The sequence below is a fragment of the Pirellulales bacterium genome (assembly GCA_036499395.1).
Classification (GTDB): domain Bacteria; phylum Planctomycetota; class Planctomycetia; order Pirellulales; family JACPPG01; genus JACPPG01.
In genome coordinates this window covers 57672-115342 of sequence record DASYDW010000121.1, presented here as the reverse complement: position 1 = coordinate 115342, position 57671 = coordinate 57672, and the positions used below count along the sequence as shown (strand labels likewise).

Genomic DNA, 57671 nt, shown 5'->3' with positions numbered 1-57671 from the left:
GAATGTTCCAGCGTTCGATCGAGTTTTTCGCCGGCAACGGCCAGCAGGACCGGCGCCGCCGTGGGATCGTCGAGCCGGCCGAGGGCCTCGGCGGCGGCACGGCGATTTTGTGCGGTCCCTTGCTTGATGATTTTGAGCAATGCCGGTACCGCAGCGCGGTCGCGCGCCACGCTCACCGTATGGATGGCAGCCTGACGCACCGTTTCGTCGCGGTCGTCGAGCGCCGCGCGAATCGTGGCCTTGGCCTCGGCGGCATCAATACGGGCCAGCGTCCATACGGCACGGGCGCGCGCTTGTTCGTCGGGAGACTCTTTGAGCAGCTTTGCCAAGGCGGGAACCGAGGCCGAGCTGCGACGGGCAAGCTCGTGCAGAGCGCGCTTGCGCACCGCCGGTCGATTGTCTGCGAGCCGCGCTCCGAGTGCCTCGGGTGTCGCGTCGGCCCAGGCAAGCTGCTTGCCGCGCGGATCCGCAATCGCCGGCGCGGCGGTGCGTCGCACCCGATAGATGCCGCCGGCGACCTCGGGCTTCCAAAGTTGCGAGCTGGGGCAGCAGAGCTTGTACCAGCCGCCCGTATCGATCACGACCAGGCTGCCGTCGGCATCTTCGAGAACGTCAGTGGGATGAAAGTCGAGATTGTCCGAGGCGAGAAAATCTTCGTCGTGCGTGACGAAGGTCGCTCCCTCCGGCGACATGGCATGACGCGAAACCTTGTGCATGTTGAACTGCGCGGCGAACAGATTGTCGCGATAATCGTCGCCGAAGCTGTTCGATTCGTAGCGCATCAGGCCGGCCGGGGCTGCGGCGCCGAAATGTGTCATCGGCTGCAGCAGCTCGCCCGTGCGCGGATGGCCGTCGATCACGTTGTGGACTTTGCCGTACACGCCGCCGTAGATGGCGTGAACCAGCCCATCACGTTTTCCGCCGCCGGGATGTTGAAAGAACGTGGTGGTGAAAATGCGCTCGCCGCCGGGCGTGAACGCGACCTCGACGGGGTTATCCATGCCGCCGGTCATCACCGGCTCGATGCCGGAATTGTCAGGGCGCGAGCGAAACAGATGGGCAGCCCGGGTGCGGAACGGCTGCTTGCCGGGGCGATCGTACGTCTGCTGGGCGAAGGCTCCCTTGGCCCAGTAGATCCAGCCGTCGATCCCTTCGTAGGGTCCGTGCAAATCGTTGGCGCAGCCGGTCAGGGTCTTGCCGGCGAACCATTCCTCGCGCTTGTCCGCGACACCGTCGTCGTTGGTATCGGTGAACTTCCAGATCGAGGGGGGCGCGGCGACGTAGACCGCGCCGTCGAGCCACATCATGCCCTCGGGGAACATCAGCTTCTCGGCGAACTTCGTGCGGCGATCGAAAACGCCGTCGCCGTCGGTATCCTCGAGGCGCAGAATCCAATGCGGCGCTTCGGCGAGTTGCTTTTCGACTTTGTCGTTCGTGCCGGACGATTCGCAAACGTACAGCCGACCTTGTTCGTCGAAGTCGGCATGAATGGGCCGCTCGATTAAATCGGGAGCGGCGGCCAGCGTGACGTCGAAGCCGGGCGGAAGCGTGAAGTTATGCCGGGGAAGTGCCACGACGTGTGCGTTGGATGCGGTTTCGTTCGGCGGCGAGGCAGTTTCCTTCGAGCCTGGATCCGCGCCCAGCACGGTCAACAGCACGCACGTCTGTAAAAGCGATGTCATGATTCCTCCGACAGAGACACTCGGACAGCCCCGAACAGCCCGCAGGCCATTGTAAGTGCGGAGGTGGTGAGGGCCAAATGGCCTGCAATCGGTTGCACGATGCACTGTGGCCGAGGGCTGTGACCCCCGATCAAAGCGCCGGCCTCGCAGAGGCCAGCTACCGTACAGGGGGCCGGGAGCGAGTTAGAATCGGGACATGGACGATTTCTCCAACGAAGGCTGGGTAGCATACGGCGAACTTCCTCGCCCACAGGCTCTGCAGCCATCCTTGCCAATTTCGCCAATCGACGGTTATCTGGCGATCGAGATTCATGGCAGCGTTTGGCGAGAACTCCCCGAATGGCAAGTTGTGCAAGCGAAACACGATTCGGCCACCGACATGCTGGCTGTCATCATAAAGAACGATCGCCGCAACTTGATGAAGGCCGGCTTGTTTTATCGTTTTGACAACGGTTGCTGGCCGAAGGCGGTTTGGGAAACGGTCAACGAAACGTTCTTCGGCCCGAACGATTTGGCCAATGCCGTCGAGTATCTAGAAGCCTTGTTGCGGAATCAGCGTGATTAGCGCTTCGCCCGTTTCGGCGATTGGGCGTCGACGTCGAGGCGTAGTCCCTGTTGGTCGCAGTAGGTGGTGATTTCGCCCAGTAGTTCCTCGCCGTATTCGGCGCATTTTTTTTCGCCGATGCCGTGGCATTCCAGCAGGCTTTCTTCGCTCGCCGGGCGGCGGCGGGCCAGGTCGCGCAGCGTGGCGTCGCCGCAGACGATGAAGGGGGGAATGCCGCGCTCCTCGGCTTTGGCGCGGCGCCATTTCCGCAGCACGTCGAACAGCCCACGGTCGACTCCCTGCCACGAATCGAGCGAAGCCTTGGATTCGCGGCGCGGGCGGTCTGCCGGTTTCAAGAGTTGTGGTGTCACCTCGCCACGCAGCAGGCGGCGCCCGTCAGGCGTCACCGACAAGGTCATATATTCGCCCACCTTGGCCAGGAACTCTTGCTCGACGAGCTGGTCGATCCACCCACGCACGTCGCGGCGGTCGTGCTCGCCGAGCAGGCCATACGTGCTGAGCTTGTCGTGCCCCTCGGACAGGATGCGCTGCTCGCGCGAGCCGGTCAGCACGGCCGAGGTGTATCCCCCGCCGTAACGCTGCTCGAGCCGGAGTACGCAGGAGAGGATTTTCTGGGCGACGACGAGCGAGTCGTTCACATAGTCGAGTTCGCCCAGGCAGACGTCGCAGGCGTTGCACGAGTCGCGTAGCTGCTGGTTGAAGTAATTGACGATCGCGCGATGCCGGCAGCCGACACCGATGCAGAAGCGCTCGATGCCCTCTAGCAGTTGTTCGGCCGCGGCCAGGGCCGCCTCGGGCAGTTCCTTTTGAAAGCTGCGCCAGGTTTGAAAGTCTGCGCCGGAATAGAACAGGCAGCATTCGGCCTCGAGCCCGTCACGGCCGGCGCGGCCGCTTTCTTGCTGGTAGCTCTCCAAGGATTTGGGAGCGGCGGCGTGGATGACGAAACGCACGTCCGATTTGTCGATGCCCATGCCGAAGGCAACAGTGGCGACGATGATCTTGGTGCGATCGTTGATGAAGGCGTCCTGGTTGCGGCGGCGATCTTCGTCCGGCATGCCGGCGTGGTAGGGGAGCGCCTGGTGACCTAGGGCGACAAGTTCTTCGCAGGTCGTTTCGACGTCGACCCGGCGGATGCAATAGATGATGCCTGATTCGTCGCGGTGACGGTCGATGACTTCGCGAATTTGTCGCAGCCGATCGGTGCGCCGCGCCACGCGATACACGAGGTTCGGCCGATCGAACGAGCCGACAAGGATTTCCGGTTCGTCGAGGCCGAGCTGCGCCGCGATGTCGGTGCGTACACGCTCAGTGGCCGTGGCCGTATAGGCGTGCAGCGCCACGCCAGGAAAGACCTGCTTGAGGCGGGCCAGCTCGCGGTATTCCGGGCGGAAGTCATGTCCCCAGTCGCTGATGCAGTGCGCTTCGTCGATGGCGATGAACGATAGCGACGCGCCTTGCAAGAAGCCGAGCGTCTGCTCGGTCATCAGCCGCTCGGGCGAAAGGTACAGGAGCTTCAAACGGCCCGAGCGAACCTGATCGGCTACGTCGCGGCGCTCGGCAGGCGAGAGTGTGCTGTTGACGCAGGCAGCCGGCACGCCGCAATCGACGAGCGTGTCGACCTGATCCTTCATCAACGAGATCAGCGGTGACACGACGACAGCCATGCCCGGCATATGCAGGGCGGGGGCCTGGAAACAAAGCGACTTGCCGCCGCCGGTGGGGAGCACGACCACCGAATCGCGTCCAGCCACGACGGCCTGAATCGCCTCGGCCTGCAGGGGCCGGAACGAGTCGTACCCCCAGTAGCGGCGAAGAATGGCGAACAGCGCTTCCATGCGTGGGGGGAGGTGCTCAGTTTTTCGAGTCGCGTCCTTTAACGAGGACCATTTTAAGGCCTGCGGGTGCCGGTCGGTAGGGTGGCCTGTGGGCACCATGCGGGAACGCGAACGGTGGTGCGCTGTGTGGGGCTTAAGCGGAGAGATAGGCGCTGGTGCCCATAGGGCCCCCTACGACGAATGTCATTCGAAAAAGTTGTTGACGTTACTATGGATTTAGTAGATACTACGCGCATAGTACCGAATGCTCTCTTGCCGGAAATAGAATTCATGCCTTATACGCCCCCTTCGGAAGTCGAGTTGCAAGTGTTGAGCGTGTTGTGGGAGCGCGGTACGGCGTCGGTGCATGACGTGCGTGCGGCGATGCCCGACCGCAAGGATCGGGCCTACACCACGGTGCTGACCGTAATGCAGAACCTGGAGAAGAAGGGGTTAGTGACGCACACGCAGCAGGGGCAGGCGAATATCTATCGTGCGGCGGTGAAGCGGCAGCAGGTCTTGCGCCCGCTAATGAAAGGGATGCTGGCCAACGTCTTTGGCGGCAGTCCGGCCCAGGTGCTGCAGTGCCTGTTGGACAGTACGCGCGTCGATGCGGACGAGCTGGAGGAGATTCGCCGCGTACTGGCCGATGCGACGAAGAAAAAAGAGGGGTGACGAACGATGATTGCCTGGCCCGAGTCGATCGCATGGCTCGTCGACGTATTGTCCGGCCCGACGTGGCGGCATTTGCTGCTGGCGCTTGCGCACAGCGTTTGGCAAGGAGCGCTCGCGGCGGTGCTACTACGAATGGTGCTTGGCGTTCTGCCGGGGTGCCGGGCCAACGTGCGTTATGTCGCGGCGCTGGTTGCGCTGTGCAGTGTCGTTATTGCGTGTCTGCTGACCTGGTCAGTATTGGATCTGCCACAAAAGCAAACAGTCGTCACGTCTGTGGTAACGCAGGATACGAAGGGGCCGCTGGGCGGTCAGGCCGAGGTTGCTGCGACCCGGCCTGGCGGCCCTGGCTCGGTTGATTCCGCGACAAAGGTTGCGGCGTCGGCCGCGAGTAGTGTTCCGCCGTCAGAAGCGGCTGATTTCTGGCGGCCTTGGTACGCTGTTGGCGCCATGGCGTGGCTGCTGGGCACTGGCGTGATGCTGCTGCGAACAGCATGGCTGGTGGCCGGAGCTAAGCGCTTGGCGCGTGGCGCTTTGCTGAATGATCCGCGTCTGAGCTTGCTGGTCGAGACATTGCGCATCCGGCTCGGCATTCGCCGTGCGGTGCGCTTGATTGATGCCGGAACGGTGGGGCCGGCGGTGCTGGGCATCCTACGGCCCGCCGTGCTTTTGCCGGCGGCGCTCGTTGCCGGCCTGCCCATCGATTCGCTCGCGGCGATCCTGGCGCATGAACTCGCGCATATTCGCCGGCACGATTACCTGGTGAATCTCGCGCAGTTGTTTGTCGAGTCGATCTTGTTTTTCAATCCGGCCGTGTGGTGGATCAGCCGGCAAGTTCGCCAAGAGCGCGAGGCCTGCTGCGATCAACTGGCCGTAAGCGTGACGGGCGGGACCGTGAATTACGCGCAAACGCTGGCCGCCTGGGGCGAACGATTTCACGTGGCACGAGCTGACCTCGCCACCGGCGCGGTCGCGTATGGCAACGGCGGATTGCTCGATCGCGTGAAGCGGCTGCTGCTGCCGGACTATCGACCGAAATTACGCGTCTCTTGGGTCGGGCTGCTCGGTAGCACATGCCTCAGCGCGTTGGTGGTTGCCGTTCTTTGGCGTGGCACGCAGGTGGGCGTAGCCATAGCGGCCGAGCTGCTTTCGCCGGCCGAACGACTGATCGTGCTCGACGAAGAACGCAATCGGCGGCGACCTGTCCTACCGGCGGAGTACCGTGACGGGATATTAGAGGGGACGATCAGGACTTCGGACGGCAAGCCACTACCGAAAGGTTTGCATGGTACCTCGCTGAGCCGGATCGAGCAGTCAACTTATCAGGGTACGGTGTTGCTCGCGACGCCGCAATTCTCGCAGAAGATTCGGCCGGGAACCGTGTTGCTCGCCGTGCATGCGCCCGACTACGCCCCAGCGCTTGTGGGGCCCTTCGAAGTGCGATCGGGCGAGACGTTGGGCGGAATCAACATTGTGCTTGAGCCAGGTTTTGCCGCGCGGTTCCAATTGATGAACGATGCGCGGGAAACGGTCACGGAAGCGTCGGCACATCTATATTTCAGCCAGATGCACGGTGGTCTGGACCTGCCGATAAAAGCCGACGCGACTGGAGTCGTTATGGTTGCACACGTCTCGGACAAACCGGTTGATGTGACGATCAAGGCGCGCGGCTATCAAACCTGGTCGACAAAAGACCTGGTACTGAAGCCCGACGCGGTCGTTCCTGTAGAACTGATAAGGGGAACGCCGACGACGGGAGTTGTCGAAACGGTGAGCGGTGAACCGATCGCGGGCGCCACGATTCGCTGTGCTTTGCAATACGGCCCTGGAAGCCGGGGGCAAAACAACGGCGATCGTGGTCCTGTGCTGGCCACGACCGACGATGCCGGACGATTCTCGCTCGACAGTTTGGACGATGTTGCGCAATACGCGCTGCTGGTCGACACACCGCACGATGGCCGGCGATTGTTCACGAAGATCTTTGCCGGAGATAAGCCGCTGCGGTTTACGATCGGTCCCGATTTCGCCGTGCGGGGGCGTGTCACGGGGGACCTGAGCAAACTCGCACGCGATAAGGAGACACCGTGCGTTGATTTCAATCAGCAGCCCAGCGTTCAGGTTTCTCCGGATTTCTCATACGGCCTGCTGTTCTCGGGCAAGGCGAACGTCGAAGTGGTCGACGGCGAAGGACGCTTCGAGATTACGAACCTGGTGCCAGGCAAAGTGGCCATCACCGCATCCCAGCACACGATCGAGCAAGAGGTAAACAACCCCCGAACAGACGTAGTGATTAATGTCGATGATCAGCCGCAGCCGGTACCGATCATGCGCCACGTGCAGCTACGCTTCGTTGGGCCGGATACAGGGTTGTTTCCCGTCGGGCAACTGCAAGTCATCATCGGTGATCGATCAAAAATCGGAGAAACGATCAATCGGCGAGTCGACATCGAGAACGGCATTGTTGACCTCGATGCTTACGCGGATGGTTACGTTTCGTACTCGGCGCGGAATATCGTCGGTTACTGGTTTGCCGATGGCATGGTCGATGTGACGCCGGGTGAAGGGACACTGGTGCATGACGTCGAGGTTGTGCCTGCCGGCGCCGTGAGCGGGCGTGTGCTGAACGCCGATGGTACGCCGGCGGTCAGCGACGTGCGCGTTGGGACGCATGTGAAATATCGTTTCTCGCCGCAGCGGTGGACATCGTTTGGGCTCGGCAATGAGACGGTCGGAACGGCCGGTGATTTCTTCGTCAGCCCGATCCCGCTCGGTGCGGAAAATGCGATCGTAATCGTGGCCTCGCGGGGCTGGGAGCACGCGGTGAGCATGCCGGTGCGCGTTGACGCGGAGCATGTTTCCCCCTCGGTCGAACTGCGATTCTTTCCCACGCAATCGGCGTTTGGCGAAGTCATGGGGGCGGACGGAAAGCCGCGCGCGAATGTGCCCTTGAGGCTGTCATTTCGCAATCCCGCAGGTGGTACCGATTACTTAATGACGTGGCTGTCTGGTGGACAAGGCCAGTTTAAGTTCGACGACCTTAGCACAGGTGTCGACGCCTATTGGGTGCGCATCGAGCGAGCGCAGGGCTTACCGCCGATTGAGGCGCGACTGAACGTCGGCGGCCCGGACGTGCGGCTGGTGCTGCCTGACTAAAGTCGTGTCCATCGCGGCTGCGATAGAATTTCAACAAGCCGGGGTCGCAGGCCCCGGCTACAGACGCGCGCAAAAAATTGGGGCCTGAGTGATTCGTAAATCGCTCAGGCCCCGTGTGTTGATACGTACGGTCTTGGCGTGATCTGTTGCTGACCTGTTTGGCCAGAAGCGATCTTACGTCGTGCGATCGTTGGCCGAGACTTCCTTGGTACGGGCCGTGCCGGTGTTGCCCGTGTTCGAGTTCGTCGTGGCCGGCTCCTTTTCGAAGGTTCGGCCCGGCTGATTGTTGAGATTCGGCGTCGACTCGGGCACGTTATCGTCTGGACCGATGGACGGGGCACGACGTGCGCCGTTGTTGCCCGATTCAGGAGCGGGAGCCGGAGCGGGCGTCGGCGTGGCATACGTCTTTGACGAACCCGGGTTCACGCCAGGGGCGGGAGCGGGAGCGTACGGCATCGACGGTACCGGGGCGACGATCGCGGCCGGAGCGCCGCCGCAGGTGTCACAGCCGGGGTTGCAGCACGGATCGACAACCGGCACCTTGCAGCACACCGTGCGCGGGACGCGATAGTTGTAGACGACGGGCGTGCGCGTTTCGACGCAGCGCGGCACGCGCACCGTTTGCTGTTCGCAGACCATGCGGCACACCTGCACCGGAATCTGATCCACGCGTTCTTCGCAAACCATACGGGTCGTTTGAACCGGAATCTTGCGAACGACGATCTCGGGCACCATCTTGCACGTCTGCACGGGCACCTGACGTTCGACGCGTTCGGTGACCTGGCGGCAGGTGGTGACGGGGACCTTGCGAACCTGTTCCTCGGCCACCATGCGGCAAACCTGGAACGGCACCTTTCGGACAACCTCCTCATTTACCACGCGGCAGACCTGGAACGGCACCTTGCGCACTTGTTGCTGCGGTACCATGCAGGTTTGCGGGATTTGCTGAGTGACGACATTAGGTTGCCAAACGCGATTCACGGTCACCGTGTCAGGCTGCTTTTGCGGTACCCACATCAAGCCCGGCTTCATATAGGTGGACGTGCCGGTGGCGGGATCCGGGACACAGGCGCCCGGGACCCAGTTCAAACGATTGACGACCCGGCCCGGCACCACGTTTTGTTGATCGATATAGGTTCCTTGATCGACGGTCACGGCGCGATAAGTGGTGACCGGCACCATCACGGTGTAGGCTTCGTCACGCTCCATCGTCTCGGTGATGGGACGCTGGACAATGTAACGCTCTTCGCGTTCGTGCATTTCGGTGACCGGACGCTGCACGACGAAGCGTTCTTCGCGCTCGCTGGTCTCGAATACGTCGCGCACGACGTTGTAGCTGGCGTCACGCATCGAAGTTTCCCATACCGGCTTCAGCACGGTATAGCTCTCTTCGCGCTCGCTGGTTTCGATCACGGGGCGCTGCACGTTGTAGCGGCGCTCGCGCATTTCGGTTTCCCAGACCGGGCGGTAGCTGGTGACTTGCCGCTCGTCGTAGACGGTGTCGTAGCCAACGCGGTAGGCGGTCACCTGCCGATCCTCGAACACCGTCTGGTATTCGAGCCGGTATGTCTGGCAGCATTGTGCCAAGGCATTGGGAGTCACCGCGCCACAGAGCGCGAGGCTGGCAAGGATCGTTTGCGCGACTTTCATGATCTGTCCCACACTGGCCTGAGTTTCATCACTCGTCGAAATGTACGTTGCGGGCAAGCGCGTGGCGCCGGTCCGGAGGCATCGCAGCAGCACGCGCCCTAAAAGGCCACGCACCGTGTCGCGAAAACACTACCTCACCAGAATGTGGCTGAATAATAGCGCGGCGGCAAATAGAAAAGTTTAACATCGCGAGCTTGACCGCATCGAAGTACACACGCGGCATCGAGTTAGGCACGAAAGAATTCGCTAAAGATTCACGGCGCGCGATGCCGACGCCGGCGGGCGTGTCGAGGCGGAATAATTTGCCTGATTTGCCTTTGCGGAAAAATCGTCAAAGTCGCGTGCTAGCGGACTTGTCGCCCGAATTGCGCGGAATACGCCGTTGCCAGATTGCGCCACAGCGTTTGGGGTTTTTAACCCAAGCATGCGGTCGCGAGACCACGCCGAGAAATCAATAGATCCGCAGATTGCACAGATTTCGCAGAGGGAAATGAGAAGAATCGACGATTGACGGCGACTACTTCGCCGCCGCGGGCTGGGGCGGTTCGTCGAAGCGGCGCAATGCCTCGGTCGCTCTCAGGCGGATGTCGGCCGGTTGCTGCTTGTCCGGCAATTGCTCGACGGCCTGGCGAAGCTTTGCGCGATCGGCTTCCGAGAGGACAGCGTTGAGCGCCAACGCGGCTTGCAATCCGTTCTCCACGATCAACGAGCGTTTGACTTCGCGCGACTCGCCTTCGGCTTCGAGCTTCAGCGAGCGTTGCTCGTCGGGATCGAGCATTTCGAGAATGACTTCTAAGCCGGCAACGTCGTGGCATCGGGCCAAGCCCGTGGCGGCGTTGTAGCGGACGTCGGGATAGACGTCGGACAACATTTGCCGCAGTTGCTCGCGCGACGCCTGGTCGCCGACCACGCCCAGGGCGAAAGCCGACACCGAGCGGATCTGCGCGTCTTGATCCGCGGCTGCCTTGCCGAGCACCTGGTCGATTTGTGCTTGATACGGTGTCTCGGCAACGGGCGAGTGCGATGCGAAAACGGCCAACCCCTCGAGCGCGGCGCGCCGCACGGCGATATCCTCGGACCGGGTCAGCGCGGCGGCTTCGAGCAACGGCGGCACGGCTTCGGGGACCGAGAATTCGCCCAGGGCGCGACACAAGTAGATGTCCAGCATCTCTTGCTCTTCGCCTTCGTTGGGGTCTTTCAGCTCTTCGGTCAGGAACTGGGCCAGATCGCGCGCCAGCGCCGGATCGCGTTTCAGGTCGGCGTTGCGCTGGTCGTTCAGCACGTCGGCCAGGCTGGCCGCGGCTTGCCAGCGCGCTTTGCTGTTCGAGCGCAGGGCTGCCACGTATTTCGACGGGTCCGAACCCATCTGTGCCAGCCAGTTGAACAACAGCCACACCAGGACGATGATGATGACAATCACGCCCGGCACGACGAACAATTGCAGAATGAATCGTGCGCTGGGGGGCTCGACCGGCGGGAGGCCGCGGTCCGGAGACGGAGAGGAATTCGAAGCGTTGACTGATTGTGCCATGCCGGTGGGCCGCGCGCGAAAGGCCAAAAGAACTGGCGACGCCGCGATTTCACGTCGGTTGCCCGACGAATCTGTACCGTGCGATGGCGTTCGCTTGATATTCAGAGTTTAGGAGGCGGACCGGTTCCGTCAAGCCGCGCGGCGGCCGCGGGCAACCAGCTCGGACGAAACGCATGTACTTACTTGATTTGACGTTATCGACAGCGGCAGCGAACTTGGCGCTCGACGAGGCGCTGGTCGAAGAGGCCGAAGAGACCGGCAGTTCCGCCGAGGTGCTGCGCCTGTGGGAACCGGAAAAACCGCTGGTCGTGCTGGGCCGATCCTCCCGGCCTGAGCTAGAGGTCGACCTGGACTGGTGTGCCGGGCAGGGGATTCCCGTATTGCGCCGCACCAGCGGTGGCGCGTCGATCGTCACGGGGCCGGGCTGCTTGATGTATTCGGTCGTGCTTTCGATCGAGCGGCGGCCGGAACTGAAGTCGATCGACCAGGCTCACTGTTTTGTACTGAAGCGGCTGATCGAGGCGCTATCAGGTATTGCGCCCGTCGCGGCGCGTTGCGGTACGAGCGATCTGGCGATTGATACGAGCGGAGCCTTTTCGAATGCGGCCGACGAGGAGACGCTGCGGGGCGCGGCGAAGAAGTTCTCCGGCAACAGCCTGCGCGCCAAGCGGCGGCATCTGCTGTACCACGGCACGCTGTTGTTCGATTTCGATCTGGAACTGGTCTCGCGGTGCCTCAAGCATCCGCCGCGCGAGCCAGGCTATCGCGCCGGTCGAACGCATGCTGAGTTCATCGCGAACCTGCCAGCCACGCGCGAACAATTGCGCGCGGCGCTCGTGAAGGAATGGCGCGCGACGGAAGTGCTTTCGGAATGGCCGCGGGAGCGCACCGAGGCGCTGGTCGGCGAAAAGTATGCGCGCGAGGGATGGAATCTGCGCGGGCAGAGCTAATCGCCGCGACAGAAGTTTATTTCGCCAGGGGCCATTGTTTGCCGAGCGCGGCGCGCTGCAGGCCGTGCAGTTCGGCGATGCCGGTGCGGGCGAGCTTGACGAGTGTGGCGAGATCTTTTTCGCTGAACGTGGCTTCTTCACCCGTTCCTTGTAGCTCGACGAAGCGACCGCCGCCGGTCATCACGACGTTCATATCCACCTCGGCGTCTACGTCTTCGACATAGTCGAGGTCCAATAGGGCTCGCCCCTCGAACAGGCCGACGCTGACTGCCGCCACGCTATCGGTGAGCACGGGTCGGGCTGGATCGAGCTTATCGCGCACCGTGTGCAGCGCGTCGACCAGGGCAATGAAGGCGCCGGTGATCGAAGCGGTGCGCGTGCCGCCGTCGGCCTCGAGCACATCACAATCGACCGTGACCGAGCGCTCGCCGAGCGCTCCTAGGTCAACGATGGCACGCAGGCTCCGACCGATCAGTCGCTGGATTTCGCTGGTACGACCGTCGAGCTTGCCATCGCGATCGCGTCGTTTGCGCGGACTGGTGCTGCCGGGCAGCATGTTGTATTCGGCCGTGACCCAGCCGCGCCCCTGACCTTTCATCCATGGCGGAACGCTTTCGTCGATGCTGGCCGTACACAGGACGGTGGTTTTGCCGGCCTGGTAGAGCACACTGCCCGGAGCGGCATGCGTGTAGCGACGTTTAATCTTGGGGGGGCGGATTTCGTTCGGACGGCGACCGTCATGGCGTGCGGACATAGGCGAGTGAATCTTCGATGCGGATGAAATGGGATGGGAACACGAATAAGGTGTCAGGAATCTTTTTTTGGTGGCAGCAACTTATGCGCGGATAACGAAAACGTGCGTACGGTCAGGCCGTGGGACGTGGCCGTCGTGACCGCGTGGCTTTGCGGTAAGTCGAACTCACCGACGCGGCGCCAACGGTCTTGCACGCTTTCCGTGCGGTCGAGGTGGCCATCTTTAGCGTCCCAGTATTGCACGGTATAGCTGCGCGGCAAAAAGTGATCGTCGGCGGTGCGCTCGTTATCGAGCACCGTGATCGTCATATCCTGTTCGCCGAAGTGACGATTGACGACCATGATTTGCCGGTCGCGTACACGATAGCTCGAAGCGAACTGTCCGCCGTCGAATTCCAGCAACCGGCCGAGCGGATGATCGACATTCTCATCGGCAAAGCGAAGCACCGGACGGCTGGCGTCAGGCGAGGCTTCGCTGGCCACTCGATGCCTGATGATCGATTCCAATTGCTCGCGCACCCAAGCGGCGGTGGGCTCGTCGGCCGCCTCGATCGTGACGCTGCCGTCTGCCGTGACCGTGACATCGCCGGCGACGGGCCGGCCATCAATATTGCCGTCAACGGTGGCGGTAAAGCCGGGGAAATCCTTCCATTGGGCCCGCGCCGCAACGGCCTCTTCGAACAGCTTGACCGCTTCGGGGTCGGCATCGGTGCGCGATAAGGGCCATGCGAAGGTGAGGGTCGCGAATTCACGCACCTCATCGTACTGTTTTCCATTGTGGTCGCCGGGGATCTTGTCGACGTGTTGCGTGTACACCGAATAGACGCCTGGCGCGGGGGGCTTGAAGGCGACATGCCCTTGGTCGTCAGTCGTCAGCTCGTCGCCGACTAGATTGACGTCGATCGTGTTAACGGTGACGCGCGGTTGCGGCTTGCCGTCATGCAGCACGGTCAGCAGCACTTGGTCGCCGTCGAAGTGCGGCACGAATTCGAAACGCGATTGCCCTTGCATCGTAATGTGGTTCAATTCGTCGGGCTTGCCCGAGACTGCCTTGGGATAATGACGGAGCAAGAACGGTGTCTGCTGCGGGCGTGCTAGAACGCCGTAGTTCAATAGGCCAAAAACTTCGACGCTGCCCGATAGGGGCAGGTGGGCTCGCAGTCGATCGGTTGCTTTGGAAACGGCGAGTTCCTGCGGATCGCCGGTCGCGCTTTGCAGCCAGAGCTTTGTACTGGCGACTTTATCAATATAGCGCGGGTCGCCGGCGTCCGCTTTTTCGCTGAAATATACTTCGGCCGCGCGCCCGGCTTCGGCGGCCGGCAAGATGCGGACGAACAGGAAATGGGCCTGTGCGACCGTGGCCGTCAGATTCAGTGCCGCAAGAACGAGCAAGATCGATCGTGCAATGTGCGGTGACGTTATATGGCGTTTCATTGGCATGTTCCAGATTCTGCCCCAGAGGTCGAAAGCGGGGTCCATTGTACGCCAAACGAGCAGGCTTGCTTGCCGGCTTCCGAGCGGCCTGCGCTTGGCGAAGGATTTGCCCGAAGCAAAGCGCCAGGCCACAATATCTTGAAGAGTCCTGCGTCTCTAACGCACGGCTCAGTCGTTGGGTTCGTTTACCCCGTGCCGGAGGGTGCCATGTCGCCGAAGAAGATCGAATCGTTCGAGGAGTTCTGGCCCTTCTATGTGCGCGAGCACAGCTTGCCGAGCACGCGGATCATGCACTTTGTGGGCACGACGGCCAGCTTTCTGGTGATCGGCGCGGCCGTGGCCCTGCAAATGTGGTGGCTGCTGTTGGCTGCGCCGGTGGCCGGTTACGGCATGGCGTGGATCAGCCATTTCGGCATCGAGAAGAACAAACCGGCTTCGTTCAAGTATCCGCTCTGGTCATTTCTCGCGGATATGAAGCTGTGGGCTTTGATGCTCACAGGGCGTACGGGGGCCGAGGTGCAGCGCATCCTGGGCGCGCCGGCAAAATAGAAGTGCGACGTTCGATTTTAGTTTTCCATTTTCAACGTAATGCCTTCTTGCGCGGCCAGCATGATCAGGCTACGTTGAAAGTAGACGAACGGGATATGGTTGCTGCGTTGCCGCGACCAGTCGAAGCAGATATTCACCAGGTCGAGCGGCAGTTTTCCTTTGTCGACCAGATGCACCACGTGGTCGACGAATCTGAATTCCAGGGGACGCCGGCATTTTAGCCCCTTCTGCAACTGTTCCTTCAACGTGACCTGCACGTAGGGGCCGGTCGGGTTGACCTGCATGCTCTGCGGCCGGGCAACGTGAACCGATAAGGCGACGAGCAACACGCAAAACGCGCGCAACAGAACCTTCGCCATGATGGCTCTCCCGAAGGGGCGATGAAGGGGATTACAGGTAGATAGGCGGCGTGACTTGTACCTGCCAGCGTGCGTTTCCGGCAAGGCCGGTAGGGGCCGAAACGGCGCGCGTGTGAGGCCCGCCGGATACGCTTTTCGTGGTGCCCCCGATTTGCCCAATTTCCCGCGTAAAGTCGTCCGTGGCCAAGCTTCGGGCTTTGAACGAAACTCCCCCGCGACATAACATACACTTGTGAAGGCCGTTTGACCGACCTTGGCCGGCAAGCACTGCCAGCAAGCCAGTGTCAGTTTTGCGTATTCAAGCCCGCCGCTTTCCCTCCTTCCGCAAGACGATGCCCATGTCGCTGGCCAGTCGCTGGAACCTTGTCTGCTTTCTCATTTCGCTACTGGGCGCTTGCTTGGCGCTGCCGGTCGGAGCGTTGGCCGACGAGACGAGCACGACCGACGTTGGCATAACCAGCGCGGTGGCAAAAAGCGTGGCCGAGTTGAATTCGGATCATTTCGACGTACGTCGGCACGGCGCGGAAGCTTTGCAGGCGCTCGCGCAACAACCGGCCGCGCAACCGGCACTGGCGATCGAGTTGGAACGATTGCTGCTGGCTCCTGACACGCCCTATGAGGTACGTGCGCTGTGCGAGCCGATCTTGTCGCGGTTGCCGCCACCTGCCGAAGAAAACAGCCCACCGATCGCGGTTGAAGAGGTCGATCGCCTGATGCAGGACGTCGACGCCGCCTCGTATGGGCAACGGATGGGTGCGGCGCTGCGGCTGCAGTGGATTGCCAAACGCAATCCGCAATGGGCCGCGACGGTTGCAGAAAAGCTCAAGCAGCGATTGCAAGATCCGCAGCTCACCTCGGATACGCGGCGCCGGCTGGCGGATGTGCGCGAGGCGGCCTGGGTGCGTTGGCTGGCGAGTGATCCCGCCAATTGGGCCGCGCCGACGGCCACCGAGAAGCAGGTCGACCTCTGGTTGCAAACATTGACATCGACCACGGCTTCGGCCGTCGAGCAAGAATCGGCCGACCGCGAGTTGACGGACCTGGTGGTGTACGAAGCGTGGGCGCCGAAGCTGCGCGAGGCGGTGGAGAAACTGCTTCAGTCGCCTGACCTGTCGAGTGAGGCTATCGAGCGATTGACGCGACTGTCGGACCTGAGCCGGCCGGCGATGGTGGCAGAAATCTGGCAAGAACGCACCAACAACACACTGCAATACCTGTTGGTCGACGTGCCGCAGTATCCTGAGCTAGCGTTGCGGGCTACGCATTTCAGCCGCATCGACGATACGACGGCGCATTGCGTCAGCGGAAATTCTCTGGCCCCCGGCGATTATCCGGTGGGAGTGGCAATCCCCATCACGCATCCCGAGGCCGACTACAGCGAAGTGCGGATGTTCCAGCTCAGGAATTTGCCGAATGCTCGGCGGCGGTTGCTGTATGACCTCGTGCAATTGAAGCTCAGCCAGGAGCAGCGGCTGCACGAGTTGAGCGAGCGGACCACGGCCTGGATGACCGCCCAGAAGCGCTGCCTCAGCGAGCGCGAGATCGCGCTGTTGCGGCATCTCGACGGTCCGATCGTATCGCGGTTTGCCGGGCCGTATCTGCTGTCGATCGACGATCGGCCGAAGACCGAGGCCGAAGTCGCACAGTTTGCCGGTAGTGCCAGCCGACATACGCTGTTGTGCGCGGTCCTGGTTGAGATCGGCACGCACGAGGTTTTGCCGAGTCTGGTCGAGGCGGCGCGGCGTGACCGATTGCCCGTGCCCACCGAAGATCCTATGCCGCGAAACGGTCCCCTCGACGACAATCGTCGCGACGTACCACCTGGGTTGCGCTATCACTTCGGCTGGTTGGCCGCCTTCGCCATCGCCGAGCGCGATCCTTGGCCAGGGCTGGATGAATGGCTGGCGGGCATTCTTGATGTCTCGCAGCCGATCAGTAAGCTGCCCGATCCTCCGCCCGAGGTTGGCGCCACCGCGGCCGCGATGTTGCTGACGCGAAACGGTGAGAACATGGCTGACTTTGGAATCGCCGAAGTCGCGGATCAGGACTTGCGCGGGTGGGGCATTCCGGCCAGCCGCTTCACTACGCCAGCCGCGCGGCAACAGGTCCGCGAATGGTGGCAGAAGCGCCAAACGCAACCGAAGGCGCCCGACGCTTAAGCCGATCTTCTACGGCTGCTTCGCGCTGGTTGCCGTGCGAAGCGTCTGTGACAGCGGGCCGGCGATGGTTGTTAATGCCGCGATACCGCCGTTAGCTTCGGTGAGCTCGAGTTTCAATTGGTCGCCGCTGGCGATCGGCAGCAGTTTCTTCGCATGCTCGTCAAACTCGGGAACGGCTTCCCGTACCTGCGGCAACTGGCCCACGGTCTGGAAGAGTTTTTCGATCTCGCTCGCGAGTGCCGTTGCCGCTTCGGCGTCGGTCGATTGAATGATGATGCGGATTGCGACTTCTTCCGGCGGCAGGTCGATGGTGGTCGCGACCCAGGTGACTCCTTGGGTGAATGTTTTGGTCGGGCCGCCCCCGATGGATTGCGGTAGTTTTGGAACGAGCGTTTCGGCCAGCTTGCGCAACTCGGCCGAAGGGACAAACGCAAGTTGCACCGCGCCGGGACCCACGGCTGCAAACGCCGCGGCGATCTCGGGACGATCAACGGGCGGGGCCTTTTTCAGGCGTTCGATCGTTTCCGGGCTGCCCGTGATCAGCACGTCGCCGACGGTTTCGGTTTGCAACGTACGGCCGAAGTCTTTTTCCAAGTCGCGCCTGACTTCTGAGGAGATGGCCGCCGCGGGCGTATGTCCTTTCAGCGGCAGAGCGAGAAAGAAGGGGAGCCGCCCAAAGTCCAGCAGGCTGCTGAAGATATAGACGTCGACGGTCGCATCGTCCGGAAGCGCCTGCGTCAGCAACTTGATCGGCGCCACGTCGGCTTGCATGTGATCGCGCGACGCGTCGGGGAGTTCGAACAACTCGGCCGCCCAGTCAACGGTTTCCATCGCGTCAAAGGCCCGCAGGTCGATATGCCCGACGACCAGCGTTTGCCGATCCACAAGCGGTGCGATGAGCTCGGCCGAGGCTTCTCCGGCCGTGGCGCGATTTGCGCCCGCGAAGAAACTGCCAGTGGAAGTCAGGAGAATTGCGACCGCTAACATGGCGGAAGAGTTAAGGCGAGAGCGCATCGACAAACTCCGAAATTGGGACGACCAGCGCCGCGAGGACACCGTACATTCTAGTAGTCGCACAACGACCGCCAGCACGGCTTTCAGCGGTCCGCTTCGAGCAATACAGACAGCCGACGGCAAATCTCGCATTTTGCGAGCTCGCGCGCCGCTGTCCGACGCTGCGGCGGCTGGTTACGATTCTAATTGGTCTTGATAGACATTCTTACCAGTGCAGCGGCGGCAAAGTTTCAACCTGTTTCGTCCAGGGCATTGAATCGTGCGAGCCGAACTCACTCAGAACACCTTTGTCGTGCGACTGCTCACAGGGCAGGAGTCAGCTCGTGCGGTAGGTCGGCTTGGCCTGCTTGTGTGGCTAGCTGCAGTCGCATTGCCTAGCTCGCCTACGAGTTGCGCACGGGCCGGGGATGTGCCGCGCAAAGTCTCGGCCGGGGACGTCGAATTCAATCGTGACGTCCGCCCTATGCTGGCCGCTGCCTGCTGGCGCTGTCATGGACCTGACAGTGCCCAGCGCAAGGCAGACCTGCGGCTGGATCGCGAAGATGGTGCGAAAGGAGATCGCGGACAGAAGTCGGCGATTGTGCCCGGCGACGCCGCGGCCAGTGAAGTCATGCGGCGCGTCACCGCGGCCGATTCCGATCAGCGCATGCCTCCGCCGAACGCCGGCGAAGCTTTGACGGCTCAACAAGTCGAGACTCTTCGCCGCTGGATCGACGGCGGTGCGCAATGGCAGCCGCATTGGTCGTTTCTGGCGCCCGTGCGTCCGCCGATTCCGGCGGTGAAGAATGCGGCGTGGCCAAGGAATGAGATCGATGCGTTTGTGCTCGCGCATCTCGAAAGTGCGCAGCTTTCGCCAGCGACTGAAGCGGACAAGATCACGCTGCTGCGACGTGTGACGCTTGACCTGACTGGTTTGCCGCCGACGCCGGCCGAAGTCGACGCGTTTTTGGCAGATGAGTCGCCGACAGCTTACGAAACGGTCGTCGATCGATTGCTGAACTCGCCCCGCTATGGCGAGCGGATGGCGGCGCCGTGGCTGGACGCCGCGCGCTTTGCCGACACTAACGGCTATCAGACGGACGGCGAACGGACAATGTGGCGGTGGCGCGACTGGCTGATCGGAGCGCTGAACCGCAACATACCGTTCGATCAATTCACGATCGAGCAATTGGCCGGCGACTTGCTGCCGAATCCGACGCTCGAGCAGCGGATTGCCACCGGGTTCAATCGTAATCATCGCGGCAACGGCGAAGGGGGAATCATCGCCGAGGAATATGCCGTCGAATATGCCGTCGATCGGGTTGAAACCACGGGCACCGTCTGGCTGGGACTTACCATCGGATGTGCTCGCTGCCACGATCATAAATACGATCCGGTGACGCAACGCGAGTTCTATCAACTGTTCGCGCTTTTTAATCAGGTTCCCGAGCGTGGTCGCGCGGTGAAGGTGGGTAACTCGCCGCCGTTCTTAAAGACGCCAACCGTCGAACAGCAGGAACGACTCACGACACTTGAAGGGGAACTAACGGCTGCCACGCAACGCGTCGAGAACCTGCGGCCGCAGTTGGTTGCCGCGCTCGAGGCTTGGGAATCCTCGCAACCGGTTCTGGGCGAGAGCGACTGGTCGGTGACTGATGATCTAACGGTGCATTTGACGTGCGAGCCCAATAACGTTGGTACGGCTGTAGCGCAGAGCTCGGCCGAGAGTGGTGACGCGGTGAAGCCTGCGGTAAAAACCGATCAGCAGTACCTGCTGCGGAGCATTGATGGCGACCTGACGTTTCGCGCCGGCGCCATTGGGTCGGCCGTGGCGCTATCAGGTCACAATTACATCGATGCCGGCAATGTGGTCGACTTCGGCTATCTGGACAAATTTACGATTGCCTGCTGGGTCTATCGTGACGGTGCGTCGGACGGTGTGATTTGGTCGCGAATCAAGGACGAACCGGATGGCGCGGGGTACAACCTGCAGCTTGTCGAGGGACGCGTGCAGTTGAATCTCGTGCAGCGCTGGCTGGACGACTCGCTGCGCGTGGAAACGACGGCAACGCTTGCGCCGGATCGTTGGACGCACGTTGCGGTTACTTACGACGCCACGCGACTGGCGTCGGGCGTAAAGATCTACATCGATGGCGCGGTCCAAGAGCTGCGGACGATTACCGACTTGCTCTATCAAACGTTTGGTTCGAAAGAGCCATTTCGCCTGGGCGGAGGTGGGCCTGCGGGCCGATTGCGGGGGGCAATCGACGACGTGCGCGTGTATCGCGCTTTGCTTCCGGCTGAGCAAATCGAACTGATCGCCACGCCGGACAGTCCGGCCAAAATTCTCGCCACGCCTGCAGACAAGCGCATAGCGCGGCAAGTTCGCAAACTGCAGGCCTACTATGTCGCGCAGCATGCCGCAGTGGGCCTGCGCGCAGCATTCGATCAACTATCTTCGCTGCGGCGCGAGCATGAAAAGTTCGTCGATAGCATTCCGACCACAATGGTCATGGAGGACGTACAGCCGCGGCGCGATACTTTCTTGCTACGGCGTGGGCGCTACGACCAGCCGGGCGAGAAGGTACTGCCGGGGATACCCGCATTCTTGCCAGCGGCGGCGGAGAGCAGAATCGAAAACCGTCTCGGCCTGGCCCGTTGGCTCGTCGATCCGGCGAATCCGCTTACGGCGCGGGTGACAGTCAATCATTATTGGCAATTGTTTTTCGGGACCGGCCTGGTGAGGAGCGTCGACGATTTTGGTGCGCAGGGAGAATTGCCTAGCCATCCAGAATTGCTCGACTGGCTGGCGACCGAATTTCTGCGCAACGGCTGGGACGTCAAACGTCTGCAGCGAACGATCGTCACCTCGGCGACGTATCGCCAATCGTCAAACGTGACTGCGGAGCAGATGCGGCGCGATCCGGAGAATCGACTGCTGGGGCGCGGCCCGCGGCAACGGTTGTCCGCCGAGGCGATTCGCGACGCGGCGCTAGCGGCCAGCGGGCTACTGGTTGAGCGCATCGGTGGACCGTCGGTCAAGCCATATCAGCCACCGCGTCTGTGGCTCGAACTGACAGGCAATGTCGAGTACGAGCAGGATCACGGCGCCGATTTGTATCGACGCAGCATTTATACGTTCGTCAAGCGGACGGTCGCACCGCCAACGATGGTTACGTTCGATTCCTCACCGCGAGAAGCGTGCGCGGTGCGCAACACGCGCACCAACACACCGCTGCAGGCGCTTGTGTTGATGAACGATGTGACGTTCGTCGAAGCGGCGCGGGTTTTGGCAGAGCGTGTCATTATCGAAGCGGCGCCAGAGCCCGGCGAGCGAATCACGCGCGCATTCCGACTGGTACTGGCTCGACCTCCAACCGCTGCCGAGCTGGAAACGCTGTTGCGAAATTGGAGTCGGCAGTTGGCGCACTTTCAGCAGCATCCGGACGAAGCCGAGGCGCTAGTGAAGACAGGAGAAGCTGCGCGAAAAACGTCCGACGAGACGACCGAGTTGGCCGCTTATACGGCCGTGGTAAGTTTGATTTTAAATCTCGACGAAGCAATCACGAAGGAGTGAGCAGTGGACCCGCTCGCTGCGCAACAACTGGCCCTGACGCGTCGCGGCTTCTTGGGCCGCGCCGGTGGCGGTTTGGGTTCAATCGCGCTGGCATGGCTGTTGAAGTCCGAGCGAGCGGCGGCCGAATCGAAGGCGCAGGCCGAAAATCGCGCGGGAGGGCTGCCGGGCTTGCCGCATTTTCCGCCGCGAGCCAAGCGCGTGATCTACTTGTTTCAGTCCGGCGCGCCGTCGCAAATGGACCTGTTCGATTACAAACCGGCGCTCGACGGTCTACGCGGCACCGAGCTGCCAGAATCGATTCGGCAAGGGCAGCGCCTGACTGGCATGACCAGCGGGCAACACAGCTTTCCCGTGGCCAGCAGCGCCTTCCGATTTGCGCAGCATGGGCAGAGCGGGGCGTTGGTGAGCGAGCTGATGCCGCACACGGCCCGAGTCGCGGACGAGCTGTGCTTTATCAAGTCGATGTACACCGAGGCGATCAATCACGATCCGGCGATCACGTTTTTCCAAACCGGCGCACAATTGGCCGGACGTCCCAGCATCGGTTCGTGGGTGGCTTATGGGTTGGGGAGCGAGAACCAGGATCTGCCCGCCTTCGTCGCGATGATCTCGCAGGGAAGCGGCAATCCGGCGGATCAACCGCTCTATGATCGTTTGTGGGGAAGCGGCTTTCTGCCAACCCGTTATCAAGGAGTGAAGTTTCGCTCGGGCGCGGATCCGGTGTTGTACCTGTCGAATCCGGCCGGACTCGACGCGCCGGCGCGGCGACGGTTCCTGGATGACCTGGCAACGCTGAATCGTTCGCGGCTAGCCGAGACGGGCGACCCTGAAATCAATACGCGCATCGCGCAGTACGAATTGGCGTTTCGCATGCAGTCGGCGGTGCCGGAGCTTACCGCGGCAGCCGACGAACCGCAGCATGTACTCGACATGTATGGCCCCGACGCGAAAACGCCCGGCACGTTCGCGGCGAATTGTCTGCTTGCGCGCCGGCTGGTCGAACGGGGTGTGCGCTTCGTGCAGCTTTTTCATCGTGGTTGGGATCAGCACACGAAGTTGCCGACGCAAATTGCGGGTCAATGCCGCGACACCGATCAGGCCTCAGCCGCGCTCGTCGCGGATCTGAAGCAGCGCGGTTTGCTCGACGATACGCTTGTCGTGTGGGGAGGCGAATTCGGCCGCACGGTTTATTGCCAGGGGACGTTGACGGCAAAAGACTACGGTCGTGACCATCATCCACGTTGCTTTACGATCTGGATGGCCGGAGGCGGCATTCGTCCAGGCATGACGCTGGGAGCGACCGACGACTATTGCTACAACATTACGCGTGACCCGGTACACGTTCATGATTTGCACGCCACGCTCTTACACTGCCTAGGTGTCGACCACACAAGGCTGACGTTTCAACTGCAAGGACGTGCGTTCCGATTGACCGACGTGCATGGCAGCGTTGTCAGGCAGATTCTTGCTTGAAAGCTTATTATTACTTAGCAGAAACCATCCGGACTCTATCAACGTATGCTCGCGATTCGCACCATTCTGTTTTTGTCGCTGATCATGACCATGTTGACTCCTGCAATCGTGCGCGCGGACTTTCCTGACGTGGATCAACTATCGGATCGTGCTGACTTACCTGATCCGTTGGTGATGCTTGATGGCACGCCCGTTCGTACCGCCGGAGAGTGGCGCGAGAAGCGGCGGCCTGAGTTGATCAAACTCTTCGAGTGGTACATGTACGGCGCCGCTCCCGCAGCGCCGAAGTTTACCGCCCACGTCGATAGCGAGCATGAAGTGCTGGGTGGCAAGGCACGCATGAAGCAGGTGACGATTACGTTCGGACCGGCTGGGCACGAAAGCGACGGGCAGATCCATCTGCTGCTGTTCGTGCCTGCCGTGCAAAAAAAGCCGGCGCCGGTGCTGTTGGGCTTGAACTTCCGCGGCAACCACATGGTGATCGCACATCCGGCAATTCGCTTGCCGACGTTGTGGATGCCGAACGGGCCGGGCATGGAGAATAATCGCGCCACCGAGGCGGGACGCGGGCTTGAAGCGCCGCACTGGGGGCTGGATCAGGCCATCGATCGCGGCTATGCCGTCGCGACGTTTTATCACGGCGATGTGAAGCTCGATAAACCGACCTGGGATGATGGTGTGCCGGCGCTGTATTTCCAGTCCGGGCAATCCGCTCCAGGCGATCATGAATGGGGAACGATCGCGGCCTGGGCCTGGGGACTGAGCCGCACGGTCGATTATCTGGTCTCGGATCCGGATATCGATGGCAAGCGAATCGCGGTGTTTGGTCACTCGCGCAACGGCAAGACGGCATTATTGGCTGGCGCGCTCGATGAGCGTTTTGCGCTCGTAATTCCTTCACAGGCAGGTTGCGGCGGCACCTCGCCCAGCCGGGGGACGGTCGGCGAGTCGGTCGAGCGGATCAACACCGCGTTTCCGCATTGGTTCAATGCCACGTTCAAAAAATTCAGCCGCGCGACGAGCAAGCTGCCGTTTGATCAGCATTGCTTGATTGCGTTGGTTGCGCCACGCCCGGTGTTGTTGACCAACGCCACGGGGGACCAGTGGGCGAATCCCAGCGGCCAGTTCGAGATGCTCAAAGCGGCCGAGCCGGTCTTCAAACTGTTGGGGGCCGAAGGGTGCGGCGCCGGGACGCTGCCTCCGGAGAATGAGCTAGTCAATACGCACCTGGGCTACTTCATTCGGCCTGGTAAGCACGACATGAGCCAGGTGGAATGGAAGCAGTGGCTCGACTTCGCGGATAAGCAGTTGCCGAAGTAAGGTTTGCGCTACGGTGAAATACCGTCGCGTAAAATGGCTGCATTATCATTGCGCCAGCACTTGGCGGAGAAGTTTTTGTAAGTGCGATGTTCGTTTGCGCCGTTTATAATCCGATCTTCGGTTTGTAAACATCGTTCACCGGCGCGAGGTGTTCACCGTGCGCAAGTTCGCTTTACTTATCGTTGCGACGCTTATCGGCCCACCTGTGGCAAATGGGCAGCCGACTCAGTCATTTCTGACATTGCGGCTAGACAATTTCGTAGGCCGGCTGGTTGACGTGCGCGGTGAGCCATTGCCTGGGGCGCGCGTTTCTCGGCTCGACGCGAAGCGCCACCCGCTCGCCGGTGCCGAGGCTGTCACGGCCGATGCCAAGGGGGACTTCAAGTTGCCGGCGGTTCCAGGGCCGCAATTCGACGCGCCCGGCTTGACGTCTCTGGCTGTAGTGACTGCCGAAGGGAACTATTACGAAATCAACGCCGAGGTAACTCCCGACTTTCTCGGGCCTCAGGATATTTATGTTCCCACGTTCAAGGATGCGAAGGTCAAGGGGCCGGCGGACGTTGGCGTGGGAGAGTTGGCCGGTCTAGTGGTCGACCAAGAAGGTAAGCCGCTCGAAGACGTCGAGGTACACGTTTCGGACTGGCAGCCGACTTATCGAAAAAAGACCAATAAAGATGGCATCTTTCGTATCCCGATGCTGGGACGTGGCGCCAAGGTCGAAGTGCGGTTCAAGAAGCCCGGCTATTCGGCGGAAACGTTCATTCATCAGCCGACCGGCGCATCGGGTTGGGTCGTAGCGCTCGGCAATGCGACTTGCATCACGGGCACAGTGCGCGATCCTGACGGCAAGCCGGCCGGGGGCGTATCGATCCGCGTCAATCAACGGCCGAAGATGGCCGACGGTGTGCTCATTGATGCGATCTGGACCGAAACCAAGTCGGACGACGATGGGAAATTCACGCTCTACTTGCAGCCGGACATCTATGAATTGCGCGTGAAGTCCGAAAACCAAGGCGTCCTAAGGCTCACATCGCAGGTGGTGAATCGGGGTACGAATGAACTCGATCTCGATCTCACGGCGGGAATCGCCTTTCGCGCCGTGGTCGTCGACGCCGCGTCAGGTGAGCCGGTCTCGGGAGTTCGGCTGAGCAACTGGCAGCAGAGGGATATCGAGGGGCGTTCCAACGACGATGGGCTGCTGATTATTCCGGCGATGCTGCCCGGTGAATTTCAATTCGAAGTCAGCGCTGCGAGTTATGGTCGGTGGTGGTGCGAGGAATGTATTAGCGATTGGAACCACCGCACGATCAATAACGAGCAACTGAAATGGCAACGCAATTTCGATCGCCTTGATTTTGATCTGCGCCCGGGCATGCCGACGGCGAAGATTTTCGTCGAGCGTGGCGTTCGCATTCGGGGGCGCGTCGTCGATCCGGACGGTAATCCGGTGGGCGAAGCGACGGTGGCACCGGCCCTGACGGGGACCGGCAACTCGCTGACGGGGGATACGCGATACAGCGTGCCGACGAAAATGGACGGGACGTTTGAGATGTTGCTGCCAGCCAGCAACGACGCCCAGTACAACCTGGTCGCGCACGATGGCAAGTACAACGAGTGGCGCAAATGGGCCAACGGCGTGTTACCACCGATTTCGACCGTGCCAGGTCAGGAGATCGACGACGTCGAGATCAAGTTGACGCGCGGCGCCACCGTGCGGGGGCAAGTGACGGACGCCGACGGCAAACCGGTTGCCTTCTGCGAAGTGCGGGCGACGCCTAAGGACGCCCGAGAGAACCGCTACTACGAGCCGTCGGTGAAAACAGGGGCGAACGGAAAATTCGAGATCATGTTTATCCGGCCGGGCGAGCAATTGATTCAGGTCGTGCAAATGGCGCCGCTTGGGAGGCAAAATGCCGGAAAGTTGACGAGTGCAGTGACGCTGGCATCCGGCGAAATTGTGAATGATTTCGAATTCGAAAGCGCGGGAGCACCTGCGCTGAAATGATTCGATCTTGCAGACGGTGAACATTTCGCAGGGCAAGCGAACGGAACCAAAAGGCGGCAGATGATGGTTATGTTGAGACGTGCGCGATGTTACGTTCTTGTGCTAATGCTTCTCTTCGTCTCGCACGGAACGGCGCTGCGCGCACAAGTTGCGAAACGAGCGCCACCGGACACGCTGGAATTCATTGAGGGGCAACTGGTCGATGTGCAGGGGCGCAAGCTCGAAAACGCCACGGTGACGGCAATCTATATGACGCGCGCCGACCTGGTGACGACGCCGCCGGTCGTGGCGGACGGGCTCGGGCAATTCCGCATCCATAAGCAGGCGTTGCCGTTTCCCATCGGTGGCATGGCACATTTGATGGTGGAAACTAAGGAAGGTCAGCACTTCGAAGCCAACGTGTTGATCAACCGTGGGCCGCTGGTGGTGCACTTCCCTACCCGTATCGGCGCGAAGATCTCGAAGGTGGATGACGTCGCCATCGGTGAATTGGCGGGGACCGTGATCGATCACGACGGAATGCCCCTGGAAGACGTCACGGTCAACGAGGGATACGCGCATACCGGTCACGAGACGATCACGGACTCGAGCGGCCAGTTTCGGTTGAAAGGATTCGAACGCGATAAGAAGGTCGAAGTCATCTTCAGCAAGCCGGGCTATTCACCCGAGACGTTCATGCAACAGCCGACGGGCGTTGCTGGCTGGGTCGTGGCGCTGGGGAAGCAAACCTATTTGGAAGGAAAAGTCTCGACACCGGACGATAAACCGGCAGTCGGCGCCCTGGTACGAGCGAACCAGGGACCGAAACTTGGTAAAGGTTTCCGACGCTCGGAACTGTGGACCGAGACGAAGACCGACGAACTGGGGCAATATCGTCTATACCTGCAGCCGGACGCGTACTCAGTCGACGTCGAGGCCGAAGGGGTCGGCGTGGCGCGCTTCGACAAAAAACCGGTCAGCTATGGCGAGGTGCAGAAACTGGATGTGGTGTTGAAGCCCGGCGTGCAATTCCGGATCAAATGCATCGATTCGATCACGGGCGATCCGGTGCCGAGCGTGCGGTTGCATCACTGGCAGAAGAAGAAACTGAACGCCGTTTCGGATGCCGCGGGCGAGGTCGTACTCAAGAACTTAATGCCCGGCCGATTCGAATTCGATGTCGATCCTAAAGGGTACACACGCTGGTGGTCCGATCGAGCCATGAGCGAGTGGAAGCGCAAATCGATTGACAAGCCGGCACTCGGCTGGCAGCGCAATTTCGATGATCTCGACTTCGATCTATCACCGGGAATGGCGCCGGTGACGATTGTCTTCGAGAAAGGGGTTCGCATCCGTGGTCGCGTCGTCGACCCGGACGGTAACCCAGTGGCTGGTGCTACGGCGGCTCCGGCGCTGACCGCTACCGGCAATTCGCTGACCGGCGATACGCGCTTTAGCGTTGTGACGAAGGAGGACGGCACCTTCGAAATGCTTTTGCCTGCCAGTAACGAGGCGAAATACAACCTCGTCGCTCATGATGGCAAGTATCAGCAGTGGCGCAACTGGGCCAACGGTGTGTTGCCTCCGATTGCGACTGTGCCGGGGCAAGAGATCAACGACGTCGAGATCAAGCTGACGCGTGGCGCCACGGTGCGCGGGCGAGTCGTGGATGCCAACGGAAAACCGGCGGTACGTTGTGAGGTGCGAGCACATGCCGCGGATCTGCAGGAGAGTCGATATTACGATCCGACCGTCAAGACGAACGAGGACGGAGTCTTCGAGTTGAAATTCGTCCGACCCGGCGAGCAATTGATCCAGTGTGAGCCGATGTACCTCGACGCACGCCAGGGCCCGCCCCAGGCAACTGTGGTGCTGAACCTGATCGAAGGGCAAGAAGTCAATGACGTGAAGTTGGTCACGGGCGCCGATCCGGCTCAGGTTCGGGCTGGCAATTGAACATCGGGCCAGTTCGAGCCATGCGGATGACACGTTCGTAATGTGAGCGGGCCGCCGACGGCTGTGGACGCACGCCCCCTGGCCGACGACATTCCGGGGCGCGAAGCTGGGTGACTTTGTGTACGATAAGGGGCGCGTCGCCCGCCACGGCTCTCTACGGTCCTACCTGTTCGCGAAGACGAGTGTCCTTGATGCGTGTGCTTCTCTTTTTGCTGGCGCTGTTGCCAATCACTGTCAGCTCGGCGGCTGAAAACTGGCCCGAGTTCCGCGGCCCGCACGGCGATGGAACATCGACGGCAACGGGGCTGAGTACCACGTGGAGCGAGTCCGAGCACGTGACGTGGAAGACGCCCATCCATGGGCGCGGCTGGTCTTCGCCGGTGATCTGGGACCGGCAGCTCTGGATGACCACGGCCACGCCTGACGGCAAGCAATTGTTCGCCGTGTGTGTCGATCGCGAGTCGGGCAAGATTACGCATGACATTCTGCTGTTCGAAATTGCCGAGCCGCAGTTCCGACACGCGTTCAATAGTTACGCCTCGCCGACTCCGGTTATCGAAGAAGGACGTGTGTACGTGCATTTCGGTTCGCCCGGCACGGCGTGCCTCGACACCGAGACGGGCAAAGTCCTGTGGGCACGGCAGGACTTGCCGTGCAATCATTTTCGCGGTGCCGGCTCTTCGCCGATTCTGTACGAGAATCTGCTGGTCGTCGCGTACGACGGGTTCGATTTGAACTACGTCGTGGCGTTTGACAAGCTCACCGGCAAAACCGTTTGGCAGCGCGATCGCAACATCGCCTACGAGAACGACGATGGCGACCAGCACAAAGCGTATTGCACGGCACGCGTCGTCGAAATCGACGGCAAGCCGCAATTGGTCTATCCCAGCGCCGGTGCGACGATCGCTTACGAGCCGCGCACCGGCGAGGAAATCTGGCGCGTAAACCATGGCGGCATGAACGCCGCTTCGCGGCCATTGTATGGCGACGGGCGTCTCTACTTGAACACGGCCGACGGCGGCTTCAAGTTGTTCGCTCTGCGCGCCGGCGGCAGCGGCGACATTACCGACACGCACGTCGAATGGAAGTGCAAGGAGGGAGCGCCCAGCCGGTCCTCGCAGTTGCTGATCGGCAATCGCATTTTCATGGTCCACGACCGCGGCGTGGCGACCTGCCTGGACACGAGCACGGGCAAGCCCCTGTGGCAGAAACGGCTGGGGGGCGACTTTTCGGCCTCGCCGCTGTATGCCGAGGGACACATTTACTACTGCACCCAAGATGGCCGCACGTTTGTCGTGGCGGCGTCCGACGACTTCACGCTGCTGGCGACCAACACGCTGGACGATGGGTTCATGGCGTCGCCGGCCGTTTACGACAAGGCGTTGTTTCTGCGCACGGAGGCAAATCTGTACCGGATCGAGGATAAGTAGTTTACGAATTTACGATCGTGGGGCAGCGATCCCACCGGCATCGGCGCGTCACCAGGCGGTCCGCGCACGTGCCAGGGAGTTTGATGATGACCGCCATAGTGCGCGCGCTGCAGGCGTGCGATTCGGAGTGTTTCGCCCCCGCGCCGGCTATCGATCTTGACGGTGTTCCGCGCAGACGGTTTTTGCTGACGGTGGCGTCGGCTGTGACGGCGCTCTGGCCGGCGCGTGTACGTGGACAGGACGGCACGTCAGCTCCGCCTGCTAAGCCGCGCAATCCGCGGGTGCTGTTCATCACCAGCCGCGACGTGCCGCAGTGCGAACAGGAACTGGCTCGGCTACGTGCTCCGGATGGCGACTTTGCCAAACTGCGATCCGTGGGCTGGAAAATCGGGCCTGGGCCGGAGAATCATTTGCAGATCGTCGAGCACGCCGCGATTCCGGAATTGATCGGGCAGTTGAACGTGCGCGAGTTTCCCACAGTGGCCTGCGTCGATCACGGCGAGATCGTGCGGTCCTTCCAATCGGGCTGCACGACGCCGCTAGACATGTGGACCTTCGGCTGGCTGGCCAAGGGGGTGGACGAGCGCCCCGCATCGAGCGTGCCTGAGGCGGTACGGGCCGAGACGACCGGGCATTTTCCCTTGCGCGGAAATCACTGGTCCGTCGATGGCGATTGGTCGCCTAGCCGGGAGCGCGTCGTTGGCCATCTGCGTGGCCCGGCGCATGCGCGGTATTTGCTGGCGTCGTGGGACGTCGAAAGCTGGGCGTACGAGGAACTGCGTTCGCTGCACGACCATCTGCACGAGACCTACGGCGGCGGCGTGTCGGCCAGCCGGTCGAAATCGTCGAGCAGTGCGAACCAGTTTAGCGCTGGCCGGAAGATCACGGGTCGCTAGAGGCGGCCAGATGCTGGTCAATCTGGCGCGGGGCGGGCCGCCTCCCATTTCGCGGGCCATGTATTAGAATTCAAAGGCCTCGACTCGCGTACTCACTTCTGGGGAAATTCGATGAAAGCGTTACCCATGGCGGCTGTGGGACTTTTGGTGGTGGCGCTGGCCGTCGGTGGCTGCGCCTACAAAGGCTACAACGAAGCCATCACGCTGGACGAGAATGTGAAGCAGGAGTGGGCGCAGGTCGAGAACCAATTGCAACGGCGCTACGATTTGATCCCCAACCTGGTCGCGACCGTGAAGGGAATTGCCGGGCAAGAGCAAAAGGTCTTCTTAGGTATCGAAGAAGCACGTACCAAGTTCTTCAACGTCAAGGACTCTGGCACCGTGGCTGAAAAGGCAGAAGCCGCCAATGGCGTGGAACGGGCCTTGTCGCGGTTGTTGTTTCTGCAGGAGACGTATCCCGAGCTGAAATCGAACGAATCGTTCTTGAAACTACAGGATGAGTTGGCTGGGACCGAGAATCGATTGTCGGTTGAGCGCAAACGCTACAACGAATCTGTCGAGACGATGAACGTCTTCGTACGCAAATTTCCGAGCAACTTTTACGCGATGCTGGCGGGCGTAAAGAACGCCGAATATTTCAAGCCGGCCGAAGAGGCGAAGGAAGCTCCGAAAGTCGATTTCAACACGCCCGAGCCCGCGGCCAAGAGCTGACGCGCGGGAAGTCGTTGAGATGCTTGGAACGTAACACGGTTCCTCGCGGTGCCAGGGCGATGTCTCGATGGCCATGCTTTTTCCGCGGCACGCGGAATAAGCATGCTCGGGTATTGGAAATCGTCACGTCCAACTTCCCTTGCTGGCGCTGCGGGCTGGTGTGCGGCAAACCCTGCTGTTGTGACAGGCGCCTTACTCGGGACGGAAGAAGCGCAGCTCGACCGGTTCGCCGGCCACGCATATTGCGGCGCGATATTCGTCGGCGACGGGAAGATCCCTTACGGACCAATCGGTGTCGGGGCGGGCAGGGACGTGAATCTTGCGCCACGCGTTGTCGGCGAGTAACTGAGAGCTGACGTCGAACTCGTCGAGCGGCATCGACAGTCCGGTTCCGACGGCCTTGATCACGGCCTCTTTGCGCGTCCACAGGCGAAAGAAGCACTCCCGCGCGGCGCGATCGTTGTCGGCCTCGACGAGCAATCGCGTTTCGGCAGGCGTGAAATGATTGCGCGCGATCGCGAGTGCTTCAGGTACCTCGCGCTCGAATTCGATGTCGATGCCCACCTCGCGATCGAGCACGAACGCGTACAGGGCATAAGAACCGCGGTGCGAGACATTGAATTGAAGCGCCGGCGCGGCCTGTTCGAGGTCCGGCTTGCCGCGCAGGCCGTAGCGAAACGTGAGTGTCCTGCCATCTTGCCCCAGATATCCGGCCAACAACCGGCGCAGAATGCCACGCGCCGCAATGTAACGCTGCCGGTCACGCTCGAAGTGAAATCGCGCGGAACGCGCGTGCTCGTCGGTCGATAGCGTCGCGCCGAGCGCCAGGAGATCCGCGGGCGCAGGATCGATCGTGTCGCGCCAAACGTGTACGACGCCTGATGCCAGGCGGGGATGCTCGGTCGTGGGCTGGTAGCAATCAGGCATAGGGAGCCGTTTTTAGCGCGGCCTTGTGGGACCGGTACACAAAATCAAGCGCGGCCGGGATATCGGGATTATTCGCTACAAGTTAGCACAAACGCCCCTCCCGCTGACCCTCAACTGCCCGATCGAACTGCTGCGGTCTTCGGGGGGCTATTGGGCAGTGTCGCACGCTACCGATACGAACCATAAGGCATCGTGTTCGCGGGATGGATCCCGCTGGCAAGCAGCATTTGGCCAGGGATGGTATCGGATGGACGGGCGGCGCATCGGCTGGGCCTTGGGCCTGGCTCTATTTTGCTGGACCGCCGGTTGCAAGCATCCGGTGCAAATCGTGACGAACAATCGCGTCACGATGAACACCCCCACAGCCCGCGCGCAATCGCCGCTGGCTGTAATTCCCGTCACCCCGGGCGCGCCGGGCGTCGAGCGGCGCATCGCGCTGGTGGACGTCGACGGGTTGCTACTGAATCAGCCCATGACAGGGCTGTACAGCGAAGGAGAAAACCCGGTCGCGTTGTTTCGCGAAAAGCTGGATCGGATCGCGCGATCGGGCTGCTACGCGGCCGTGGTATTGCGGATCAACAGCCCCGGCGGCGGTGTCACGGCCTCGGACGTAATGTGCCATGATCTTCAAGAGTTCAAAGCCCGCACCCACCTGCCGGTCGTGGCATGTCTGATGGATGTGGGGGCCGGTGGCGCGTACTACCTGGCCACGGCGGCGGATCAAATCGTGGCCCATCCGACGACCGTCACGGGCGGCATCGGCGTGATTTTGAATCTGTATAACCTCGAAGACGCGATGGCACAGTTCAACGTGCTGGGGGCGCCGATCAAAGCGGGCGAAAACGTTGATCTGGGCACGCCCATCAAAGCACAAAGCGAAGAGGCGCGGGAAATCCTGCAGCGGATGGCGAACTCGTTTCACGAGCGGTTCCGGCGGATCGTGATCGAACGTCGGCCGCAGTTAGCGCAAGCACCGGCCGATGTTTTCGATGGCCGTATTTTCACGGCCGATCATGCCGTGTCGCTGGGCCTGGTCGATACGATCGGCTATCTGGATCAGGCCGCCGAGATCGCGGGTCAAATGGGAGGCGCGCCGGGGGCATCGCTGGTGCTGTTGCATCGCCCGAACGACGGCGCCCGCACCCCCTACGACGTCACGGCCAATGTGCCGCTACAGAGCGGTTTCTTGCCGCTAAGTATGCCGGGTCTCGAACGGGCCCGTCTGCCAACGTTCCTGTATATGTGGCAGCCTGAACCGACCCTCGAACGTCTGGGCGGACGCTAGCAACTGTTGGTCGATCATCGACCAATGCGGGGCGTGGCGAGCCACCTCGAACGGCCGCGCGGGTTCGCAATGCGTCAGGCCGAAAAAAACGCGGCGGAAAATCCGCGACTGACGGCGCCTCTCAAACTCTTGGTGCTTGTCCGCTCCATGGTCGACGCGGCGTCCGGTTTTGTCGATTATCCGGCCGATTTCCACGAGCTTCGCGGGACCGTGGCCCGCAAGATCGGAAAGAACATCAAGGTCGTGCGGGCGAATCTAAAATTGGGCGAAATGGGGCCCATTTTCTGCATCTACGAGGTTCGATAACCGATCTTCCCCGGTGAGATAGTCTGCGGAAGATGCGGTATTTTTCCTGACCTCGTACGCGCTCCCCCTGCGATGCGATTGATCACGCTCGTATATCGAAACATCACGCGTCGCCGCATTCGATCGGGTCTGACCGTCACCGGTATGGCCGTGGCGGTGGCGGCGGTCGTGGCGCTAGTCGGCATTGCGGATGGATTCAAGCGATCGTTCCTCGACATGTATCAGTCGCACGGTGTCGACATCGTCGTCACGCGCGGCCGATCGGCCGATCGAATGACGAGCGAACTGGACCAGGGGCTAGGAGCGAAGATCGCGCAATTGCCGCACGTCACGGCGGTCGAGTCGGTCCTACTGGACGTCGTGTCGCTCGAGGAACTAGGCCCGGTCGGCGTCGTGGTGCAGGGGCTTGAACCTGCCAGCTCACTCGTGCGCGAGCGGCAGCTAACCGCCGGAACCGCGGTGGCCGAGGGAGAAAAGCGGGTGGCGCTGCTGGGGCGAATCCTGGCGGCGAATCTGGGCAAGTCTGTCGGTGACGAAATCGAGATCTACGAGAACGAGCGATTCCGCGTTAAGGGGATCTACGACGGCGGCAACATTTTCGACAACGGCGCCATGATCGTGCCCCTGGTGGAGTTGCAGAGGATGCTCGATCAGCCGAGCCAGGTTACCGCGTTCAACGTGCAAGTCGACCGGTCGGCCGGCGAGTCGGCCGTGACCGACGTCGTCCAGGCGATCAACGCCCTGAGCGCGGGCGTTTCGGCCCTGGCCACCGAGAAATTTGTCGCCACGGACAACAAGATTCAAATCGCCAGCGCCATGGCGTGGAGCATTTCGGCGATCGCGCTGGTGATCGGTGCGATCGGCATGTTGAACACCATGATCATTTCGGTTTTCGAACGAACCAACGAGATAGGCATCCTGCGGGCGATCGGCTGGCGGAACGGCCGGATCGTGCGAATGATTCTGCTGGAGTCGAGTTTATTGAGCATCTTCGGCGGCGTGCTTGGCACGTTACTTGCAACCGCGATGACGTTTGTATTGAGTCGTGCTCCGGCGACGGCTGGGTTGGTGAGCGGTCGCGTCGCTCCGGCGGTCATCGCGCAAGGGATTTGCATCGCCTTATTGATCGGAATTCTGGGAGCCCTCTATCCGGCATTTCGTGCGGCACGCCTTCTTCCCACCGTGGCATTACGCCAGCAGGGTTGAATACCCCCTCTGATGTTTTACCCCCAAAGAGCTGCTTCAAGATGAACACTGGTCTTACGGAACAAGCGACGAACGTTTCGAACGAGCATCAGCTTCCCGCCCAGGGAGCCGGCGAGGTGGGACGCCGCGCGGCGAACCTGGTCGAGGTCTTTCGCTGCCGCGCTCGCGAGCAGGCGGACAAAATCGCGTTTACGTTCCTGGCCACCGATGAGTCGGCGGTTGTGGACCGCACATACGGCCAGCTCGATCAACAGGCGCGGGCCATCGCAGCGCACCTGCAGGCGCGCTGCCGGCCGCTGGACCGTGTGCTGTTGATGTATGACTCAGGCCTGGACTATATCGCAGCGCTGGCCGGCTGTTTGTACGCAGGCGTCGTGGCGGTGCCTGTCTTTGCACCCGATCCGACGCGTGTGGCGCGAACGCTGCCCAGGCTGGATGCCATCGTGCGCGATGCGCAGGCGGAAGTGCTGTTAGGGACGGCGTCCGACCTGGCTTGGGCCGGAGCATTGCTGGGACAATTGCCCGGCCTGGCCCAACTCGTGCCGAGTGACGTGATCGATCTGGCCGGCGCCGCGGACTGGAATCCGCCGCACTTGGATCGTGGCACGCCCGCGTTTTTGCAATACACATCGGGTTCGACCGGGACGCCCAAGGGAGTTCTTGTCCGCCATGGCAACGTGTTGGCGAACATGGCGCAGATGGAGGCGCTGATCGACGTCGACGATGCGCTGGCTTGCACCTGGCTGCCCGCATATCACGACATGGGCCTGGTGGGGGGCATCTTTCAATGCTGGTACAGCGGACGGCGGAACGTAATGATGTCGCCGCTGGCGTTTTTCCAGCAGCCGCTTCGGTGGTTGCGTGCGGCAGCGGATTACCGCGCGACGACGATCGCCGCCCCGGACTTTGCCTTCGACCTGTGCGTGCGCAAGATCAAGCCGGAAGAACGGGAGCAACTCGATCTGAGCTGCGTGCAATTGGCCCTCTCAGGCGCCGAACCGGTGCGCGCCGCGACGATCGACCGCTTTGTCGAGGCGTTCGCCGGGAGTGGAATTCAACGCCGCGTGTTCTCGCCTTGCTACGGCATGGCCGAGGCAACGCTGCTGATCTCCGCCACACAGCCACGAAGCGAGTCAACGGTGCGCAGCTTCGACGGAGCGCAGCTCGAAAGGAATCGCGCAGTGGTTGCCGCTGCGGATGACGCGGGAGCGCGAATGCTAGTCGGTTGCGGTCGTGGGCCGGAGAATCAGCGATTGCTGATCGTCGATCCGCGCACCTGCCACCCGCTCGAGGCCGGGCAGGTCGGTGAGATCTGGGTCGCGGGACCGCATGTGGCCAGCGAATACTGGGGACAGCCTGAAGCTTCGGCCGAGACCTTCCGCGCCGTCACGAGCGAAGGCCAAGGGCCGTTCCTGCGCACGGGCGATCTGGGCTTTCTTGACGGCGATGAATTGTTCATCAGCGGCCGCCGTAAGGACATGATCATCGTTCATGGGCGCAATTATTATCCGCAAGATATCGAACAAGCGATTGAAGCGTGCCATCCGGCGATCAAGCCGCGTGCCTCCGCCGCGTTTTCGGTTGACAACAATGGCCGCGAACGGGTCGTCGTCGTGCAAGAGGTATCGCGCCCGACGAAGGTCGACCTGGACGAAGTCTCGCACGCCGTGCGGCGAGCGATCTTCGAGACTTTTGAGCTGGCTGTCGATACGGTGGTGCTGATCCGCGCCGGATCGATTCCCAAGACCACCAGTGGCAAGATTCAGCGTCGCGCCTGCCGTGAGCTCTTCTTGAGTGGCGAAATCGACGTGCTGCTGTGCTCGGACAAGATCACCGGCAACGATTCGCAGGCGAGCTATGTCGCACCGCGCAATGACCTGGAACGCGAAATTGCGGACGTGTGGTGCGAAGTGCTGGGCCTGGATCGTGTGAGTGTCATGGATCGATTCTTTGATCTGGGCGGGACGAGCCTGCTGGCCACGCAGCTAATCAATCGTTTGGCGCCAACGCTGGGGGCGAATATTCCCCTGAGTGAACTTTTCGATCGGCCCACGATCGCCCAGTTGGCCGAACTGATCGCCTGCAAGCGCGCCGCGCAGCAGATGCATGACACAGAACTGTTGGCCTATCTCGACCATCTTTCGGACGACGAAGTCGATCGCATCCTCGACAAAGTCAACGCACCCTCTCCACCCAAGGCCTACGTGCGTGTTCCGGTGTTAAACCTGGATTACATCGTCCCATCGGATCGTGGATCGGAGAGCGCGGGGGACGCGACCTAGTACGAGCGACGACGAATGACACCTGACGCCCTGACTCCGACGCCGATTCCTGCCGATCGGTTGGCCGCGCTGTCGCCCGCCAAACGAGCGCTATTCGAGCGACTACGCAACGAGCACGCCGCACCGGCACCGAAGCGGACAACAGCGCGGCACGACCCGCGCGAGCCTGCGCCGTTGTCGTTCGGACAAGAGCGGTTATGGTTTCTCGACCAGCTTGAGCCGGGCAATCCGTTTTACAATGTCGCGATCGCCACGCGCCTGTCTGGCGAGATGGATAAGCAGGCGCTCGCGGCCTCGCTGCATGCCGTGATCGAACGTCACGAGTCGCTGCGAACAGTATTTCGCAGCGTAGCAGGCCGGCCCGAGCAAGTGATTTGCCCGACAGCCCGCTTTCAGATGACGCAGGACGATTTGTCGTCGCTCGCATTGTCGGCGCGGACTGAATCACTGGCCCGCCTGACGGACGCCGAGGCGGTTCGCCCGTTTGATCTGGCGCACGGTCCCTTGATGCGTGCGCGATTGGTGAAGCTGGCCGGCGACGATCATGTATTACTGCTGACGCTGCATCATATTATTTGCGATGGCTGGTCAATGGCCGTCTTGCGCCAGGAAGTTGCCGAAGAATATATGGCGCGGTGCTCAGGACGTGCATGCGAGTTACCGGCGCTCAAGCTGCAATTTGCCGACTATGCGATTCGGCAGCGAGAAGAGGCCCGCGGAACCAATGGCTCGCTCGACCTGGCGTTCTGGCGCGAGCAATTGGCCGATCTGCCAGGCCCGCTGTCGTTGCCATTTGATCGGCCCCGTCCGGCGGTGCAGAGTTTTCGGGGCGAAACTTGCCGGCGCCGGCTGAGCGGCAGCTTGCTCGACAACTTGCGACGCTTGGCGGCCGAAGAGAACGGCACGATGTGCATGGTGCTGCTGGCCGCGTTTCAAATCTTGCTGGCCCAATATGCCCGCGAGCGCGACATTTGCGTAGGAATGCCGATCGCTGGGCGGACGCGGCCCGAGTGGGAGCGATTGATCGGCTTTTTCGTCAATACGCTCGTGATTCGCGGGCGGTTGGACGAACAGCTCTCGTTTCGCGAATACCTGTCACAACTGCGCGGCACGATGCTGGCGGCCTACGAGCATCAGGATCTACCGTTTTCGCGCCTTGTCGATGAACTGGTTCCCCAGCGCGACCTGAGCCGCAACCCGCTCGTTCAGGTGATGTTCGTTCTGCAAAACATTCCGGTCGCGGCGCGGCAGATCGACGGGCTCGCGGTTACGGATAGCAGCTTCGACCATGCGCCGGTTGCAAATTTCGATTTGACGTTCAACGTCGACGAGCATGCGGACCGACTCGACTTGTCGTTGGTGTTCAATACCGATTTGTTCAACGCCGATTCGATCGAGCGAATGCTCGACGCGTACGTGACGCTACTTACGGGGATTGTCGAGAATCGGGAGTGCCCCGTCTTCGATCTGCCGCTGCTGCCCGCGGATGAGCGGCAGAAGCAGTTGGTTACCTGGAACGCGACCAAGATGGCGTTCCCGGCCGATCGTTGTATTCACGAGCTATTCGTCGAACAGGCCCGCCGAACGCCCGCCGGGATTGCTTTACGCTTCGAACAGCAAGATATCACGTACGACGAATTGGATCGCGGCAGCAATCGGTTGGCCCGCTATCTGATCGAACGAGGCGCTGCGAACGATCAACCCATCGGCGTCTGTCTGGGGCGCTCGCCCGAGATGATTGTGACATTGCTGGGCATTTTGAAAGCTGGCGCGGCCTACTTGCCGATCGACCCGCTTTATCCGGCGGCTCGTCGCGCGGCGATGGTCGAAGACGCCCAGTTGCGATTCATCGTCAGCGATAGCGAGATCGCGAAGTGCCTGCCAGGAGGAAGCTTTCAGACGGTGCTGCTGGATGATGATTCGCCGGACATCGCCCAGTACAACGATGCGCCGCTGGAAAGCAAAGCGGATCCTGACCACGTCGCCTATGTCATTTACACCTCGGGCTCGACGGGGCTGCCGAAAGGGGCCGAAGTTGCCCATCGGGGGCTGGTGAATCACGCGACCGAGCTGGCGCGGCGTTGCGACCTGCGGCCGGGCGATTCGTTGTTGCAGTATCTGTCGCTGAGCTTTGATGCGGCGATCGAAGAGATTTTTCCGACGCTCGTCAGCGGCGCGACGTTGCATTTGCATCCGGCGCCGGCCGAATTGTCGGGACGCGTTCTGCTGGAGTGGTCCCGCGACCAGATGGTTAACGTCTTGCATTTGCCGGTGGTGGTGTGGTCGTCGCTGGTCGATGAACTCACTGCATCCGGCGGTGCGCTGGGTCGACATTTAAAGACCGTGGTGGTCGGCGGAGACAGCCTGGCGGTCGAGCAAGTGACGCGCTGGCAACAAGCGATCGGCGAGACTTGCCGCCTGCTGTTTGCTTATGGCGTTACCGAGGCGACGATCACAAGCACGCTTTTTGATCCGGCCGAGAGCTTGTCGGCCACGGCATCGAATTGCTTGCCGATCGGTCGACCGATTGCGAATACGCGTGTGTACGTGCTTGACGAGGCGCGCCGTCCGCTTCCCGTGGGAGTGGCGGGCGAACTGTATATCGGCGGAGTCGGCATCGCACGCGGTTACCTGCGGCGACCGGAACTTTCCGCCGAGCGGTTCGTGCCGAATCCGTTCACTCAAAATGCCAACGAGCGTCTTTATCGCACGGGCGACATGGTGCGTTATCTGCCGGACGGAAACCTCGAATTCCTGGGGCGCATCGATCGGCAAGTGAAAGTGCGCGGTTATCGCATCGAGCCGGCCGAGATCGAAGCGGCGTTGCAACTTCACCCGCGCGTGCGCGAAGCGATCGTCGTCCCCCGCGGCGCCGGCGAAGCCAAACGCCTGGCCGCGTATGTCGGTTGCGGGGCGGGTGAATTGCCCACCGCCGAGGACGTGCGACAATTCCTGACGGCGCGCTTGCCAGGGCACATGTTGCCCTCGGCGATCGTCGTGCTCGATGAATTACCGCGGCTGTCGTGTGCCAAAGTCGATGTCGCGGCGCTACCGGAGCCGGCCTGGGAGCGGAAGGCGAACGCGTCTCAATTGGCGGCGCCGTCGACCGATGCCGAGCGTGTGCTGGCCACCGTCTGGGCCGAAGTGCTCGGGCGCGCGCAGGTCGGCATTCACGATAATTTCTTTGACATCGGCGGTGACTCGATTCGCAGTATCCAGGTCGTCGCCCGGGCTGGCGCGGCCGGGTGGCGGATCACGCCGAAGCAACTTTTTCAGAATCAAACCATCGCCGAACTGGCGCGCGTCGCGGAAGCGGGGGTCGCGATCTTCGCGCCGCAGGAACCGATCGTTGGTCGGGCGCCGCTCTTGCCGATTCAGCACGAATTCTTCGCTTTGGCAACGATCGATCCGCATCATCACAATCAGGCCGTGATGCTTTCCGCGGCGCGGTCGGTCACGCCAGACGTGATCGACCAGGCACTGCGCACGATTGTGCGACATCATGATGCGCTGCGGTCACGGTTCGTGCGTGCGGCGGACGGCGCCTGGACGCAGACGATCGTCGCGCCCGAGGATTGCCGCATCTTGGAAGTGATCGACCTTTCAGCGTTGGATGTGGCGGCGCAGACGGTCGCAATTGAGAGAGCCGCCGTAGAGACGCAAGCCTCGCTCGATATTGAGCAGGGGCCGGTCGGACGATTCGTCTATTTCGACCTCGGCCCGGACCGGCCGGCGCGATTGCTGGCTGTCATTCATCACTTGGTGATCGATGCGGTGAGCTGGCGAATTGTGCTGGCTGACCTGGACATGTTGTGTCATCAACTGGCTACGGGTGTGCCGGCACAGTTGCCGCCAAAAACCACGCCCGGGGGGGAATGGGCGCGCCGCATAAACGACCTTGCCGCGCAAGACGAGGTGCGTGCCGAACTCGACGCCTGGCTGTCAACCGGCGCGAATGCCAGCCCGCTGCCTTGCGACGGTGACGCCGGCGAGAATCTCGTAGCGGATGCGGAAACCGTTTGCATATCGCTCGACGTGGCTACGACCGAAAAGTTGCTCGGCGAAGCGCAGACGGCTTATCGCGCCCGATCGCATGAAATGCTGCTGGCGATGTTCGCGCAAGTCGTCGGGAAATATTGTAGCGGCGCGGTGCGGATGAATCTCGAAGGGCATGGCCGCGAAGATTTGTTTGCCGATGTCGACTTGTCACGCACAGTCGGTTGGTTCACGGCGCTTTACCCCGTGCGATTCGACGTGCCTGCGAATGCTTCGCCGGGGTTTGCGGTCCGTGCCATCAAAGAGCGATGCCGGGCGATCAGTGATGGTGGTTTGGGTTACGGACTGCTGCGTTGGCTGGCGGATGAGGCGACGCGACAGAAGCTAGCGACAATCGCGCCCCCTCAGGTGTGCTTCAACTATCTGGGGCAATTGGATCACACATTACCTCAGGATGCATGGTTTACGCTGGCCGCGGAGTCGCCTGGCCCCATGGTCAGTCCGCGGGCCGCGCGCGGTCATCTATGGGAGATCATCGCTTTCGTGCGTGACGGGCGTCTGCAGATCGAGTGGCATTACAGTCGTTTGGCACACCGGCTCGACACGGTCGAGCGGCTGGCCGGTGAGTTTATCGACGCGCTCGCGGAGCTCGTGCAACATTCCGGCGGCGAGGATGTTCAGGCGATCTCGCCGGTGGATTTCTCGCTGGCCGAGATCGATCAGGACGATTTCGACGCCCTGAAGAACCTGCTTGCAGATTGATCAACCTAACGGAATCGATCGCCACAATGAAAAATGTCGCCGATATCTGGCCGCTTGCCCCATTGCAGGAGTTGATGCTCGCGCACGCGCTCGCGGATCCGAATTCCCGGCTGCTGAACGAACAGCTTAACTGCACGATCCGCGGCACGCTGGACGGCTCGACATTCAAGCAGGCTTGGGAAACGACCGTTGCTCGGCACGCGATGCTGCGCGCCTGCTTCGCCTGGCAAGGGCTGAAGAAGCCGATGCAGGTCATCCGCCGCGCGGTCGAGTTGCCGTGGCGCGAGTTCGATTGGCGCGATCTCGACGAAGAAGAAATGGCAGGACGCCGCACGGAATTGCTTACGGGCTCGCGCGATGAGTCGTTCGATCTAACGCGGGCTCCGCTCGTTCGCCTTGATCTTGCCCGCCTTGGCGAGCAGGAATGGTTGTTTGCTTGGACATGCCACCATCTGGCGCTCGACGGATGGTGCCTGGGCGTGGTGCTGCGTGAAGTGTTCGAGTGCTATGCGAACCTGCGCGCCGGGCGGGCGACGCTGCTTTCGCCACCGGGCAACTTCGCCGACTATTTGAAATGGCTCGCGAGGCAAGACTCGGTCGTGGCGGATAAGCACTGGTGTGGTGAACTTGAAAACCTTTCGTCCAAGTCACTCTTGCCGCCGGCCGATCAGGTGAATCGCGGATCGACGATCGTTGGCCATGGGGAATGCGAGAAACGGCTTGGGCAATCAGAAAGTGCCCGGCTCGCACAATTGGCCACGACGTGGCGCACGAGTTTGAGTGCCCTTGTCGAGTCGGCGTGGGGGATTTTGCTGGCTCGCCATTCGCGTTCCCAGGATGTGAGTTTCGGCGTCGCGGTGTCGGGCCGGGCGCCGCAAGTTTCGCAGGTCGAAACGATCGTGGGCCCTTTTGCCAATAACGTGCCGCGGCGCGTGACGATCTCGCATGACGATGCCGTGGCCACGGTCTGCCAACGGCTGCAGCAAAAGCAGATCGAAACGCAGCCGCTGGAGCATTGTTCGCTCGAACAGATCGGCCGCGCAGCCGGACGTAGCGACGGCCGGCTCTTCGATTCGCTGGTGGTGTTCGAAAACTATCCACTGCCGCCGGGCGAGGCGTTTACGTTCGACGAGATCACGATTCGCAACCTGCACGGTACAACGACGTCGAGCTACCCGTTGACCTTGATCGCGATGCCGGGGCGCGAGCTGGTATTGCGGCTGTTGTACGATCGACAGCTTTACAGTGACGATTTTGCGGCGCGGATGCTTGACCAGGTGATGGTGCTACTGAAAAGCATCGCCGCGCGGCCCGAAACGACGGTTCGCGAGTTGCCCCTTGTCGAGCAGGAAGAACTCGAATTGCTGGCGTGTCTGGACGAGCAGGGGCCCGTTTTGCGCGTGCTCGATGGGGCGCGACAATTGGCGTCCGTGGGCATGCCGGGTGATCTGTGGGTATCGATCGCGGGGAAGGGTACGTCGCCCACGCAGGATCAAATCGTCGATCCGCTCGATTCGCGAGGCTTGCGGATGCTGCGTCCCGTCGGATATCGCGCGGTTCGTGTGGCTGACGGCGAACTTGAGTTTTTGGGACCCGTCCGAAGTCGCGCGTCGTTCCAGAAAAAAGACGAAGCAAACGCGGGGCAGGGGAGTGTCATTCAGGTTGGCCGCTACGCGGTCGACCCGCTCGAGGTTGCCGCGATCTTAACGCTTTGCCCGTTGGTCAGGGACGCGGCCGTGATTGGTTACACGGACCGCAAGGGACATGAGCAGTTGGCGGCGTACGTCGTGCCGCGATCCGATTCGTCGGTCGCCGTGGCCGCAAACGGAAATGCGCTAGTCACCGAAGAGCTGCGTCGATTTCTTGCCGCGCGAGTGCCTGATGAGATGATTCCTCGCGCTTGGCGGACGGTCCATGAACTGCCGTATGACGAACGGGGCAGGCTCGACACGTCGGCGCTGCCGCCTGCGTTCGCGCAACGCAGCGAAGGCACGCATCCCTACGTCGCACCGCGCGACGTGTGGGAAGAACGTGTGGCGTCAATCTGGTCGCAAGTTCTGGGCGTCGAGCCGATCGGCGTGACCGACAACTTCCTGGACTTGGGAGGGCATTCCAGCTTGGCCGTGGCACTGGTCGCGCGACTGGACGAACAGTTCGGGCGCAGATTGCCGCTAGCGGCCTTGCTCGAAGAGCCGACGGTCGAACACCTGGCCCGGCTGTTGCGCGAAGCGCCCGCGGGCGGAGCGAACGCACTGGTCGTTCCGCTACGACCTGCTGGTACGGGGACACCGCTGTTCTGCGTTCACCCGGCCGGTGGCACGGTGTTTTGTTATCTGGAGCTGGCGCAGCATGTGGATCAGGATGTGCCACTGTATGGCATTCAGGCGCAAGGGATCGACGGCGCCGTGGCGCCGCACGATTCGATCGAAGCCATGGCGGCCGATTACATCCAAGCGATGAAAGCCGTTCAACCGCACGGCCCTTACCAGGTGTGCGGCTGGTCAACCGGCGGCGTGGTGGCCTTCGAGATTGCACGGCAGTTGACGGAACAGCAGGATCAGGTGGCTTTCGTCGGACTTATCGATGCGGCGATTCCGAGTGCAGATCGGGCGCTCGACGAAAACGACCTGGTGCCGATGTTGCAGTTGATGTTCCCGACCGAGGATGCCGACCGTTTGCAGGCGTTGCGCGATCTGCCGATCGAAAAGCAAGTTGAATACTTCCAGCAACGGGCGCAAGGTGCCCGGCTGTTGCTGGCCGGCGCGGGGGCCCGCGGCGCCCGCGCGGTGTACGATGTGTTCGAGGCGAACATGAAAGCCGTGGTTGCCTATCAGCCGGGGCTACTACGGGCGCCGCTGGTGCTGATTCGCGCCGAGCAGCACGCCACGCCGATGCATGCCGATCCGCGGTTGGGGTGGGGACCGTGGGGGTTGGGAGGGATCGAAACCTTCGATATGCATGGTAGCCATTTGACGATGCTGCAATCTCCAGCGGTCGAAGAGCTGGCAGCGATCTTGAGCGACTGTTTGTCGGCGGCGACGGTGCGGCACGCCGCGGCCGAGATCTATTGCTCGGCGACCTAGCATGAAGCTGACGGGGCTGAGACACAGCCTGCGACTCGTCGTACCGGCAGACTCGTCTTCTTTATTTTGCTCTGCCGGGTAAATTGTTACGGCATGACTGCTGCGCAACCGGTTCTGATTCTCGGCGCTGGAATTAATGGCGCCGCGATTGCGCGCGAGCTGGTCCTCAACGGCGTGTCGGTCTGCCTGGTCGATACGGCCGATTTGGCCTTCGGCGCCACGGCCTACGCGTCACGCCTGATTCACGGCGGGCTGCGCTACCTGGAATATGGCGAGTTCGACCTGGTGCGAGAATCGCTTGCCGAGCGGACGCGGCTGCTGCGCTTGGCGCCGCAGTTCGTGCGACCGCTGCGATTGTTCATTCCGATCGAGAATCGCTTTGGCGGATTGTGGCGTTCGGCCGAACGATTCTTGTTCAAAGGGAATCGCTCATCCAAGGTCGGCAAACCGGCCGAGTCGCGCGGGCTGTACTTGGTGCAGATGGGACTGCGGATGTACGACGCGTACGCGCGTGATCCGTCACTGCCCAAGCACGCCACGCATCGTCGCGACCAAGAAGACGCGATTCTCGTGAATCCGAAGTATCGCTGGCTTTGCTCTTACTACGACGCGCAGATTCGCTTTCCCGAGCGATTCGTGCTGGCGATGTTGGACGATGCCCGAGAAGCTGCCAAGGCCGCGGGAACGCGTTTCGACCTGATGAATTATCATCGCGCCGAATTGAACGGGCGCACGGCGACGATTCGCGCGGCCGATACCGGTGCAACGGTTTCTTCGTTCGAACCGGCCGCTGTGATCAACGCCACCGGCGCGTGGGTCGACATGACGCTACAGCGTCTGGGGTTGCGCTCGGATCGGTTAATGGGGGGAACCAAGGGAAGCCACATTGTCACTTGGAATCCTGCGCTGCATGTGGCGCTAACGCATAACGGCCAATCGTACGCCGGACTATATGCCGAGGCGGCCGATGGGCGGCCGGTGTTCGTGCTGCCGTTTGGCGATGCGTCGTTGATTGGGACGACTGACAAAGAATACGTAGGCGATCCCGCGGACGCGACCGCCCGACCCGAGGAGATTGATTACCTGTTGGCGACGGCCAATTCGCTGCTGCCGCAGGTGAAACTGACGCCGGCCGACGTCGACATGCATTACAGCGGTGTGCGACCGCTGCCCTACGTGGGCGAAGCCACGCCGGCGTCGGTCACGCGACGGCATTCGTTGACCGAGAATCACGATGCACCGCTTCCGTTTTATTCCGTCATCGGCGGCAAGCTCACAACTTGCCGATCGTTGGCCGAGGAGACCGCGGCATTGCTGCTCCAGCGGTTGAACCTTCCGGTGAAGGCCAACAGCGAGCAGCGGCCGATCCCGGGGGCGGCTGGTTTTCCAGCAGACTCACACGATCAAGACGCGCTCCGGCAACGGCTGGCGGCACAGCTGGGTTTTAGCGACGCTGCAATCGCCGCGACCTGGGAGTTGTACGGCACCCGATGCGAAGAGGTGCTCAATGCCTTTGCCGACGATCGGTCGATCGTCCCGGGCACCGAGACTCCGACGGCCGTAGCCCGATTCGCGATTCGTCACGAATGGGTGCGAACCCTATCTGATCTCGTTGAGCGGCGCCTGATGTTGCTGTACCATCGTCACCTGTATGAGGGGACGCTGCAGCGCTTGGCACAATTGCTGGTCGACGAGCATGTCATTTCCGGCCAGCAGTTGAATGACGAAATCAGTCGCTGCGCGCAGCGCCTTGAAACGCGGTTTGGCAAGCACGTCATCTCGGGCTCGCCTTGATTCACATCTAGCGCGGAGGGCGGCAGATGCTACGCGGCACGGCGCGTGAATGCGCGGCAGAATTCCTTGGCACCCTGGTGCTGGTCACTTTTGGCGTGGCGGTGGTCGCGCAAGTGGTGCTGGGCGAAAAATCCCACGGTGAATACCTGTCGATCAATCTCGGTTGGGGATTGGCCGTGACGATGGGGATTCTGGTCGCCGGGGGCGTTTCGGGCGCCCATCTAAATCCCGCCGTGACGCTGGCCGTGGCCGTGTGCCAGGATTTTCCGTGGCGAAAGGTCTTGCCGTATTGCCTGGCCCAGACGGCCGGTGCGTTCGTTGCCTCGGCAATTGTGTTCGGCGTGTATCACCAGGCACTGGTGAACTTGGCGGGTGAAACGCGCGATCAAAGTACGGCCGGCATCTGGGCCACTTATCCACAGAATTACCTGACACTTGGCGGCGGGCTGATCGATCAGGTCGTTGGTACGGCGCTGTTGGTCGGTGTGGTGTTTGCCATTGGGGACAAACGCAATGCGAACCCGACCTCGTTTCAAGGCGCGATTGCCGTGGGATTGCTGGTGGTGTTGATCGGTATGACGTTCGGATTGAACGCCGGATATGCGATCAATCCCGCGCGCGATTTCGGCCCGCGGCTGTTTACCGCGATCGCCGGCTGGGGACCGGAAGTGTTCCGCTGGGGCAACGGCTTCTGGTGGGTGCCGATCGTCGGTCCGCTGGCCGGCGGCGTCATCGGCGGTTGGCTGTACCTCGTGCTAGTCGGCCGGCAGCATCCGCCCGAGGCTTAGTCGACATTCGCTTGCATTAATTGCTTGATATTTTCACGATTGCAGAAAGATCAAAGTCCAAGCCGGTACTTCCGACGCCATCTCGCCTGAACTCTACGCGCACGCGACGTTCGTCGATATCAAATCCGTTGATGAATTGAAAATACGGCCCATGAGCATGGACGGACACATCTCCGAACTTTGAATAGCCCGTTTCCGGCCAAGGGACTTCTCCCTCAAATGGGACGCAAACACGGAAATCTATTCGGCTTCCATTAGAAAGTCGCACGACGTTGATTGGGAACTCGAAGAGCTTTTCGTCCTTCTTTCGCACAAAGCCACCGTCAAGCGTTCGGATCAATATTTTATCATTGAATGCTGCGGCAGTCGGTTGCGCATCGGACGAAAGCCAAGTAGCGTCGCGCTCAAAATCGAACTCGCGGTACCATGCGACCCGACAGAGGCGGTCTTCTGTGTTGTGAAAGCTATGGCGGAAATCTGGTTCCGCATGACCGAGATGCACAAGGCTCCCCCGGCCACAGGTCCACACAGCACCGCTCGCAGTTGCTCGTTGCGGCCACCCTTCAACCATGCTTGGCAGATTTGCTGCTGCCTCTACTTCGCCTTCATCGCTGACCTGATACACGATGCAGTCCGAATTGACTTTCGCCCACGGGCCTTTGCGGCCTCGTGCAACGGCGACGTAAAACCCTCTCTGCTCACGCGGCATGATTGGACCAGCCACGATGGAACCTTCAAATTGCTCGTCAAAAGCCTTCCGAGCAGCATCGACGATGGCTTTCGCCTTTGCGGCCCGATCGCGCGTCGCCTCTTGCTCTTGGGGACTCTCATCCTCTTCGGGTATCGCTTCCGCCTCCTGTGTGACTATGTAGTCGATACCTAATCGATCGATGTAGTGTTCGCACACGCTCGGCCCAATGAAACCACGTTCAAATTCCCAAACGCGTGGCAGGCGCCAGCGCAGCTCGCCGGTATCTATTTCCAAGGACACGAGTTCCTGAGTCTTGCCCGCGCAAACGAGAAGAATGTCGTCTCGAAGAATGCTCAGATGCTGGATGCTATTGAGACGCGACCCAGCACGGAGAGAAGTAAACACGCGATATGGAAAATCGAGTTTGTTGCCTTGCCATGAAAACTCCTTCGTCCATTTGGGTTCGTTGGATCCGGGAGTAAAGCAACAGACTCGGTAGCCGTCGACGTCCGGTTGCGCATGAGGCTTGTTTAATCGGATAACGCTAAACACAAGCACGAACGTGGCACTTTCTGTGGCGAGCACCTGCCCAACGACGTCATCTTCACGGCTCGCGTTGTCGATCGGCAGCTTTGTTGCGGGAAGCGTCAGCGGCGAAAGCCACTTGTGCGTTTGCAGGTCAAGACGCCGAATGGTTGCACGCGGCCATGCGCCCACTGTGTCGTGCGGGGTGTTGGCTGCTAACAGGTAACAGACGGTATCCGTGGCATCTAGCCAGAGCACTTGTGACTCGTCATCCGTCGTGGCGGCCCATCGTGTGGCTTGGGTAATTGGATCGATTTCTTGCACGGAAGTCCCTAGCACCTTGAAGCGGCGATTTCCCGCGCCACGCTCTGACGCGAACTTTTCTAAGACGCGGAGCGGTCGAAGCGTTTGTGATCCAACCTCTATGCGCGCTTCAGCCCACCGGGCATTAAACTCAGCGGGTTTTGCCAGCTGCGCGACCGCTGCAACAACTAAGCACGCTAGTGCGACCGACATCTGTATTTTCATCGATTTCAATCGTGGATTTGTGCTTGCTGACAACGAACACATCCGCAATCGCTGTCGCCCCTCCGGGGCTTTTGACGCGCGAGAGACGTCACACCGTGGGCTCGCGACCACGGCTACACGCTGTCGCCCCTTCGGGGCTCGACCATTATTTTTGCTTCGATGTCCGATAGCGCGTGCATCAGGTTACTCATGCCTGGAGCGTTTACTTCAGCACGGGGCAGACGTCGAGCCATTCGCGGTCGTCGCGGTACATCCACTTCGTGGACTCGGCGGGCCCCCAGCCCCCTTGTTCGTACGTCGCCATTTCTGGTTCGCCGGTTTTTTCCCAGCCAATGCGAATGGGGTCGATGATGCTCCAGGCCAGTTCCACTTCGTCGCTGCGCGCGAACAGACTGGCATCGCCCGAGAGCACGTCCAGTAGCAAACGCTCATAAGCCTCGGGCATGGCCTTCGGGTAGTCGGCACAAAAGCGGTATTCGAGATCTGTCGAGCGCATTTTCATGCCGGCGTCGGGCACCTTGGTCTGGAATTGCAACTGCATTCCTTCGGCCGGTTGAATGTGAATCACCAGCCGATTGCTGGCGCCACGGTGATGGCCATGATTTGGGAAGAGCATGTGCGGCGGCTCACGAAATTGAATCACGATTTGCGTCGTGCGGCAGCTCATGGCCTTACCGCTGCGCAGATAGAACGGCACGCCTTGCCAGCGCCAGTTGTCGATATGCAAGCGCGCGGCGGCGAACGTGGGGGTCTGGCTATCGGGCGAGACTCCTTCTTCCTGGCGGTATCCGTCGTATTGGGCGCGAATCGTAGCCCCGGCCACGGCTTCGGGCGCGAGGTGGCGAACCGATTGCAGGACTTTGACCTTTTCGTTGCGTATCAGGTCGGCGTCGAACCGCGCCGGCACTTCCATCGCGGTGACAGTCAGCAGTTGCAGCAAGTGATTCTGAAACATGTCGCGCAGCACGCCGGCCGATTCGTAATAACCGCCGCGGCGACCGACGGGCACTTCCTCGGCAGCCGTGATTTGCACGTGGTCGATGAAGTTGCGATTCCAAAGCGGTTCGAAAATTGAGTTCGCGAAACGGAACACCAGGATGTTCTGGACCGTTTCCTTGCCCAGGTAATGGTCGATACGATAAACCTGGTTTTCGGAAAAGACGCGATGCACGGCGTCGTTCAACGCGCGGGCGGTTGCCAGATCCGTGCCGAACGGCTTTTCGATGACGATTCGCCGCGGGCCGTGCGATTGATCGGCCATGCCGCACGCGCCGAGTTGTTCAATCGCCGGCTCGTAGAAGCGCGGCGCCGTGGCCAGGTAGTAGACGCGCATCTGCGGAGAGTCCGCCGTGGTTGTCGCGGCACCTTGGCCGGCGGACGGAGCAGCCGATGGCTGCTTGTCTAATTCGTCCAGGAATTTACCAAGCGCCGCGACGTCGGCCTTTTGTTCCAGGTCGCCAGCGACGTAATAGATGTTCTTAGCGAATTCGTCCCAGGCTGCCTTTTGGAAATCGGCGCCCACGAAGTGGGCAGTCGTCTCGGCCAGGTGAGCGCGCCATTGGTCGTGCGGGAAGGGACTGCGCGAAAAGCCAACCACCCGGGTGCCGGCTGGCAAACGCTTCTTGATATGCAGTTGGAAGAGGGAGGGGATCAGCTTGCGACTGGTCAGGTCGCCCGAGGCACCGAAGATAATAAAGGTCTGAGCCACGGCGGAAATATCCTTATCAGGCCGGTATGTTGGGATCTCGGGGGACGATCGGCCGGCGGCCGGGTGAAACGCGTTTTCAGACGTCCGGCAGGTCGGCCCCGGACATTATTCCGGAAATCCGCGCCGTGTCACATGCCGCTCCGCAATTGGCCGGCTTTTCGCGGGGGGGCGGGATTGCTATATTCTTAAGAGCGTCTGGGACAGCCCGTTAGGACTGCGCGCCCGTCTTGAAGGCCACCGCTTGGCGGCCCCATGAGTGGCATGCGGTGATTTGTACCTTGCGGGGGGCATTTCCGGCGCGCTTGCAAACGTGGCCCGCGATTCACTAGTTTTTCTCCGCCCGGGACTCTTTCTGCGCTCAGGGCGATCTTGTTACTGCCTTCCAGGAGGCTTCGGTAATGTCGCTAGGTGTCGATACGAACTTGAAGGAAATGGTCGTTACGAGCACGCTGTTCGGTCCGCGCGAGGTGCAGCAGATCCGGGATGCGATCGCGGCCGACTTTGCCAACTATCGGCAACTTCGCGATGCGGTTCATGAATTGGAATCGGCGCAGAGCACCAGCCCCGCGGCCGCAACGAAGCTGGGAGTGTGCTACTTCCTGCTGGGGCGATATCGCCTGGCGGACGACATGCTGCGTAGCGCCGATGGTGGCGCGATGGCCCAGTTCTATTTGGGCAAGACCTACGCCGCTCGCGGACAATACGACGAAGCCGTTAAATCGTTTCAGGAAGCATCCAAAGCCGGTTACGACCGTGACGGGTGTGCCCTGGCCCAGTCCGAGGCGCAGCGCGCGGCCGGTTTGCCCACCGAGGCCCTGGCCACGCTCGATCGCTTGTCGGGCGCCGTCGAGCAGACGGCTGATTACCTTTATCAACGTGGTGCCACGGTGGCCGCGCTCGGAGGCAATCCGCACGAGGTCGTGGCCCTGTTCGAACGTGCCGTCGAGGCCGATGGCCGGCATCCCGGTGCCCTGTTCGGTCTGGCACTGGAGAACGACCGCCGCGGCAACGACGAAACGGCTCTGGAACTCTATCAGCGTTCGGCAGCGCAGTTTCCCGCGCACATCGGCTCGCTGTTGAACCTGGGGATCTTGTACGAGGATCGGCAGCAGTACGAGCGGGCCCGGCAGTGCTATCAGCGCATTTTGGAAAGCTATCCCAGCCATCCGCGGGCGCGATTGTTCTTCCGCGACGCTCAGGCCGCTGGAGATATGTTCTACGACGAGGATGCGCAGCGCCGTCGCGATCGGTTGAGCCAGGTCCTGACGATGCCGGTCACCGATTTCGAATTGTCGGTCCGCAGCCGTAATTGCTTGCAAAAGATGGGTCTGAATACCCTCGGCGACTTGGCCCGCACCAGCGAGCAGGAATTGCTGGCGAGCAAGAACTTCGGCGAAACGTCGCTGATCGAAATCAAGGAAATGCTGGCCTCGAAGGGTTTGGAGCTGGGGCAACTGGCCGCCGAGAAGCACACGATGCGTGGCGGTTACGAGCCCGAGGTCATGAGCCCCGACGAGCAAGCATTGCTCGGCAAGACAATCGCCGACCTGAACCTGTCGGTTCGTGCTCGCAAGTGCATGATTCGCTTGGGAATCAGCACGATCGGCGAGTTGGTGCGCCGCACCGGCGACGAGCTGCTGGAGTGCAAGAACTTCGGCGTGACGAGCCTTAACGAGGTTCGCGAGAAGCTGACCGGTCACGCCTTGAAGCTACGCGGCGACTGACGCTTCGAAGGGAATACCGCTCGCGCGACGGCTGGTACTTGCTAGCCGTCGCGCGCGGCAACATCTGCACCTATGACCGCCAGCGCGTTCCGCTTCGAGCTGTTGCATCGCGATCGAACGAGCGCAGCGCGGCGCGGTACGTTTCACACGCCTCATGGGCCGGTAGAGATGCCGGCCTTCATGCCGGTCGGCACTCAGGGGGCTGTGAAAGGGGTCACGGTCGATCAATTGCGTGCTACCGGCGCGCAGATGATGCTGGCCAACACCTACCACTTGGCGCTCAGGCCGGGCGAGAACGTGGTCGCGACGCTGGGCGGCCTACATGGTTTCTCGGGCTGGACCGGGCCGATTCTGACCGACAGCGGCGGCTTTCAGCTTTTCAGCCTGGCGCAGATGACCAAGGTCAGCGAGACGGGGGCCGTCTTTCGGTCGCACGTCGATGGGCGCCTGTTGCAGCTAACGCCCGAACGCGCGATTGCAATCCAAGAGGCGCTCGGTAGTGACGTGGCGATGGTGCTGGACCACGTCGTGGCGCTACCAGCCGAGCGCGAAGTAGTAGTTGACGCCATGCAACGCACGATTCGCTGGGCCGCGCGCTGCCGGGACGCCGCGACGTGTGCGGATCAGGCGATTTTCGGCATCGTGCAAGGGGGGCTCGACCCCGATCTGCGCGGTGAATGTGCCGAGGCTTTGGCGAGGCTCGATTTTCCCGGTTACGCCGTGGGGGGGCTGAGCGTCGGCGAAGCACCGGCCGAGATGTACGCAGTGTTGGATGTTACCGTGCCGGCACTGCCTGAGGATCGGCCCCGTTACCTGATGGGAGTGGGGACGCCGGTCGATCTGCTGGAAGCGATCCATCGGGGCATCGACATGTTTGATTGCGTGATGCCGACGCGCAACGGGCGGAACGCCATGGCATTTACGGATGCCGGGGGGTTGAAGCTGCGTAATTTGAAGATGGCCGAAGACGATCGCCCCTTGGAAGAGGACTGTCCCTGTCCGGCTTGCCGTCACAGCCGCGGCTACCTGCGGCATTTGTTCATGGCGCGCGAGATGTTGGGGCCGATTCTGCTGTCGATCCACAATCTGACGTACTACCAGCGCCTGTTGGCCGGGGCCCGCGCGGCGATCGAATCAGACACGTTTGCCGCGTATCGCGCAGCCAAGCTGGCCGGGTGGGGCAGCGCCGTCCGAAGCGACGACGCGGCCGACGCATGATCCCCTTGCTCGTTATGGCGCTTAGCTTTATGATACGGCCCGTGATCGCGGTATGTGCGTGGCCCGGCCCTGAGGCATCGGGCTGCTTCTGTTTGCCAGGGCGCGCGTGACGCGAGTGAGGTGCGGCGTCCAAGGTCCGCAAGCGCGGCCCCATGACGCCCCTTAGCGCGTTCCCGCGGTGTGGCGTAATCACAGTCCCGGGGGCTGGCCGGCGATTTGTCGGCCCAGGCGTTCCCCCGCTGTGCTCATTCTTGCGGTGAGGTTCTAACGTGACGGTTTGGCGTGCAAGCGAGTGGCTGTTTCTGGCCCAGGGGGCAGGCGCTGCGCAGCAGAGCCCGTCGCCGGTCTTCATGTTGCTTCCGCTGCTGTTCATGGGAGTGTTCTACTTCATGATCGTTCATCGTCCGCAGCGGCGCGAGCAGGCCGAGCGACAGGCGATGCTGACGAATTTGAAGAAGAACGATCACGTCCTTTTGACCAGCGGCATCTTCGGCGTGGTCACGAACATTCGACCCGATGCCGACGAAGTGACGGTGCGGGTCGACGAAACGTCGAATACCAAGTTGCGAGTGACGCGCGCCAGCGTGGCCCGAGTGATCGTGGACGAACCGGCGGTTAAGGCCGATAGCGGCACAGTCGGCTAACGACTGTCCTGCCGCGCATAAAGAACAGGACCTTGAAGGTAGGACCTTGAAGGATTTTTCGAAATGAGCTTCGACAATATCGAATTGCTGTTGGTCATGGTGGGCGTGTTCGTCGTGCCGCTGGTGATAGGGCATTACATCAGCAAGGCCGTCCGCATGCCGGAACAATCGTGGCGGATCGCCACGGTGTTGTTCTCGTTTTTTGCGGCATCGGCTGTCACCTGGTACGGCTGGCCGCCGAAATTGGGCATTGACCTCTCCGGCGGTTCGATCCTGGTCTACGAGGTCGACGACCAGGCGAAAGAGCCCGGCACGACCGTCGATATGGAGAAGCTGGTTCAGGCCGTGACGAAGCGCGTCAATCCGGGCGGCGTCAAGGAAGTCACGATTCGCCCTTACGGCGTCAACCAAATCGAACTCATTATTCCCAAGGCGGACGAAGCCGAACTGGAACGCATCAAGAGCAAGATCAGCTCGACTGGCTTGCTCGAGTTTCGCATCACGGCCAACGAGCGTGACCAGGCCAATCTGATCGAGCTGGCCAAGAAGATGGATACGGCTACCAAGGCGCTCGTCACTGAGAACCCGGACGGTACGAGCGAGGTCGTTGCCCGCTGGGTGCCGGTCCGCCGCGATGACGTCGATTATTTTGCCAATCCGCGATCGGGATTCGTATCGCGCCCCAACGATAAGGGGGAGATCGAAGTCCTGGTTGCGATGGATCCGCAAAATGTCACGGGCCAATACCTGCGCAGCGCCACGGCCGGTGTTGGAATTAAGGGACCAGAGGTTGATTTCGCGTTCGACTCCACAGGCTCGAAGCTGTTCGGCCGACTGACAACCGACAATTTGCCCGAAAGCGTGCAGGGCTTTCATCGCAACCTGGGCATTATCCTCGACGGGTATCTGTACTCCGCGCCGCAAATCAACGAACCGATTTACGACCGCGGCCAGATCAGTGGCCAGTTTACCGTGGCCCAGACCGAAGACCTGGCCGCCGTGCTCACGGCCGGCAGCCTGCCCACGGCATTGCGCAAGGAGCCAAGCAGCAGCCTGCTCACTGGTGCCACGCTGGGTGCCGACACGATCCGCAAGGGCGTGTACTCGATGTTGGTCGCCACGACGGCCGTGGTCATCTTCATGGTGATCTACTACCGTTTTGCAGGAGTCGTGGCCAATATCTCGCTGCTGCTGAACGTGTTGTTGATCGTGGCTTTCATGATCATGTTTAACGCGGCCTTCACGCTCTCCGGCCTGGCCGGTTTGGCGTTGACCGTCGGTATGGCGGTGGATGCGAACGTGCTGATCTATGAACGTATGCGTGAGGAGCTGGCGCGCGGGGCCACGTTGCGCATGGCGATACGCAATGGGTTTGAAAAGGCCACGGTCACGATTATCGATGCCAACGTGACGACCCTGATCTCGGCCGTGGTGCTGTACATCATGGGCAGCGACCAAGTGAAGGGCTTCGCCGTGACGTTGATTCTGGGCATCGTGATGAACCTGTTCACAGCGATCTTCGTGTCGCGCGTGTTCTTCGACATCGCCGAGAAGATTCGCTTTATCAAGGACCTGAAGATGTTGCACATCCTCAGCAATCCGAACTTCGATTTCATCGGCAAGAGCCGGATCGCCATCGGGATCTCGCTGGCCATCATCGTTGTCGGCATGGTCGGCGTCGTGCAGCGTGGAAAAGGTTTGCTGGACATCGACTTCACGGGGGGCGTCTCGGTGCAGGCCCTCTTCGAAAAGCCGATCGACATCGCCGAGGTTCGTGATGAAATCGATAATCTTCGAGACGAACTGCCCGATGCCACGGTACAAGACGTCCGCATTGCGAACGAAGAGCCCGGCAAGCGCTTCGTGATCAACACCTCGAACCCGAAAATCGACGATGTCGAGGCGACGCTCGAGAAACTGTTCAAAGGAAAGCTGGTCGTCAACCAGATGGAAGTGGCCAAGGTGACGGCTGTGCCCGCCGCTGGTGCTGAGTCCACCACGAAAGAGCCTGCCGTTGAAGCCGCGCCTGCGGCGAAAGAGGAAGCTGCGAAGCCGGAAGCTCCGTCGGGGGGCGGTGCCCAGAATCGGGCGTCGCGCCAGGACGCTGAGATGCTGTTGGCCATGGTCGACGCGCAGGACACACCCGAGGCGCCGAAAGCCACGGACAGTTCGCCGGCTGCGGACTCAAATCCGGCGGCTGAAGCGCCGGCTGCCGATGCAGCGCCGGCTGCCAAGGCACCGGATGCGCCCGCCGCGGAACCTGCTTCACCTGCGGTGACGGAACCGGCGAGCCCGCAAGCGCCGGCAAAGTCTCAAGGACCGGCGATGCCCGGCGTATCTCAAGAGGCGTCACCGGCACTGCCCCTCGGCATTGATGCCGCGGCGCTGGGTAAGCCTGCAGCTACACAATCGTCAGCGCGGTTTGCCGGCGGATCGGAAGCGGACCTGTCGTTCTCGATTCCGATCAGCCACACGCGGCTGCTCGATACATTGCAAGCAACGGCGGCGAAAACGCCGGGCGCCGAGAAGGGCCCAGTGGTCTTCGCGCTCGATGCACCAGGTTACGAGCCGGGAAGCGATATCAGCTTCGATA

At 61.4% G+C, this 57671-nt stretch carries 37 protein-coding genes (2 of these 37 cut by a window edge); 26 read left to right on the top strand and 11 right to left on the bottom strand.

All coding sequences use genetic code 11. The annotated features are described in order from the left end of the window. A protein-coding gene (locus VGN12_22515) for a PVC-type heme-binding CxxCH protein (GenBank protein HEY4312239.1) crosses the window boundary here: on the bottom strand, positions 1–1682 show its 5' portion. 1456 nt of this gene lie to the left of the window's left edge; only the first 1682 of its 3138 coding nucleotides appear in the window; it begins with the start codon at positions 1680–1682; its stop codon lies off the left edge, out of view. A gap of 196 nt (positions 1683–1878) precedes the next feature. Between VGN12_22515 and VGN12_22510 the strand changes: the two genes are divergently transcribed. Then, positions 1879–2247 (top strand): hypothetical protein, encoded by a 369-nt coding sequence (locus VGN12_22510; GenBank protein HEY4312238.1) that lies wholly within the window; start codon positions 1879–1881, stop codon positions 2245–2247. Here VGN12_22510 and recQ read toward each other — a convergent pair. Further along, positions 2244–4082, bottom strand: a complete 1839-nt coding sequence (gene recQ, locus VGN12_22505; GenBank protein ID HEY4312237.1) for a DNA helicase RecQ — start codon at positions 4080–4082, stop codon at positions 2244–2246. The genes VGN12_22510 and recQ overlap by 4 nt on opposite strands. A 270-nt stretch (positions 4083–4352) precedes the next feature. On the opposite strand from recQ, the gene VGN12_22500 reads away from it, so the two are divergent. Together VGN12_22500 and VGN12_22495 are read left to right on the top strand one after the other, a co-directional pair. After that, a complete protein-coding gene (locus tag VGN12_22500) occupies positions 4353–4736 on the top strand; it encodes a BlaI/MecI/CopY family transcriptional regulator (protein HEY4312236.1) in 384 nt (127 codons plus the stop codon). Positions 4737–4742: 6 nt separating this feature from the next. Beyond that, positions 4743–7886 (top strand): M56 family metallopeptidase, encoded by a 3144-nt coding sequence (locus VGN12_22495; protein HEY4312235.1) that lies wholly within the window; start codon positions 4743–4745, stop codon positions 7884–7886. A gap of 174 nt (positions 7887–8060) precedes the next feature. Here VGN12_22495 and VGN12_22490 read toward each other — a convergent pair whose 3' ends face one another. Beyond that, positions 8061–9536: a hypothetical protein gene (locus VGN12_22490; protein HEY4312234.1), complete on the bottom strand. Its 1476-nt coding sequence runs from the start codon at positions 9534–9536 to the stop codon at positions 8061–8063. Between the two features lie 517 nt (positions 9537–10053). Further along, positions 10054–11067 carry a HEAT repeat domain-containing protein gene (locus VGN12_22485; protein HEY4312233.1) on the bottom strand — a complete coding sequence of 338 codons (1014 nt, stop codon included), beginning with the start codon at positions 11065–11067 and terminating at the stop codon, positions 10054–10056. A gap of 173 nt (positions 11068–11240) precedes the next feature. Between VGN12_22485 and VGN12_22480 the strand changes: the two genes are divergently transcribed. Continuing rightward, entirely contained in the window at positions 11241–12017 is a 777-nt protein-coding gene (locus tag VGN12_22480; protein HEY4312232.1) for a lipoate--protein ligase family protein, read from the top strand. A 16-nt stretch (positions 12018–12033) separates the two neighbouring features. Here the strand turns inward: VGN12_22480 and rph are convergent, their stop codons facing one another. Beyond that, positions 12034–12771 carry a ribonuclease PH gene (gene rph, locus VGN12_22475; protein HEY4312231.1) on the bottom strand — a complete coding sequence of 246 codons (738 nt, stop codon included), beginning with the start codon at positions 12769–12771 and terminating at the stop codon, positions 12034–12036. 53 nt (positions 12772–12824) lie between these two features. After that, complete coding sequence (locus tag VGN12_22470) at positions 12825–14204, bottom strand: DUF3386 family protein (protein ID HEY4312230.1); 1380 nt, start codon at positions 14202–14204, stop codon at positions 12825–12827. Between the two features lie 207 nt (positions 14205–14411). On the opposite strand from VGN12_22470, the gene VGN12_22465 reads away from it, so the two are divergent. Continuing rightward, positions 14412–14753 (top strand): DUF962 domain-containing protein, encoded by a 342-nt coding sequence (locus VGN12_22465; protein HEY4312229.1) that lies wholly within the window; start codon positions 14412–14414, stop codon positions 14751–14753. Positions 14754–14770: 17 nt separating this feature from the next. Here the strand turns inward: VGN12_22465 and VGN12_22460 are convergent, their stop codons facing one another. Next, a complete protein-coding gene (locus VGN12_22460) occupies positions 14771–15112 on the bottom strand; it encodes a hypothetical protein (GenBank protein HEY4312228.1) in 342 nt (113 codons plus the stop codon). A gap of 281 nt (positions 15113–15393) precedes the next feature. Between VGN12_22460 and VGN12_22455 the strand changes: the two genes are divergently transcribed. Further along, positions 15394–17271 (top strand): hypothetical protein, encoded by a 1878-nt coding sequence (locus tag VGN12_22455; protein HEY4312227.1) that lies wholly within the window; start codon positions 15394–15396, stop codon positions 17269–17271. A 9-nt stretch (positions 17272–17280) separates the two neighbouring features. Here VGN12_22455 and VGN12_22450 read toward each other — a convergent pair whose 3' ends face one another. After that, positions 17281–18285, bottom strand: a complete 1005-nt coding sequence (locus tag VGN12_22450; GenBank protein HEY4312226.1) for a hypothetical protein — start codon at positions 18283–18285, stop codon at positions 17281–17283. Positions 18286–18694: 409 nt separating this feature from the next. Between VGN12_22450 and VGN12_22445 the strand changes: the two genes are divergently transcribed. From VGN12_22445 to VGN12_22410, 8 genes are all read left to right on the top strand, one after another. Then, on the top strand, positions 18695–21841 hold the full coding sequence (locus VGN12_22445) for a DUF1553 domain-containing protein (protein ID HEY4312225.1): 3147 nt from the start codon (positions 18695–18697) through the stop codon (positions 21839–21841). A 3-nt stretch (positions 21842–21844) separates the two neighbouring features. Continuing rightward, complete coding sequence (locus VGN12_22440; GenBank protein HEY4312224.1) at positions 21845–23314, top strand: DUF1501 domain-containing protein; 1470 nt, start codon at positions 21845–21847, stop codon at positions 23312–23314. A gap of 45 nt (positions 23315–23359) precedes the next feature. Next, positions 23360–24634, top strand: a complete 1275-nt coding sequence (locus VGN12_22435) for an acetylxylan esterase (protein HEY4312223.1) — start codon at positions 23360–23362, stop codon at positions 24632–24634. Positions 24635–24791: 157 nt separating this feature from the next. Then, the gene (locus VGN12_22430; GenBank protein HEY4312222.1) at positions 24792–26639 is read left to right on the top strand and encodes a carboxypeptidase regulatory-like domain-containing protein; all 1848 of its coding nucleotides are present in this window, start codon (positions 24792–24794) and stop codon (positions 26637–26639) included. A 105-nt stretch (positions 26640–26744) separates the two neighbouring features. Then, positions 26745–28574 carry a carboxypeptidase-like regulatory domain-containing protein gene (locus VGN12_22425; GenBank protein ID HEY4312221.1) on the top strand — a complete coding sequence of 610 codons (1830 nt, stop codon included), beginning with the start codon at positions 26745–26747 and terminating at the stop codon, positions 28572–28574. Positions 28575–28765: 191 nt separating this feature from the next. Then, positions 28766–30004 carry a PQQ-binding-like beta-propeller repeat protein gene (locus VGN12_22420; protein ID HEY4312220.1) on the top strand — a complete coding sequence of 413 codons (1239 nt, stop codon included), beginning with the start codon at positions 28766–28768 and terminating at the stop codon, positions 30002–30004. An 83-nt stretch (positions 30005–30087) separates the two neighbouring features. Beyond that, positions 30088–30900, top strand: coding sequence for a hypothetical protein (locus VGN12_22415; protein HEY4312219.1), 813 nt, complete (start codon positions 30088–30090; stop codon positions 30898–30900). Positions 30901–31011: 111 nt separating this feature from the next. After that, positions 31012–31611, top strand: a complete 600-nt coding sequence (locus tag VGN12_22410; protein ID HEY4312218.1) for a LemA family protein — start codon at positions 31012–31014, stop codon at positions 31609–31611. A gap of 192 nt (positions 31612–31803) precedes the next feature. On the opposite strand, the gene VGN12_22405 is transcribed toward VGN12_22410, so the two are convergent. After that, positions 31804–32538 carry a 4'-phosphopantetheinyl transferase superfamily protein gene (locus tag VGN12_22405; GenBank protein HEY4312217.1) on the bottom strand — a complete coding sequence of 245 codons (735 nt, stop codon included), beginning with the start codon at positions 32536–32538 and terminating at the stop codon, positions 31804–31806. A 247-nt stretch (positions 32539–32785) separates the two neighbouring features. On the opposite strand from VGN12_22405, the gene VGN12_22400 reads away from it, so the two are divergent. From VGN12_22400 to VGN12_22365, 8 genes are all read left to right on the top strand, one after another. After that, the gene (locus VGN12_22400) at positions 32786–33823 is read left to right on the top strand and encodes a S49 family peptidase (protein ID HEY4312216.1); all 1038 of its coding nucleotides are present in this window, start codon (positions 32786–32788) and stop codon (positions 33821–33823) included. Positions 33824–33892: 69 nt separating this feature from the next. Further along, positions 33893–34129, top strand: a complete 237-nt coding sequence (locus VGN12_22395) for a hypothetical protein (GenBank protein ID HEY4312215.1) — start codon at positions 33893–33895, stop codon at positions 34127–34129. Between the two features lie 72 nt (positions 34130–34201). Next, entirely contained in the window at positions 34202–35335 is a 1134-nt protein-coding gene (locus tag VGN12_22390; protein ID HEY4312214.1) for an ABC transporter permease, read from the top strand. A gap of 41 nt (positions 35336–35376) precedes the next feature. Further along, positions 35377–37617, top strand: a complete 2241-nt coding sequence (locus tag VGN12_22385) for an AMP-binding protein (protein HEY4312213.1) — start codon at positions 35377–35379, stop codon at positions 37615–37617. Positions 37618–37632: 15 nt separating this feature from the next. After that, positions 37633–42375 (top strand): amino acid adenylation domain-containing protein, encoded by a 4743-nt coding sequence (locus VGN12_22380; protein HEY4312212.1) that lies wholly within the window; start codon positions 37633–37635, stop codon positions 42373–42375. A gap of 26 nt (positions 42376–42401) precedes the next feature. Beyond that, complete coding sequence (locus tag VGN12_22375; protein ID HEY4312211.1) at positions 42402–45458, top strand: condensation domain-containing protein; 3057 nt, start codon at positions 42402–42404, stop codon at positions 45456–45458. 93 nt (positions 45459–45551) lie between these two features. Beyond that, positions 45552–47252 (top strand): glycerol-3-phosphate dehydrogenase/oxidase, encoded by a 1701-nt coding sequence (locus VGN12_22370; protein HEY4312210.1) that lies wholly within the window; start codon positions 45552–45554, stop codon positions 47250–47252. 26 nt (positions 47253–47278) lie between these two features. Further along, the gene (locus VGN12_22365) at positions 47279–48040 is read left to right on the top strand and encodes an MIP family channel protein (protein ID HEY4312209.1); all 762 of its coding nucleotides are present in this window, start codon (positions 47279–47281) and stop codon (positions 48038–48040) included. 16 nt (positions 48041–48056) lie between these two features. Here VGN12_22365 and VGN12_22360 read toward each other — a convergent pair whose 3' ends face one another. Beyond that, positions 48057–49784 carry a hypothetical protein gene (locus tag VGN12_22360; protein ID HEY4312208.1) on the bottom strand — a complete coding sequence of 576 codons (1728 nt, stop codon included), beginning with the start codon at positions 49782–49784 and terminating at the stop codon, positions 48057–48059. Positions 49785–49986: 202 nt separating this feature from the next. Next, complete coding sequence (gene zwf, locus VGN12_22355) at positions 49987–51492, bottom strand: glucose-6-phosphate dehydrogenase (protein ID HEY4312207.1); 1506 nt, start codon at positions 51490–51492, stop codon at positions 49987–49989. 398 nt (positions 51493–51890) lie between these two features. Here zwf and VGN12_22350 point away from each other — a divergent pair, with 398 nt between their 5' ends. The 4 genes from VGN12_22350 to secD form a co-directional block, all read left to right on the top strand. Further along, positions 51891–53216 carry a DNA-directed RNA polymerase subunit alpha C-terminal domain-containing protein gene (locus VGN12_22350; GenBank protein HEY4312206.1) on the top strand — a complete coding sequence of 442 codons (1326 nt, stop codon included), beginning with the start codon at positions 51891–51893 and terminating at the stop codon, positions 53214–53216. 72 nt (positions 53217–53288) lie between these two features. Continuing rightward, positions 53289–54434 (top strand): tRNA guanosine(34) transglycosylase Tgt, encoded by a 1146-nt coding sequence (tgt, locus tag VGN12_22345; GenBank protein HEY4312205.1) that lies wholly within the window; start codon positions 53289–53291, stop codon positions 54432–54434. A gap of 269 nt (positions 54435–54703) precedes the next feature. Further along, positions 54704–55078 (top strand): preprotein translocase subunit YajC, encoded by a 375-nt coding sequence (yajC, locus tag VGN12_22340; protein ID HEY4312204.1) that lies wholly within the window; start codon positions 54704–54706, stop codon positions 55076–55078. A gap of 63 nt (positions 55079–55141) precedes the next feature. Then, positions 55142–57671, top strand: the 5' portion of a protein-coding gene (secD, locus tag VGN12_22335; GenBank protein HEY4312203.1) for a protein translocase subunit SecD. Its footprint extends 725 nt past the window's final position; only the first 2530 of its 3255 coding nucleotides appear in the window; it begins with the start codon at positions 55142–55144; the stop codon falls past the right edge of the window.

Excerpts from the sequence above, each read along its gene's own strand:
- VGN12_22450 (HEY4312226.1), bottom strand. The coding sequence starts at position 18,285 with ATGCGCTCTCGCCTTAACTCTTCCGCCATGTTAGCGGTCGCAATTCTC.
- VGN12_22485 (HEY4312233.1), bottom strand. The coding sequence starts at position 11,067 with ATGGCACAATCAGTCAACGCTTCGAATTCCTCTCCGTCTCCGGACCGC.
- VGN12_22460 (HEY4312228.1), bottom strand. The coding sequence starts at position 15,112 with ATGGCGAAGGTTCTGTTGCGCGCGTTTTGCGTGTTGCTCGTCGCCTTA.
- VGN12_22380 (HEY4312212.1), top strand. The coding sequence starts at position 37,633 with ATGACACCTGACGCCCTGACTCCGACGCCGATTCCTGCCGATCGGTTG.
- VGN12_22415 (HEY4312219.1), top strand. The coding sequence starts at position 30,088 with ATGATGACCGCCATAGTGCGCGCGCTGCAGGCGTGCGATTCGGAGTGT.
- VGN12_22370 (HEY4312210.1), top strand. The coding sequence starts at position 45,552 with ATGACTGCTGCGCAACCGGTTCTGATTCTCGGCGCTGGAATTAATGGC.
- VGN12_22350 (HEY4312206.1), top strand. The coding sequence starts at position 51,891 with ATGTCGCTAGGTGTCGATACGAACTTGAAGGAAATGGTCGTTACGAGC.
- rph (HEY4312231.1), bottom strand. The coding sequence starts at position 12,771 with ATGTCCGCACGCCATGACGGTCGCCGTCCGAACGAAATCCGCCCCCCC.
- VGN12_22395 (HEY4312215.1), top strand. The coding sequence starts at position 33,893 with ATGCGTCAGGCCGAAAAAAACGCGGCGGAAAATCCGCGACTGACGGCG.
- VGN12_22375 (HEY4312211.1), top strand. The coding sequence starts at position 42,402 with ATGAAAAATGTCGCCGATATCTGGCCGCTTGCCCCATTGCAGGAGTTG.
- VGN12_22480 (HEY4312232.1), top strand. The coding sequence starts at position 11,241 with ATGTACTTACTTGATTTGACGTTATCGACAGCGGCAGCGAACTTGGCG.
- tgt (HEY4312205.1), top strand. The coding sequence starts at position 53,289 with ATGACCGCCAGCGCGTTCCGCTTCGAGCTGTTGCATCGCGATCGAACG.
- VGN12_22510 (HEY4312238.1), top strand. The coding sequence starts at position 1,879 with ATGGACGATTTCTCCAACGAAGGCTGGGTAGCATACGGCGAACTTCCT.
- VGN12_22435 (HEY4312223.1), top strand. The coding sequence starts at position 23,360 with ATGCTCGCGATTCGCACCATTCTGTTTTTGTCGCTGATCATGACCATG.
- VGN12_22495 (HEY4312235.1), top strand. The coding sequence starts at position 4,743 with ATGATTGCCTGGCCCGAGTCGATCGCATGGCTCGTCGACGTATTGTCC.
- VGN12_22365 (HEY4312209.1), top strand. The coding sequence starts at position 47,279 with ATGCTACGCGGCACGGCGCGTGAATGCGCGGCAGAATTCCTTGGCACC.
- VGN12_22405 (HEY4312217.1), bottom strand. The coding sequence starts at position 32,538 with ATGCCTGATTGCTACCAGCCCACGACCGAGCATCCCCGCCTGGCATCA.
- VGN12_22470 (HEY4312230.1), bottom strand. The coding sequence starts at position 14,204 with ATGAAACGCCATATAACGTCACCGCACATTGCACGATCGATCTTGCTC.
- VGN12_22420 (HEY4312220.1), top strand. The coding sequence starts at position 28,766 with ATGCGTGTGCTTCTCTTTTTGCTGGCGCTGTTGCCAATCACTGTCAGC.
- VGN12_22410 (HEY4312218.1), top strand. The coding sequence starts at position 31,012 with ATGAAAGCGTTACCCATGGCGGCTGTGGGACTTTTGGTGGTGGCGCTG.
- VGN12_22500 (HEY4312236.1), top strand. The coding sequence starts at position 4,353 with ATGCCTTATACGCCCCCTTCGGAAGTCGAGTTGCAAGTGTTGAGCGTG.
- recQ (HEY4312237.1), bottom strand. The coding sequence starts at position 4,082 with ATGGAAGCGCTGTTCGCCATTCTTCGCCGCTACTGGGGGTACGACTCG.
- VGN12_22465 (HEY4312229.1), top strand. The coding sequence starts at position 14,412 with ATGTCGCCGAAGAAGATCGAATCGTTCGAGGAGTTCTGGCCCTTCTAT.
- VGN12_22390 (HEY4312214.1), top strand. The coding sequence starts at position 34,202 with ATGCGATTGATCACGCTCGTATATCGAAACATCACGCGTCGCCGCATT.
- VGN12_22385 (HEY4312213.1), top strand. The coding sequence starts at position 35,377 with ATGAACACTGGTCTTACGGAACAAGCGACGAACGTTTCGAACGAGCAT.
- VGN12_22425 (HEY4312221.1), top strand. The coding sequence starts at position 26,745 with ATGCTTCTCTTCGTCTCGCACGGAACGGCGCTGCGCGCACAAGTTGCG.
- VGN12_22400 (HEY4312216.1), top strand. The coding sequence starts at position 32,786 with ATGGACGGGCGGCGCATCGGCTGGGCCTTGGGCCTGGCTCTATTTTGC.
- VGN12_22490 (HEY4312234.1), bottom strand. The coding sequence starts at position 9,536 with ATGAAAGTCGCGCAAACGATCCTTGCCAGCCTCGCGCTCTGTGGCGCG.
- VGN12_22360 (HEY4312208.1), bottom strand. The coding sequence starts at position 49,784 with ATGAAAATACAGATGTCGGTCGCACTAGCGTGCTTAGTTGTTGCAGCG.